Here is a 57,671-nt window from a genome sequence, read left to right as displayed (position 1 = left end):
GCTTATTGTAATGCTGCTGTGGGTTTTCACCGGTAACGGCAGTGATCTCAGCGGCAAGCAGGCACATAATGATGCCGTCTTTGTCTGTTGACCACGGCGTACCGTTAAAGCGCAGGAAGGAAGCGCCTGCGCTCTCTTCGCCACCAAAACCAAAGCTGCCGTCAAACAGGCCATCAACAAACCACTTAAAGCCGACAGGAACTTCCACCAGTTTGCGACCTAAGTCATTGACGACGCGGTCAATCATGGCGCTGGATACCAGCGTTTTACCTACGGCAACATCAGCGCCCCACTGTGGGCGATGCTGGAACAGATAATTAATAGCTACGGCTAAGTAGTGATTCGGATTCATCAGGCCTGAAGGCGTGACGATACCGTGGCGATCGTAGTCTGGGTCGTTAGCGAACGCTAAATCAAACTGATCTCGCAGCGCCAGCAATCCCGCCATTGCGCTTTCCGATGAGCAATCCATACGGATCACGCCATCGTGGTCTAAGTGCATGAAGCGGAATGATGGATCAACGTGATCGTTCACCAAGGTCAGATCAAGTTTGTAATGTTCACCAATGCGCTGCCAATACTCAATGCCGGAACCGCCCAATGGATCGACGCCTAAATGCAGGCCTGAGCGCTGAATGGCTGGCATATCAACGATATCAACCAAACCTTCAATATAAGGCTGTACCAGATCTTTAGCGTGCACCAAGCCGCTTTTCCAAGCTGCATCGAGCGTTTGACGCTTCACACCCTGCAAGTTAAGGCTTAACAGTTCGTTGGCGCGCTGTTCAATCACCTTGGTAAGATCGGTATCTGCCGGTCCACCATTTGGCGGATTGTATTTGATACCGCCATCTTCAGGCGGATTGTGCGAAGGCGTGATGACGATACCGTCGGCCAATGCCGCATTCTTATTGTTGTTGTGAGTCAGAATAGCGTGAGAAACCGCAGGCGTTGGGGTGAAACCATTATCCTGCTGTACCACGACGTCCACGCCGTTTGCCGTCAGAACTTCTAGCACGCTGATAAACGCAGGTTCAGACAACCCATGCGTATCTTTACCCACGATACAGGGGCCTTCGATGCCATTGGCTTTACGCACTTCAACAATTGCTTGGGCAATAGCTAAAATGTGCGCTTCGTTAAAGCTATGGCGCTGGGCGCTGCCACGGTGACCTGAGGTCCCGAATTTTACCGCATGCGACGTGTTACCCACTTCCGGCGTCAATACATAGTATTGAGAAACCAGTTGAGCCACGTTGATCAAATCGCTCTGCTGGGCAGGCTGCCCGGCACGGGGGTGATTTGCCATGGTCACTACTCCCTACGCTATTACGCTTGTATGGTTGAGTGCCTAATCGCGTTGCTAAGGCTTGCGATTAGGCAGTTCTTGAATTAGATGGTCCCACAGACCTTTTCAATCAGTTCAGCGGGGAACTGCATCGCCTGCATGATGTGTTCAATCATGCTGCGCTTGCGATCGGTGTTGGTATTGGTGATCACCCAGTAAGGCGTGCCCGCGACGTGTTTAGGCTTGGTATGCGTGCCGTTTTGCAACAGCGTTTGCTGGTCGCCGGCGAAATAGACACGCGTGCGACCATGCAAGGATTCCGTCGCAGCGGCAAATCCCTGATTATCAATAGAGTAAAGCGTTGAAAGTACCAGCATAAAGCGATTTACCGCTTTGTTCTGCTCTGCATATTCATCAGACAGCAGCAATTCACGCATGGTACGAACGCGGTCTACCGGACGGGCAGTTACCGGAGCAGCCACTGGCGCTGCGATAACGGTCGGTGTTACTGCCGGAGCAGCAGTCGCTTTATGTTCGGAGACTTTCAGCAGGCGGCGCAATATGTCAGAAGCACTCTCACCGATACTTTGCGTGTGGCTTGCAATGTAGCGGTACAGCTCCTCGTCGACTTCAATAGTTTTCATCATTATCCAATACAGGTTTACGACTTAATCAGCAGGATTATAAAGTCAAACGCCTCATGCGGATAGCGTAAACCCGATGCTCTGATCAATTCAGTGAGTTTTTTCCCAAACTTATGGAAAGAATACCCTTAAATTTTGCTGGATAACACTCGGTGACTAACAATCATGCTTAGTCGTGGTAACCTATTTGTTACAACATAAGATTCTTCGCACTCCGTTGCCGCATGTTTAGCACATGGATTCCGCGAATAGACACCACGAATAGACTTAACGATATGAAACTCAACTACCGCGAACATATTCCAACCCAGCAAGCCCAGTTTCCACCGGCATTACTGATCCACGGGTTATTCGGCAGCTTGGATAATCTAGGTATATTAGGACGAGACTTGCGCAGCGATCGACGTGTCATTCAGGTGGATATGCGCAATCATGGACACTCACCTCGCTCAGAGCGCATGGATTATGCCGCGATGGCCGAAGATTTACTGGCGCTGATTGACGATCTTTCTTTGCCTCAGTTGGATGTCATTGGGCATTCAATGGGCGGAAAAGCCGCCATGACGCTGGCCGCACTTGCCCCCGACCGTATTCGTCGCCTTGCCTTGCTGGATATTGCACCCGTTGATTATCAAGTTCGTCGTCACGATACGATTTTTACTGCTATTAATGCGGTAACGGCTGCGCAGGTGACGCGCCGCCAAGAGGCCGCTGAAATCATGCGCGGCTATATCCAAGAAGAAGGCGTGATACAGTTTTTGCTGAAGTCTTTTCAGGACGGCGAGTGGCTATTTAATGTGCCCGTGCTGTGGGATCAATACGAAAATATCGTGGGCTGGCAAGACGTGACGCCTTACCAAGGCCCCGCAATGTTTATCAAAGGCGGCTCATCGCCTTATATACAAGATATTCATCGCGCCGCCATCGCACGTCAGTTTCCTCATGCCAAAGCCCACGTGATTGCCGGTACTGGCCACTGGCTGCATGCGGAAAAGCCCGAATTGGTACTACGCACGCTGCACCGTTTTCTGGATAGCGATGAATAAGCTAAACGGCTTACTTTTGTTGTCTTCTCCCCCTCAGCATAACCACACTGTAGAAAAAATCACCGTTCATCAGTGAGGTAAGTAAGATTAAGGATTGTCGCGGCTGGGGGCGCTGGGGTATTATGGCGCGCTATTATTCTGGCAGGCAGTTTTGCTGTTCAAGGATAGTGCCGGTAAAGGGTGAATGGCCCTAGTATGTTAATCATGATCTGATTCGTTACGCAGATTCAAAATTCTCCTTGTAGTACCGCTACCTGATATGGCCAAAGAACAAACGGACCGCACGACTCTGGATCTGTTCGCAGATGAACGTCGTCCGGGTCGCCCGAAAACCAACCCGTTATCTCGGGATGAACAGCTAAGAATTAACAAACGCAACCAACTGCGCCGCGATAAAGTGAAAGGGCTGCGTCGCGTCGAGCTAAAAATTAACGAAGAAGCGGTTGAAATGCTGAATCGTTTGGCTCAAGAACAAAACATTAGCCGCAGTGAATTGATTGAACAAATTTTGCTCAATCAGATTTTAAAATCTTAACGCCACCAGCACACAATGACGACAAATCGATACGGTTTAAAGTGCTATAGTGCGTAAAGTACGTACTGGTCTTTCTAAAGATTCTAGTTTAATTATTTGATATAAAAGGTATAAACGCGACATGGCAATCGTAGGCATTTTCTTTGGCAGCGACACGGGCAACACGGAAAACATCGCTAAGATGATCCAAAAGCAACTCGGAAAAGACGTTGCTGAAGTTCATGACATTGCCAAAAGCAGCAAAGAAGACATCGAGGCATTCGATATTCTTCTGCTTGGCATCCCAACGTGGTATTACGGCGAAGCTCAGTGTGACTGGGATGATTTCTTCCCTTCTCTGGAAGAGATCGACTTCAACGGTAAACTGGTTGCTCTGTTCGGCTGCGGCGACCAAGAAGACTATGCAGAGTACTTCTGCGACGCAATGGGCACCATCCGTGACTTGATCGAGCCACGCGGCGCGACCATCGTCGGCCACTGGCCAACGGCGGGTTACCATTTTGAAGCGTCTAAAGCGCTGGTTGATGACAAAACCTTCGTCGGTTTGGCTATTGACGAAGATCGCCAGCCTGAACTCACCGCAACGCGTGTTGATGCGTGGGTGAAACAAATCTCCGAAGAGATGAGCTTGGCTGAACTGGCTGGCTAATATGAAATTGTGCCCGCTGACTGCATAAGCCAGCGGGTATTTCAACGATTGGCAAAAGCAATTTGCAACATCTATGTAACTCATTTTTCCCGCTCTAGCACCCGCCACCAGCAGAGTTACATATTTGTCAGTGTGTTACGTTTTATTTCCACCCTGTACTTCCGTCCAAGTTGTTAACACACTGCGGTTTCCATTTACCGCCATCAGCTTTATAATGAATCTCAATTATATTTTCAGTTCGGTGACAATTCAGGCAACGCTGGCAGCAAATGCAGACTATCCTAAACGTCTTCGAACTAAGTAACGGGACAGAATCCGAATGACAGATAACAACACTGCTTTAAAGAAGGCTGGACTTAAAGTCACGCTTCCGCGTCTTAAGATTCTGGAAGTTCTGCAAGATCCAACTTGCCACCACGTCAGCGCAGAAGATCTGTATAAGAAGCTGATCGATATGGGTGAAGAAATCGGCTTAGCCACCGTTTACCGTGTACTGAACCAGTTCGACGACGCTGGAATTGTAACTCGTCACAATTTTGAAGGCGGAAAATCCGTATTTGAGCTGACTCAGCAGCATCACCACGATCATCTGATCTGCTTAGACTGCGGTAAAGTGATTGAGTTTAGTGATGACTCCATTGAAAAACGTCAGCACGAAATTGCTAAAAAATACGGTATCCAGCTGACCAACCACAGCCTGTATCTTTATGGTCACTGCGCTGCGGGTGATTGCCGCGAAGACGAAAGTCTGCACGATGGCAGAGAGTAAGAATACGCGAGTGTAATGAGGCGACCTGAGGGTCGCTTTTTTTATTTCCTGAAATCCGCAATATTCGTTTTCTCACCAAATAATAGACAAAAAAAGCCCCTCAGGCTGGGGGCTAAATAACTCAGTCACTCATATGGCTTCGGCAAAAACCATGACAACAATAATGATGATGATGAAACGGTATTAAAAATCACTGCGCTAATACTTTATTGCGGTATTGCCCGCCCCACAGGAACAGACAATACCTCGCTTACCGACCTCGATATCAAACCTTTACCGGCTCTACGCGGCTATAGCGTTTGCCGTCAGGACTCACTGACCGAATTTGAACGTCGCCAGAAACGGTCGGCTGGGCTTTAGCATCATAACGCTGCCACTGCTTGCCACCGTCTACCGAGTATTCAATCCCCAGACCTGGTAGCGCAATGTTGGCTTCCAGTTTCCCGCCCACAACTTTTGCTCCAGGAACCGGCAGGCGATATTCCACACCGGCTTTATCCATTTTCGCCAGCTCACGCTGCCCCATCAGGTTTGCAAAACGCTGCCAATCACTCAGCAGAGATTTTTTGTCTACCAGATTGGTTTCTCCGCCTTTATATTCGCGGCCCGCTTTGTAGTCTTGCTCCCAGCCCGCGCGATGCCATCCGCGTTCCGCTACCGTCATCACGCGAGGATAGATTTTATACTCCATCATTTCGTCGGTGCGCGTGGTTTCACTCCACAGCTGCGCTGAGAGTCCATAAACACCCGGCCATGGCTTATCGCTTTTCGCGGTAAAGAAGTTGCCGTCACGGTCTACGGAAGTTTCCGCATTCTGTGGCATGTTGTCTGGCGCGAAGCTGAAGATTTTACGCTCATCGTTAAAGCGAGTGCCCCAGTAGTAGCCATTTTCCTGTGGATTCACCTCATACGGGAAGTCCATGTAGACGTAGTCTGGGTTAGAAACCGTCACTTCGTAGCCTTTGTTCGCCCAGTCGTTGACAGTATCAAAACCGCCCCAATAGAGCGTATCCCAGAAGTTAACACCTACACGTTTGGTGGCAAATGCCTTCGCATCTTTGGCATCCTTCAGGCCATCCTGCCACGCCTGCATTTTTTCAATGCCGTGCTTATTGACGATCTGGCTGACTTCAATCGCAAAGTGGCTTGGCAGATGTTCCATATCTTCCACTTTGCCGCTCTTAATTAGGGTCTGACAAACCTGAGACTGCGCCCATGGTTTATCTTCTTTGCTCTGATCGATAATGCCTTTACCCGGCTCAATCTTGCCATTTTTATCCTGATAACCCGGCCCTAAGCGGATGTTTTTAGCTTCATCACCGCCAAAGTGCCACGTGGTTAACGGCTGCCCCGCTTCTTTGTGCATCTGCGCCACTTCGCCAATCACTTTATCGACAAAGCGCTTAGAGGAATCTAAGCATGGGTTCAAATAGCTCTTACGATCGTAGAACTGCACAGACGTGGTGTTTGACGTATCCGTTGGATCAACTAAACGGAATTCATTCGCCCCCTTTTCGTCACCGGCGGCTTTCAATTTGTCATAACGCGCTTCCATCGAAACCACGGCTGCACGGGCATGTGCAGGCATATCGATTTCAGGAATCACTTCAATCTGACGCGCCTGAGCATATTTAACGATATCGATATATTCGGCGCGAGTTAGATGGCCAGTGCCATTGTTGTTAGCATCAGGCCCCGAACCTAGCTGCGGCAGCAGGCACTCTTTTTCGCTCAGATCGTGGCAGCGTTTTGAGCCCACGTCGATAAGCTCTGGCAGACCGGGGATCTCAATGCGCCAGCCTTCATCATCGGTCAGATGGAAGTGGAATTTATTCATCTTGTACGCCGCCATCTGGTCTAGCAGACGGTGTACCGCTTCTTTGGAATGGAAGTTACGCCCGATGTCCAAGAAGATGCCACGGTATTGGAAACGCGGCGCGTCTTTCGCATCTAAGGTTGCAATCTTCATGCTGCCATCGCTTGGCACCAGCGAAAGAATGGACTGTAAGCCGTAGAATACGCCAGCCTGATCGTAACCAATAACTTCTGCGCCCTTCGGCCCGATCTTCAGCTCGTAAGCCCCCGGCACCGCTAAATCGCCTTTGAAGTGATTAACCGCAATCGCCGTTTTGATTGGATAGCCTTTGGCATCGCTTTTCACACCTAACAGCGCGAAACGCTGCTGCGCGGCTTCTGCCGTGGCGCTGTTCAGAACGGTAAGATCGAGCGCTACGCCTTTGCTGAGGTCAACGTCCTGCTGATGGATTCTCACTTCCATCGGCGTTGGCATAATTTGACCACGCAGACTCTGCGCTGGCAGCTCTTTCACATCAGCGTTTTTGTCGAAGCGAGTTTCAGGCACCATCAGAACGTTTTTATCGTCTTTGGTACGCTTCCACAGATCGCCCGCAAACGGCGTCACAAACTGGCGCAGATCTTCCGTATCGGTGCTGGCAATCACCTTAGGTTTAGCATCCTGAGAAGTGACGTACCAACGCGGCATAATGTCACTTTCAAACAACTGCCAGTATTCACCAATCAGAGGAATTTCCACCGATTGGCCGGCGGTAAATCCTTTAAACTTATCGGTTGGTTCAATCTTATGCAGATCACCGGTCACAAAGGTAATTTTGAACTGATCGCTTTTCACGTCCAGAACCTGACGTGGATTGTGGAAATAGATCGCCCAATCGTTGCCTTTAATATCGCTATCGCTGGTTAGCGTAATAACGGATTGGTTGCACGATGCCCAGTCAGCGCCCAGCGCGGCACAATCTACGCCGTTCTCAGCCGCACGGTTGTCGGTGACTTTCACGTTAACTTTTAACTGACTCAGTTGGTCAACGATTTGCTGATCTGCCTGACCTGCTGCGGAAAAACCGAGCATGCCCAGTGCAGAAACGGCAACGGCCAACGTGTTCAATTTAAATTTGCTCATCCTAAAGCCCCGTCCTTAATCAGTTATTGTTGCTGCGAATTTCCTGCCAAACTTTGCCACAGGCCTGCTGGTAGTTATCTCCAGCTCCGGTTTTAGCTGCCTGAATACAATTTTGGTAATCAAATACGCGCACGCTTTCCTTTTCGGCAAAGGCCTGATGCGGCTTACTTTGTTTCAACACTTCTAGCACTGACTGACAGGCTGAGATTTTATCTGGATTGCCTTCAGCGGTATTAATGCAGTTGCTATAGGCTTGCTTTAATTTTGCATCTTCTTGAGGTGCAGTAGATTGCTGTACACAGGCACTTAACCCAACAACGGCAGCGACAACCAATAGAATTTTTTTCATTTTTTGATCTCGTCAAAGTGACTCGGCATGTTTAGCAAAACACGCCGAGTCTTTGGCTTAGAAAATGGTGAACGGTGCGATAACGATGAACTTAACATCACGTTCGTCTTGGAACATGTTGCCGTAACCGCCCTCCCAGCTTGGGTTGTCTGAATGGTTGTCGTACTGAGTGAAGTGCAGTTTGAACAGCGTACCTTTCGCGCGGCCGTCCTGAATGGTGTACATCGCATCCAGACTGTAGGCGCTTTCTTTCACGCGCTGGCTTTGATCGTACTGAGGAGCGGTGCTTGGTTTAGCATCCCATGCGTAAACATAAGAACCACCGATGGCGAAGCCCGGCATATCCCACTTGCTCAGGTCGTACATCACGCCGCCGAAAATGGCTTTTTCGCCGTTGGCGTTAAAGTCAGAACGGTTATCCCACCAAATATCCAAACGTCCGTTTGAAGATGCGTAGGTTGGAGTCATACGCTGTAAGAAGTAGCCTTGATTACCTTCAGCTTTGACGTAAGTACCTTCCAAGCGGAAGTCGAACTGCCCCACTTTGTAGCCCAGAGTCAGCGCTTGTAACCATGCGGTACCGTCGTAAAGATCGTTCACGCCGCCGTCATGTACGCGGTCGCGCGTGCCATAGAATTGGTAGCTGGTTGTCATCGGGTTACCCGCGACATCAAACTTGTAGGAACCTTTAGCAAAGTATTGATCGACATAACCTTCAGCCTGACCAAAGGCCGCTTCCAGTATGAAATCATTTTTGAAATCATACTTGGCGCCTAATGAGTGCAGATAAGAAACGCCGGTTTTTTTGTCGTTTTGATAGAAACCATCAACTTCGGTATGCCATGGCGCTTTATATTTGTCGGTCCACATGTAGGAGAAGCTCAGCGCTCCTGCATCACCGTAGTCAAAGTTTGCACCGGCCTCAGCACCTTGATAGGTACCAGGCATAAAGCTCCAGTGTGGCGCCAGTAAAGTTTGGCCTGTTGGCTGAATGTAGCCGGCACGCGCCCAGACTGGGCCGTACTTAAATTTCGCAGCAGCTTTGTACAGGCTTATGCCACTCTTATCACCCGAGTAGTCTTCGTCGTAGCCTTTGTTTTTCGAGGAGAAGGCAATTTCGTTTGGATGTCCGCTATCATGGTTCTCTGCCATTTCGATTGCGGTAAATGCGGCAACATCAATACCAAACATGTCGGCTGCATAGCCGGATGAGAAATCTAGATTGGCGTTCCACGTGGAATGATTAAGGTTGGTCTCGTAGTTTCCAGTGGTGACATCTTTACGGTCACGCTCACGTTGCCAGTAGTAAATACCACCTGTCAGCGTTGAATCATCAACAAAGCCTTCAGCCTTAGCTTCTGGCATTGCATAAAAACCACTACCCAACAACACCCCAGTTATGGCGAGCGTTAGCGCGTTGCGCTTCAAACGATGCGTAACCATAAAATCGATCCTCTTTGACTTTGAAAAACGCGACCCTTGACGTTCACCGGTCTAGGACGCAAAACCCCTAAAATGGGGAAAAATTAATTCGTAGTAGAGTGAATAACTCAATTGCTCATCTACCGTCTTAGACTATTTTTCGCGACGCGAATTATCAAATGAAAAGTAAAACAATTGTGTCAATTCTTGACCGAGTGCACATATTTTAATGTTTTGTTACATGTGACACACTTTTGCTGGGGGAATATTAAAATACCCTTTAAAAACAGCATTATATTTGTAATTTCATTGTAAGCTCAGGTGAGAATGCTTAGAAAACAGACGCTGGAGGGATAACCATTTTTATGCCGAGGTAAATCTGTGGCAATTAATTAATTCGTTAAACAAATATTCAGAGGGCGTTTATACACCTCGAGAAATAACATCGAGTTACTAAACTATTTACAATTAGGATTTAAATTAGAAAGGGGGACGATTGAAGACAGATAAAAAAAGCCACTTACGGCATAAGTAATGCGGATCGTTTAAGAAATCGAGATACACGGGGCTAGCACACCGCGGGGCGCTCCGGCGGCTTACGCCGCTACGACCCCATCGGTGTACTTCCCCTAAAATCAGGCTTAAATGACCAGTACTACTTACAACGTAAGCGGCTTTTTAATGATGACTATCTTGGGTTATGCACCCACTTTTGCCCACGTATCGCGCAGACCCACAGTGCGGTTAAACACTAAATGGTCTGGCGCGGAATAGCGGCAGTCAGCGCAGAAATAACCTTCACGTTCAAACTGATAGGTGACTTCAGGAGTCGCTACACCAAGGCTTGGTTCAACAAAACCTTTGCGGATAACCAACGACTCAGGGTTGATGGTAGACAGGAAGTCTTCCGCCGCTCCTGGGTTTGCAACGCTGAACAAGCGATCGTACAGATGGAATTCAGCAGGCACTGCGTGGTTTGCAGATACCCAGTGAATAACGCCTTTCACTTTGCGACCATCAGCAGGATCTTTGCTCAAAGTATCCGCATCATAGGTGCAGTAAATGGTAGTGATTTCACCATCCGCGTCTTTCTCAACGCGCTCGGCTTTAATCACATAGGCATTACGCAGGCGAACTTCTTTGCCCAAGACTAAGCGCTTGTATTGTTTGTTGGCTTCTTCGCGGAAATCGGCACGATCGATATAGATCTCGTTGCTAAACGGCACTTCGCGTTTGCCCATTTCTGGCTTGTTCGGATGGTTTGGCATCGCCAGCATTTCTACGCTATCCGCAGACATGTTTTCAATAACCACTTTGACCGGATCCAGAACCGCCATCGCACGCGGTGCGATTTCATTTAGGTCATCACGCACGCAGGATTCCAACGCAGCCATTTCAACGTTGTTGTCTTGCTTGGTCACACCAATACGCAGGCAGAATTCACGGATAGAAGCTGCAGTATATCCGCGACGGCGCAGGCCAGAAATCGTTGGCATACGTGGGTCGTCCCAGCCTTCCACAATTTTCTCGGTCACCAGCTGGTTCAGCTTACGCTTAGACATAATGGCATATTCGAGATTCAGACGAGAGAACTCGTACTGACGCGGATGGGTTGGAATGGTGATGTTATCCAAAACCCAGTCGTATAGACGGCGGTTGTCTTGGAACTCCAGCGTACACAGTGAATGCGTGATCCCTTCCAGCGCATCAGAAATGCAGTGGGTGAAATCGTACATCGGGTAGATGCACCATTTGTTGCCGGTCTGGTGATGTTCAGCAAATTTAATACGGTACAGAACCGGATCGCGCATCACGATAAACGGAGACGCCATATCAATTTTGGCGCGTAGGCACGCAGAGCCTTCGGCAAATTCGCCGTTACGCATTTTTTCGAACAGTGCCAGATTCTCTTCGACGCTACGGTCGCGATACGGGCTATTTTTGCCCGGAGATGTCAGGGTCCCGCGATATTCACGGATCTGCTCAGGAGTAAGCTCATCAACGTAAGCCAGCCCCTTGCTAATCAGCTCAACGGCGTACTGGTGCAGCTGATCGAAGTAATCAGAGGAGTAACGCACCGCGCCGCTCCACTCAAAACCTAGCCACTGTACGTCGCGTTTAATTGACTCAACGTATTCAATGTCTTCTTTCACCGGGTTGGTGTCATCAAAGCGCAGATTGCACTGGCCTTGATAGTCTTTGGCAATGCCAAAGTTCAGGCAAATGGATTTGGCGTGGCCAATATGCAGGTAGCCGTTTGGCTCCGGCGGAAAACGGGTATGAACTGAATTATGTTTACCTGAGGCCAGATCTTCATCGATGATCTGACGGATAAAGTTACTTGGGCGGGCTTCAGCCTCACTCATTTTCTATTCCTCTATGCCTAAAAACGCGACTCATAACCAGTAATGATCTTACAACCTGTGGCGGGAAACAACCGTTTGTTGCCATTATCACGGCGTTTTTTCCATGGTTATGTCAAAAGATGACAGATCTGCTAAGTGACACTGTATATCAGCGGACGCTAAAAACAAAAAAACGGAGAAAGGTCACCCCTTCTCCGTTCTGCTTGCTTAAAACAGTTTCTGATAAATCAGCTAACCGTTCACCAGCAAGTTATTTTGCAAAGCTCTTATTTTGCAGTGATGTCATACAGCTTGGTTTCACCCGCCACGACATGACCGGCAGCCAGCGCTTTCAGACCACCGAAATCATCGATGTTGCTGACAACAACAGGGCTAATCATTGAGCGTGCATTGGCGTTCAGATATTCCAAATCCATTTCTAGAATTGGCTGACCTGCTTTCACTTCTGCACCCTCTTCAACCAGACGTTTGAAGCCTTGACCATTCAACGCCACGGTGTCGATGCCCATATGAACAACGATTTCTGCGCCTTCATCCGTTTCTAAACAGAACGCATGGTTGGTGTTGAAGATCTTAACAATAGTGCCACGTGCTGGGGAAACCACGGTTTTATCCGTTGGGCGAACCGCCACACCGTCGCCCACGGCTTTGCTGGCGAACGCTTCGTCAGGAACCTGATCCAACGCAACCACTTCACCGGTGATTGGAGAAACCAGCGTCGCTTTAACCACCGCAGCAGCGTTTGGCGTTGCCTGTGCTTTCACTTCAGCTGCTGCAGGCGCAGCATGAGCAACAGCGGCTTCAATTGGACCCGATGCCATCACGCCACGCATTGCGGTCGCGATTGCTTCAGCACGTGTACCCACGATGACCTGTACGCTCTGTTTGTTCAGGCGAATAACACCCGAAGCACCCAGACGTTTAGCCAAACTGTCGTTGACGATAGCAGAGTCTTTAACACTCAGACGCAGACGCGTGATACATGCATCGATACCGGTGATATTGGCAGAGCCACCAACCGCGGCAATGTAGTTGCGTGCCAGATTTGCCGTTTCGTTACCGCCTTTCGCATTATCCAGATCCAGATCGTAGCCATCAGCGCTTTCGTCAGCGTCAGTAGCCAGTTCACGGCCAGGGGTCAGCAGGTTGAATTTGGTGATAGTGAAACGGAACACCACGTAGTAAATCACGAAGAACACCAGACCCTGAGGGATCAGCATGTACCAGTGAGTTGCCAACGGGTTACGTGAAGACAGCACCATATCCACCAGACCGGCGCTGAAGCCGAAGCCCGCAATCCAGTGCATAGAAGCTGCGATGAATACGGAAATACCGGTCAGGAATGCATGCAGAACATACAGAACTGGTGCCACGAACATGAAGGAGAATTCCAACGGTTCAGTGATACCGGTGAAGAAGGCTGCAAACGCAGCGGCCATCATGATACCGGCCACTTTGGCTTTGTTTTCTGGACGTGCGCAATGGTAAATCGCCAGCGCAGCACCTGGTAAACCAAACATCATGATTGGGAAGAAACCAGCCTGATAGCGGCCAGTGATACCAACAACGGCTTTGCCCGCTTCGATAGACTGTGCGCCACCCAAGAAGTTAGGAATGTCGTTAATACCCGCAACGTCAAACCAGAATACGGAGTTCAGAGCATGATGCAGACCAACAGGGATCAGCAAACGGTTGAAGAACGCGTAGATACCTGCGCCGACAGAGCCCATTTTCTGAATGTGTTCACCGAAGTTCACCAGTCCGTCGAAGATTAACGGCCAGATGTACATCAGGATAAACGCCACCAGAATCATGACGAAAGAGGTCAAAATTGGCACCAGACGACGGCCGCTGAAGAAGGACAGCGCCTTCGGCAACTCAACGCCGCTGAAGCGGTTGTACAGTTCAGCAGAGATAATACCAACCAAGATACCGACGAACTGGTTGTTAATCTTACCGAATGCAGCTGGAACCTGATCCGCAGGGATTTTCTGGATCATGGCTACCGCGGCTGGAGAGCACAGCGTAGTCAATACCAAGAAGCCAACAAAGCCAGTTAATGCGGCAGCGCCGTCTTTATCTTTAGACATACCGTAAGCGACACCGATCGCAAACAGTACGGACATGTTGTCGATAATGGCAGAGCCCGACTTGATGAAGAAGGCCGCTAACGCATTAGCGCCACCCCAACCTACCGGGTCGATCCAATAACCGACACCCATTAATATCGCGGCAGCCGGTAGCGTCGCCACCGGTACCATCAGCGCACGGCCGACTTTTTGCAGATAACCTAAAATACTCACCATTTCCCCCTTGTGGACCCGTCATTGCTCGAATTGGCACTGCTCATGGTCACGTCATAACTGACTTAATTATTAAGTTGACAGTATGGACTACAATCAGGAGTGTAAAAAAATTATTTTTCTCCGCAAATTAAAACCTCCAGTTTTGTGATAAATATCACCAAAGGAGGCTCTAAACATGCCTAATTGCTAGCCATCATACAAAACTTATTTTATCATTCGAAAAATCCAAACGGCGTTAGGTCACACATTAGTCGTTAGCAAGCATTACGCCTTATACTCTGAGCAAAGAGCAATGTGGACCCCCGTTTATAATATAGATTTATATTCACTAAAGGTGCCCTATGAGACTTATCCCTCTAAGTAATGCTGCAGACGTTGGCTTATGGTCTGCCCGTCATATTGTTAACCGTATCAATGCCTTCAAACCAACGGCTGAACGCCCATTTGTTCTTGGCCTACCAACCGGCGGCACCCCGCTGCAAACCTACAAACGTTTAATCGAACTGCACAAGGCTGGCGAAATCAGCTTTAAGAACGTAGTTACGTTCAACATGGACGAATACATCGGTCTGCCGGAAGAGCATCCAGAAAGCTACCATAGCTTCATGTATAATAATTTCTTCAACCACGTGGATATCCCACGTGAAAACATCAACTTGCTGAACGGCAATGCGGCTGATGTTGATACCGAGTGCCGCCGCTACGAAGAAAAAATCAAATCCTACGGCAGAATCAATCTGTTTATGGGTGGTGTAGGTAACGATGGGCATATTGCTTTTAACGAGCCAGCATCATCTTTAGCTTCTCGCACTCGCATCAAAACGTTGACCGAAGAAACCCGCATAGCAAACTCTCGTTTCTTTGATGGCGACATGACAAAAGTGCCAAAATATGCGCTTACCGTCGGCGTTGGCACGTTGTTAGATGCTGAAGAAGTGATGATTTTGGTCACTGGCCACGCGAAAGCGCTGTCTCTGCAGGCCGCCGTTGAAGGCAGCGTCAACCATATGTGGACGATCAGCGCTCTGCAACTTCATCCGAAGTCCGTCATCGTATGTGATGAGCCTTCCACGATGGAGCTGAAAGTCAAAACAGTTAAGTACTTCCGCGAGTTAGAAGCGGAAAACATGAAGAATCTATAATTTTCAACCTGTAACCAGGGGTATGTGATGTACGCTTTGACCCATTGTCGGATTTATACCGGCCACGATATTCTCGACGACCATGCAGTAATGATCGCCAATGGCTTAATTGAAAAGATCTGTCCTGTCGCTGAACTTCCGTCAGGCATTGAAACTCACGATCTAGGCGGAGCAATCCTTGCTCCTGGTTTCATCGATCTGCAACTTAATGGCTGTGGCGGCGTTCAGTTTAATGATTCTGTCGAAGCTGTTTCGGAAGAAACGCTTGAAATCATGCAGCACGCCAACGAGAAATCAGGCTGTACCAGCTATTTACCTACGCTTATCACCAGTGCTGACGATTTAATGAAGCACGGTATCGATGTTATGCGCAGCTATCTGACCAAGCACCAGAATCAGGCGCTAGGTCTGCATATTGAAGGCCCATACATCAGCTTGGAAAAGAAAGGCACGCACAATCCGAAATACATCCGTAAACCGGATCATGAAATGATCGATTTCATGTGCGAGCACGCAGACGCCATCACCAAAGTGACGATGGCTCCGGAAGTTGCAACTCAGGCATCTATCCAGCAGCTGAAAGCCGCAGGTATTGTGGTTTCCGCTGGCCACTCCAACGCCACCTATGAAGAAGCGCGCAAAGGCTTCGCCGCAGGTATGAGCTTTGCGACTCACCTTTATAATGCGATGCCAGCCATTTCTGGTCGTGCACCAGGCCTGATGGGCGCTATCTTTGATACCCCTGAAGTGTACACCGGCATTATCGCCGATGGTCACCACGTCGCTTGGCCAAGTATTCGTCTGGCTAAACGTCTGAAAGGCGAACATCTGGTGCTGGTCACCGATGCGACTGCCCCTGCAGGCGCCAACATAGATCACTTCATTTTCGCCGGAAAAACAGTATATTACCGCAACGGTTTAGTCGTTGATGAAAACGGTACGCTGAGCGGTTCTGCGCTGACTATGATCGACGCCGTCAAAAACAGCGTTGAGCACGTCGGTATTGCTCTAGATGAAGCATTGCGCATGGCAACGCTCTATCCGTCTCGCGCGATAGGTGTTGATAGCCGTCTGGGAAGCATCGAAGCGGGAAAAGTGGCGAACCTGACCGCTTTCACTTCAGACTATCGCGTGATCAAAACCATCGTGAACGGCGAAACGGTTTACGAAAATAAATAAGAAAGAACGTACATCAGTCTGCGTGCTTTCTTTATTAACTTGAGCTCTATTTTTCTAAGCGGGTAATAAATTGATGACAACAGGCGGACAAGGACAAATTGGTAACGTAGATCTGGTTAAACAACTTAACAGCGCCGCTGTTTATCGTTTAATCGATCTACAAGGCCCTATTTCGCGCATTCAAATTGCCGAACTAAGCCAGCTTGCTCCCGCCAGCGTCACCAAAATTACCCGTCAGCTACTGGAACGCGGGCTGATCAAAGAAGTCGATCAGCAAGCGTCTACCGGTGGCCGCCGTGCTATTTCCATTGTGACAGAAACACGCCTCTTCAATACCGTAGCCATCCGCTTAGGGCGTCACGACGCCACCATCACGCTGTACGATATGAGCGGAAAATCGCTGGCCGAAGAGCACTACCCGTTGCCTGAGCGTACTCAGGAAACAGTGGAAAACGCACTGCTGAATACCATTGAGCAGTTCATGTTGACCTATCAGCGTAAAATCCGCGAGCTGATTGCCATTGCGGTGATCTTGCCCGGATTGGTCGATCCGCAGCATGGGATCGTGCGCTACATGCCGCATATTGCCGTTAATGATTGGCCGTTAGTCAAAGCGCTAGAAGACAGATTTAACGTCACCAGCTTCGTTGGTCACGATATTCGTAGCCTCGCCTTAGCTGAGCATTATTTCGGCGCCACCCGCGACTGCGAAGATTCAATGTTGGTACGTCTACACCGAGGAACCGGTGCGGGTATCATCGTGAACGAGAAAATATTTCTCGGCAGCAAGGGAAACGTTGGTGAGATTGGGCACATCCAAATCGATCCATTAGGCGAGCGTTGCCACTGCGGGAACTTCGGTTGCTTGGAAACCGTGGCCGCCAACGCCGCCATTGAACAACGCGTTCGTCATCTGCTCGAGCAAGGCTATCCCAGCAAGCTCACGCTGGACGATTGCAGCATCAGCGCAATCTGCAAAGCGGCAAATAAAGGCGACGCGCTAGCAACAGAAGTGATTGAATTGGTAGGCCGCTATCTGGGTCGCGCCATTGCTATTGCGATTAACATGTTTAACCCACAGAAAGTGGTCATCGCCGGTGAAATTATTGAAGCAGAAAAAACGCTGCTGCCTGCGATTCAGAGCTGCATCAATACTCAGGCGTTGAAGAATTTCCGCATTAATCTACCGGTGGTCACGTCTGAATTAGATCATCGGTCAGCCATTGGGGCATTTGCGCTAGTGAAACGAGCCATGCTCAACGGCGTATTACTACAGCGCCTGCTGGAAGGGCAACATCCGCACTAATTCTCTTCTTACTTCAAGCTGCTACGTTAACTGACAAGCATGATATGATTTGTGCTTGTCAACTTAACGAGTAATAAACCCATGACAATCAAAAGTATTATTTGTGACATCGACGGCGTTTTGATGCACGACAACACTCCGGTTCCGGGTGCAGATAAATTTCTGGCACGTATTCAAGAAAATGACATTCCTCTGGTTATCCTGACCAACTACCCTTCTCAAACCGCGCAGGATCTGGCAAACCGCTTCGCAGCCGCTGGGCTTGATGTCCCTGAAAGCGTGTTTTACACCTCGGCTATGGCCACCGCCGATTTTCTCAAGCGTCAGGAGGGGAAAAAAGCCTATGTGATTGGTGAAGGTGCATTGATTCACGAGTTATACAAAGCAGGCTTTACCATCACCGATATCAACCCTGATTTTGTTATCGTTGGTGAAACCCGTTCGTATAACTGGGAAATGATCCACAAGGCCTCTTACTTCGTGGTCAACGGCGCACGGTTTATCGCGACGAATCCAGATACACATGGCCGTGGTTTTTATCCTGCCTGTGGCGCGTTATGTGCGCCGATTGAACTGATTTCAGGCCGCAAGCCTTTCTACGTTGGTAAACCAAGTCCGTGGATTATTCGCGCCGCGCTTAACAAGATGCAGGCTCATTCAGAAAGCACCGTGATCATCGGTGATAATCTGAATACCGATATTCTGGCAGGTTTCCAAGCGGGGCTAGAAACGATATTAGTGCTGTCCGGCGTCTCAACGTTAAACGACGTGGACAATATGCCGTTCCGACCTAACTACATTTACCCTTCCGTTGCCGATATCGACATCATCTAACGTTATCCCTTTGCGTCTGGTCAGCTCGGTCAGACGCAACTTTCTCTTTTTCCTCTCCGCTTTTACTTCATTTTTTCTGCGCTGCTTTTTTATCGTTTCTACACCGAACGCTAAAAAATCATCGATTCCTCAATAATTCACTTTAAAAAATGAATAATCACTAAGGTTTAGAGTATACCAACAGACTATTTCTCACCATTAAGCTAAAGCGCTTGCATTCTATTCAGGTTTTGACGCAATTTGTTATTTATAGCAGCGGTAAACGCCTCACTGAGCCGTAAATCAATAATTTTTTACCGCCTTAAACTGACTCACAACGTCACAACTAGACAATGCAGTATGGGAGAAATCTATGTGTTCTATCTTTGGTGTGCTTGATTTAAAAACCGATCCTGTTGAGCTGCGTAAAAAAGCGCTCGAGCTGTCACGCCTGATGCGCCATCGTGGCCCAGATTGGTCCGGCATTTACGCTTCTGACAACGCGATTTTGGCGCATGAGCGTCTGTCTATCGTTGACGTCAACAACGGCGCCCAGCCTTTGTACAATGCCGCGCACACCCACATTCTTGCCGTGAATGGTGAAATTTATAACCATCAGGCTTTGCGCCAGCGTTTCGAAGGTCGTTATGAATTCCAAACAGCTTCTGACTGTGAAGTCATTTTGGCGCTATACGAAGAGCAAGGTTCTGCATTCTTAGACGAACTGCAGGGCATGTTTGCCTTTGTTTTATATGACACAGAAAAAAACAGCTATCTGATTGGCCGCGATCATCTCGGGATTATTCCTCTGTACATGGGCCATGACGAACACGGTAACTTCTACGTAGCATCAGAGATGAAAGCTCTGGTACCGGTTTGCCGCACCATCAAAGAATTCCCTGCGGGCAGCTATATGTCGAGCGACGATGGCGAAATTCATAGCTACTACCAGCGCGACTGGTTTGAGTTCGATAACGTTAAAGAAAACCACACTGACGCGGCTCAATTGAAAGAGGCCTTGGAAGATTCGGTCAAAAGCCATCTAATGTCTGACGTCCCTTACGGCGTGCTGCTGTCCGGTGGGCTCGACTCCTCGGTAATCTCCGCCATTACCAAAAAATTTGCCGCTCGCCGCGTTGAAGACGGTGAACGCAGCGAAGCGTGGTGGCCACAGCTGCACTCATTCGCCGTGGGGCTGGAAGGCTCACCGGATTTAAAAGCCGCGCAGGAAGTGGCAAACCATCTTGGCACGGTGCATCACGAAATTCATTTCACGGTGCAAGAAGGCTTAGACGCCATTCGCGACGTGATTTATCACATCGAAACCTACGATGTGACCACCATCCGCGCCTCAACGCCAATGTATTTGATGGCGCGTAAAATAAAAGCCATGGGCATCAAGATGGTGCTGTCCGGCGAAGGCGCCGATGAGGTCTTTGGCGGATACCTCTATTTCCATAAGGCACCGAACGCTAAAGAATTCCACGAAGAAACCGTGCGTAAGCTGCTGGCTCTGCATATGTATGACTGCGCCCGTGCTAACAAGGCGATGTCAGCGTGGGGCGTTGAGGCACGTGTTCCTTTCTTGGATAAAAAATTCCTCGACGTCGCTATGCGCCTAAACCCACAAGATAAAATGTGCGGCAACGGCAAAATGGAGAAATACATTTTACGTGAATGTTTTGAATCCTATCTGCCAGCCAGCGTAGCATGGCGTCAGAAAGAGCAGTTCTCCGACGGCGTGGGTTATAGCTGGATCGATACTTTAAAAGAAACCGCGAATCAGCAGATTAGCGATCAAATGTTGGCAAATGCGCACTTCCGTTTCCCATACAACACGCCAAACTCGAAAGAAGGCTATTTGTATCGTGGAATTTTTGAAGAGTTATTCCCCGTGCCTAGCGCCGCTGAGTGTGTTCCTGGCGGTCCTTCCGTTGCCTGTTCCTCGGCAAAAGCGATTGAATGGGATGAGTCTTTCAAAAAAATGGATGACCCATCAGGTCGTGCTGTAGGCGTACATCAGTCGGCTTATCAAAAGTAGCGGTTTAAAAAGTTATGTATTCTCCAAACGGCGAACTTTTTAGGTTCGCCGTTTTTTTTATCGATAACGCCGTTTTACCCTATTAATAAGCCTGAATTTTGTTGATTTTCTCACCGAGCTGTATAATCCCCGCGCAAACGTGCCTCAGATGTCCTTTTCCGATAAAAAAGGGGTTGACGCAACTTTCTCATATACGCATAATGCGCCCCGCAACGCCGATGAAGGTTGGCGAAAAATAGATGGCTACGTAGCTCAGTTGGTTAGAGCACATCACTCATAATGATGGGGTCACAGGTTCGAATCCCGTCGTAGCCACCATATATTTTCAACACCTTCGATTAAATGAGCGGGAGTGGCGAAATTGGTAGACGCACTAGATTTAGGTTCTAGCGCCGCAAGGTGTACGAGTTCAAGTCTCGTCTCCCGCACCATTTAAACGACTCGGTTTTGCAGCGGATGGGGTATCGCCAAGCGGTAAGGCACTGGGTTTTGATCCCAGCATTCCCAGGTTCGAATCCTGGTACCCCAGCCATCCTTTTCCTCGAAAAGGTCTAGTGAATTCTATTCCCAATTGGGGTATCGCCAAGCGGTAAGGCACTGGGTTTTGATCCCAGCATTCCCAGGTTCGAATCCTGGTACCCCAGCCATAGAATTGGCTACTAAAATTACGAATTAAAGAGTTTCCTTGAGTTGGCTACGTAGCTCAGTTGGTTAGAGCACATCACTCATAATGATGGGGTCACAGGTTCGAATCCCGTCGTAGCCACCATTTGGGGTATCGCCAAGCGGTAAGGCTCTGGTTTCTGATACCAGCATTCCGAGGTTCGAATCCTCGTACCCCAGCCATATTTCTTAAATCTGTTTTAGACAGGTTTACGCGTTAAAAGACGCAATATAGTAACACCCAAACAATTGGGGTATCGCCAAGCGGTAAGGCTCTGGTTTCTGATACCAGCATTCCGAGGTTCGAATCCTCGTACCCCAGCCAATAAAAAGAGCTCGCTTTTAGCGAGCTTTTTTTCGTCTTGAGTTTCTTCAGCTTTGACTAGCATTTATCAATAATTAAGCCTGATTTTAGGGGGAATCGTAGGGATGGGGTCGTAGCAGCTTTAGCTGCCGACAACTTTGCATGGAGCAAAGTTGAACAGCGCTTTAGCGCTGGCCCGTAGGGCAGAACACATGAATGTGTTCTGTAACGGCCCCCCCCTACGGTAGCCCCCGTGTATCTCGATCTCATAGGCAGTCAACACATTGCTAGAGGTCTACAACCCCAACGCATACTTCAACGCACGTTTTTTTAACTCTCCTGAGCGCTCCGCTGCCATCAATCCTAAATTTCGCACCAGCTGCAGCGGCTTAAGCTCATTGCTGAAAGCGCTATAAAACAGATCCATACCAGCCTGCATTAACAAATTATCTGGACGGCGACGGCGTTGATAGCGTTTCAGGATTTCCTCGCTGTGCCAGATTTCACCTTGCTGACGCGCATTGATCACCACATCCAACAGCGCATCTACGTCGCGATATCCCAGATTAACCCCCTGCCCTGCCAGTGGATTAATGGTGTGCGCCGCATCGCCAAGCAATGCCAAACCATTTTGCACGTAACGGTTCGCATGGCGACGCACCAGAGGGAACGATCCTGCGGCTGTTGCCGTAACATCGCCCAAACGCGCGGGGAACGTCTGTTTGATTTCTTGCGTAAGCTGCGACATAGGTAATGCCATAAGCTGACGGATCCGAGCCGGACTGTCATACCAGACCAGTGAAGCCCAGTTATCCCATAACGGCAGAAAAGCGCGCGGGCCTTGCGGCGTAAACTGCTGCCACGTGACGTCTAAGGGGTCTTCCTGCGTTTGAACGGTTATCAGCATGCAAGATTGGCGATATTGCCAGCCGCGCACGCCTATGCCCGCCTGAGCGCGCACCAAAGAGTTTGCGCCATCGGCACCTAAAACTAGCTTGGTTTCAATTTCACGACCGTCGCTCAATTCCACGTTCCACACGTCTTGGCCTTGTGTGATGATTTTTAATTCAGCAGGAACCATCAGCGAAATATTAGGCATCTGCTCTAAGTGCTGCCAAAGCGCAAGCTGCAACACTTCGTTTTCTAGCATGTAGCCGAGTTCTGGAATACCCAGCTCTTGGGCACTGAAACTGACGCGGGATGCTTCCCACTCCCAGGTTTCTAAACCACGATAGGCCGCACTGCGCATATGACGTACCGTTTTCCATATGCCTAAACTCTCTAGCAGCGCCACCGATGAGGCACTGATAGCCGATATTCGCAAATCAGGTGACTGCGACGCATCGAATGGGCGAGGCGTACGGTTTTCAACAACCGTGACAGTAAAACCGGCCTGTGCCAACCCCAACGCGGCGGCAGCGCCCACCATGCCACCACCGATAACGACAACATCACTTTTATGCTCGGCCATAGATCCTCCTGCTTATATATTTCGTCATTGTACCGGATTTTACCTTTGATTCCGTCCACAAAGCGTGAGGTTATAGGGTAGTCATGAACTAAGGCAAAGATTACAATAGCCAACCTGCGTATGGGCTTGTTCCGACACCTCTACCTTTTAATATCTATAGCGATTTTCACCCGATGCTTTATCCGCTTTAGATAACAGTGCCGGTCTGTCCGAAATCCACCTGCATAAAGCAATGGCAAATCGATGACACAAAAACTGCATATTAAAACCTGGGGCTGCCAGATGAATGAGTATGACTCATCCAAAATGGCAGATTTACTGGGCAGCACGCACGGTTTCGAACTGACCGAGAATGCCGAAGAGGCAGATGTCTTGCTGCTAAATACCTGCTCTATTCGAGAAAAAGCGCAAGAAAAAGTCTTCCACCAGCTCGGTCGCTGGAAGTTACTCAAAGAAGCGAATCCGAACGTCATTATCGGCGTTGGAGGCTGCGTGGCCTCGCAGGAAGGCAAACTGCTGCGCCAACGCGCCCACTATGTCGACATCGTTTTTGGCCCACAAACGCTGCATCGTTTGCCAGAAATGATTAATAAGGTTCGCGGTAGCAAAAGCCCTATCGTGGACGTGAGCTTCCCTGAAATCGAAAAATTCGACCGGCTTCCCGAGCCGCGTGCCGATGGCCCAAGCGCCTTTGTTTCCATCATGGAAGGCTGTAATAAATACTGTACATACTGCGTGGTGCCTTATACCCGCGGCGAGGAAGTCAGTCGCCCATGCGACGACGTGCTATTTGAAATCGCTCAGCTTGCCGCCCAAGGCGTGCGCGAAGTCAATCTGCTTGGGCAAAATGTGAATGCCTATCGCGGCCCGTCATTCGACGGCGATATTTGTACTTTCGCCGAGCTGCTGCGCTTGGTTGCCGCCATTGATGGGATTGACCGCATTCGCTTTACCACCAGCCATCCTATTGAATTTACCGACGATATCATCGCCGTGTATGAAGACACACCTGAGCTCGTTAGCTTCCTGCATCTGCCGGTACAAAGCGGCTCAGACCGAGTTCTGAACATGATGAAACGTACCCATACGGTACTTGAATACAAATCCATCATTCGCAAACTGCGTAAAGCACGACCGGATATTCTCATCAGCTCAGACTTTATCGTCGGCTTCCCAGGTGAAACGCAGGAAGATTTTGAGCAAACCATGAAGCTGATAGCTGACATCAACTTCGACGTAAGCTACAGCTTTGTTTTCTCCCCGCGCCCCGGTACGCCAGCCGCCGACATGGTCGACGACATTTCTGAAGAAGAGAAAAAGCAGCGCCTGTATATTTTGCAAGACCGCATCAATCAGCAGGCGCAGAGCTACAGCCGCAAGATGGTTGGCACAGTGCAACGCATTTTGGTGGAAGGGATATCACGCAAAAATGTTATGGAAATCTCAGGCCGCACTGAAAATAACCGCATGGTGAATTTCGAAGGCTCACCGGAGCTGGTCGGCACTTTCGTTGATGTGGAAATAACTGAAGTCAGAACCAACTCGCTGCGCGGCGTGCTAGTACGTACCGAAGATCAGATGGATTTGCGCGTTCATGAGTCACCGGAGTCGGTTATTGCACGCACGCGTAAAGAGGATGCGTTGGGGGTGGGGAGTTATCAGCCTTAGTGCTTGATGCTCTTACATTTCGTAGGTTAATGGGCGAGTTGTGTAAAATTTCGTTCGCCTATTAAGCCAACGCATTTCTATGCAGACACGGCCATCCGCGAACGAATTGGGTGCGCCAGCGCGCGCCCAATACCCGCGCGCTTTTACCGAGTCGCTTGGCCGACCGGTTTCAGAGCACACATCCTGTGTGCCTTCAACCTGCCACCAGCATCCCTGCTGGCGGCTCTATAATGCATTTCAGTTAACATGAAAAACAAAATGGGTTGAAATTATGCACTTCCTCCCCCATTGAATAATGAGAAATTGCGAAGCGTATTGGCAATTCTGATCACAATAGCCCGCAGATGAAGAATAATGGCGTAATGCCATGTATCATTTACGCTATTAGTTATGGGTATAAGCTCAGAGGAATAGTTTGAACATTATCACTGAAGAACTTGCATTAGAACCGGCGGATAATCAGCGACTAAACAGCCTGTGTGGCCCGTTTGATGACAATATTAAGCAACTACAGCGCCGCTTAGGTATCGAAATCAGCCATCGCGATAACCAGTTCAAACTGGTGGGTAAAGCGGCCTGCGTCAACGCCGCCAAAGATATCCTGCGCCATCTGTATGTTGATACGGCGCCAATGCGCGGTCATATCCCGGATATTATTCCTGAACAAATCCATCTGGCCATTAAAGAAAGTGGCATTTTGGAGCAGGTTTCTGACCATATTCCTGAATACGGTAAGGCCATTAATATCAAAACCAAGCGTGGCGTCATCAAGCCGCGCACGCCCAATCAGGCGCAGTACATCGCCAACGTGTTGGATCATGACATTACCTTTGGCGTTGGCCCTGCTGGTACCGGTAAAACCTATCTTGCGGTTGCCGCCGCGGTTGATGCCTTAGAGCGCCAAGAGATCCGCCGTATTTTGCTCACCCGTCCTGCGGTTGAAGCCGGTGAAAAGCTGGGCTTCTTACCCGGTGACCTGAGCCAAAAGGTCGATCCTTATCTGCGTCCCTTGTATGATGCACTGTTCGAAATGCTCGGCTTTGAGCGCGTAGAAAAGCTGATGGAACGCAACGTCATTGAGGTTGCCCCGCTCGCTTACATGCGCGGACGAACGTTGAATGACGCGTTTATCATTCTGGATGAAAGCCAAAACACCACTATCGAACAGATGAAGATGTTCCTGACGCGCATCGGCTTTAACTCGAAAGCCGTGATTACCGGTGACGTCACCCAGATCGACTTACCGCGCGCTCAGAAGTCGGGATTACGCCATGCGATTGAAGTGCTTTCTTCCGTCGAAGAGATAAGCTTCAACTTCCTGACCAGCGAAGACGTGGTACGCCATCCGGTGGTCGCACAGGTCGTCATAGCCTATGAAGCATGGGAACTGGCAGAGCAAAAGCGCAAAGATGAGCTGGCTGAACAGCGTAAACGCGAAGCCCAAACGTCAGCCTCAGGGCAAGAATCACACTAAGCTGGAAGTATTATGAGCAACACACTATGAGCAATGTAATATTAGATCTGCAAATCGCCTGCGAAAACACGGAGGGGTTGCCCGCCGAGGCCGATTTCCGTCAATGGCTTGAAGCGGTGCTACCTAAGTTTCAAGAAGAAGCGGAAGTCACCATTCGTTTGGTTGATGAAGCAGAGAGTCACGAGCTCAATATGACCTATCGCGGTAAGGATAAACCGACCAACGTGTTATCCTTCCCGTTCGAAGCGCCTCCGGGCATTGAGCTTCCTCTGCTGGGTGATATGATTATCTGCCGGCAGGTAGTTGAAGCAGAAGCAAAAGAACAAGAGATTTCCCTGCTATCGCATTGGGCGCATATGGTTGTTCACGGCAGTCTACATCTGCTAGGGTATGACCACATCATTGATGAAGAAGCAGAAGAAATGGAAGCTTTAGAAGCCGAAATCATGCAGGAACTCGGGTATCCCGATCCCTACGCGGCGGAAAAAGAATCCAATTAAATATTGCGTCATACGGCCCCTAATCGCGCCGTATGACGTGAATTATTGACCACTTATATGAGTAACCACACACTAACGCCATGAGCGACGACCATTCACAAAACAACGATAGCCCCAGTCCCAAAAAGGGTTTTTTCTCTCTGATTCTCAATCAGCTGTTCCACGGAGAACCTAAAAATCGTGGAGATTTAGTTGAACTGATCCGTGATTCCGAACAAAACGATCTGATCGATCCCGATACCCGTGACATGCTGGAAGGCGTGATGGATATCGCGGAGCAGCGCGTTCGCGACATCATGATCCCACGTAGCCAAATGGTCACCTTGAAACGTAATCAGACGCTGGAAGAGTGTCTAGACGTGATTGTTGATTCTGCCCACTCTCGTTTCCCGGTGATTAGCGAAGATAAAGATCACATCGAAGGGATCCTGATGGCGAAAGATTTGCTGCCGTTTATGCGCAGCGACTCTGAGCCGTTCAGCATCGACAGAGTGCTGCGCGCGGCCGTGGTTGTTCCAGAGAGCAAACGTGTTGACCGTATGCTCAAAGAGTTCCGTTCACAGCGTTATCACATGGCGATCGTTATCGATGAATTCGGTGGCGTTTCTGGCCTGGTCACCATCGAAGATATCCTCGAACTTATCGTGGGTGAAATCGACGATGAATATGACGAAGTTGAAGATCGCGATGTGCGCCAAATCAGCCGCCACATGTACACCGTGCGTGCGCTGACTCAAATTGAAGACTTTAACGAAGCCTTCGGCACTCACTTCAGCGACGAAGAAGTTGATACCGTGGGTGGCTTGGTAATGCAAGCCTTTGGCCATCTCCCGGCACGCGGCGAAACCATTGACATTGATGGTTACCAATTCAAAGTAGCCATGGCCGATAGTCGACGCATTATACAGGTTCATGTCAAAATCCCGGATGAGTCCCCTCAACCGAAATTGGATCTGGAAGATTAATAACAACATGTGTTCATTACTCCAACGCCAGTGGGTTCGCGCCCTACTGGCGCTTATTTTGGGTGCCGCCGGCACCCTCTCTTTCTCTCCCTATGATTTCTGGCCTGCGGCTCTCGTTTCACTGATTGGGCTGCTTGCCGTTACGCTTAACCGCACCACGAAACAAGCCATCGGTTTGGGTTTTCTGTGGGGAATGGGGTTATTCGGAACGGGAATCAACTGGGTTTACGTCAGTATTGAACAGTTTGGCGGCATGCCAACGCCGGTGAGTATGGCACTGGTCGTGCTGCTGGCGGCCTATCTTGCGCTGTATCCAATGCTTTTTGCCGGCGTGCTCAATCGTTTTTGGCCTAAGGCGAACGTGTGGCGTTTGGTTATTGCGGCTCCGGTGCTTTGGCAATTGACTGAATTCCTGCGCGGCTGGGTATTAACCGGCTTCCCATGGCTTCAGTTTGGCTATAGCCAGATCAACGGCCCGCTGAAAGGCATCGCGCCCATTGCGGGTATGGACACCATCACCTATTTGCTGATGATTATCAGTGGATTGGTTGTGCTTTCGGTCTGCCTGCGCAAAATTGTCCCCGCGATTGTTGCTCTCGCGCTGTTGTTATTACCTTGGCCGCTGCGCGGCATTCAGTGGTATCAGAACCAAACAGACAAAGCGGTAAACGTGGCAATGGTTCAGGGCAACATTGAGCAATCCATGAAGTGGGATCCAAACGCGCTGATCACCACGCTGCAAACCTATCTGGACGAATCACGTCCTTATCTGGGGAAAGCGCCGATTATCATTTGGCCAGAATCTGCGATCCCAGATACGGAAAAGAATCAGAACCAGTTCTTAACCATGCTCGACAGCCTGTTCCGCTCACACCACAGCAGCCTGATTACCGGTATTGTTGATGACCGCATGGGCGAATATGGCCCACGCTACTACAACACCGTGATCGTCTTGGGTGAGAAAGAACCGTACGCTTATCCAAGCAAAAACCGCTACAACAAGCATCATCTGGTTCCCTTTGGCGAATTTGTGCCAATGGAAGATTTGCTGCGCCCTCTGGCACCGTTCTTTAACCTGCCGATGTCAGCCTTTAGCCGTGGAGACTATATCCAGCCGCAGCTCAGCGTGCAGGGATATAACCTAACGGCGGCTATTTGCTATGAAATTGTGCTTGGCGAACAAGTGCGGGCTAACTTCCGTCCAGACACCAACTTCTTGCTCACCGTGTCTAACGACGCGTGGTTTGGTCACTCTATTGGCCCGTGGCAGCATTTCCAAATGGCACGGATGCGTGCGTTAGAGCTTGGCCGCCCACTGCTACGTAGCACCAACAACGGCGTCACGGCCGCGGTTGATGCTTCAGGCAATGTGATTGCTGAAATCCCACAGTTCGAGCGTAAAGTGCTTGAAGTTAACGTTGCACCAACGACAGGCATCACGCCTTATGCCCGCTTTGGTTCTATCCCACTATGGGTTATTACCTTTGTGATGGCCGGTCTTGCATTGATTGCTGGGCGTAAACGCCGTTAATCCGGCACACCTCCCCCTTCTCGGGGGAGGTGCTTATCAATTCCCCAAAGCCCCTCCCTACATATGAAGCAGGGTTATTTTCGCGATTGCGAATCATACTCACTGCTGTTAATGTGCCAGCAATTTCCTTAGTCATTAATGAGAAAGTGATGCAGCTAAATCCTGAATTTATCATTGCCGATGAGCAAAAATTACGTGAACACTATGCTCAGCCCAATAAGATGGTGCTGCAGAAGCAAATTGATCACATTGATAGCTACGCCCGCCAGCTGATCGCGTCGTCTTCATTTGTCGTGATTTCAACTATTGGCGAAAAAGGGATGGATTGCTCTCCCAAAGGCGGAGATGCGGGCTTTGTCGTGGTTGAAGATGAAAAGACGCTGTTACTGCCAGACTTACCGGGTAACAACCGCTTAGACGGTATTCGTAACCTGCTGAGTAATCCCACCATCGGACTGCTGTTTTTAATCCCCGGCTGGAGTGAAGCCTTTCGTGTGAATGGCACAGCGCAACTCAGCATCGATCCTGAGTTGTGCCAGCGTTTCAATGTTCAGGAAAATGCAGCCCGTAGCGTACTCGTAATTAACGTTGAAGAAGCCTTTATCCACTGCGGTAGAGCCGTGACCTTTGGGGGCTTATGGGACACCGAACGCCATATTGACCCTACGTCACTGCCTTCTATTATGGAAATTGCTCACGCCCACATCGCGCTATCTCAAGCAGCCTCTCAAGCCTAATATCGCCATGAGCTCCCTAACGGAGCTCAATTTCTGGCACACCTCTTGCAATATCCCCTTCATAACCACCGAAACTCATGCATTGGCGTTAATCGATAAAAACTCTGCACATACTTGATGCATTAGCTGCATTATTTTTGTGCATCGAGAAAATTATGCCACTAAATGGTGCGGTTTATGTCTCAAAATATAAACATAAAGATATCAATTTGGTTACATTAGGCTATTTTGCTATCAAGTGCAGACGTTTTATGCACGCCAAATAAGAGACAACCAATTTCGACAATGGGTAAACGTGCAGCGGTGCCATCGTTCCGGCACCTACGTGCGAAAAGATAAAAAGCAGTAACAAAAGCTTTATATAACAATTAAATGTGAAACTTGTAGCACAACAATCAAAGGAGTACGCGAATGCAAATGCGCAAACTGGCGTTATCAATGCTGCTAATCGGTATGTCGGGCACCGTGGCTCACGCCGCAGATGAAGCAAAAGCAGCAGATGCCCAGAAAACTGAAGCTTCTGCAGACACATTACAAAAGATTAAAAGCAGCGGCGTTATCGTCGTTGGTCATCGCGAATCTTCTGTACCTTTCTCTTATTATGACAACGCGCAGAAAGTGGTGGGCTATTCCCAAGACTATTCGAATCAAATCGTTGATGCGGTTAAAAAGCAGCTGAACATGCCTGATCTGCAGGTAAAAATGTTGCCTATCACCTCGCAGAACCGAATTCCACTGCTGCAAAACGGAACCTTTGATTTTGAATGTGGTTCCACCACCAACAACGCAGAGCGCCAGCAGCAAGCGGCTTTCTCTAACTCGATCTTCGTTGTCGGGACTCGTCTGCTGGCTAAAAAAGGCGGCGATATTAAAGATTTCAAAGATCTGGCGGGTAAACCAGTCGTTGTAACATCGGGTACCACCTCTGAGATCCTGCTTAATAAACTGAACGAAAAAGACAATATGAAAATGCGCATCATCAGCGCCAAAGATCACGGTGACTCTTTCCGTACTCTGGAAAGTGGTCGCGCAGTGGCCTTTATGATGGATGACGCTTTATTAGCCGGTGAGCGTGCTAAAGCGAAAAAACCCGATCAGTGGGAGATCGTTGGCACACCTCAGTCACATGAAGCCTACGGCTGTATGCTGCGTAAGAATGATCCAGCCTTTAAAAAGCTGATGGATGAAACCATTGCCAAAGCGCAAACCTCCGGCGAAGCCGCTAAATGGTTTGAACGTTGGTTCAACCAGCCAATTCCGCCAAAAAACATGAATATGAACTTTGCTCTTTCTGATGACATGAAAGCGCTGTTCAAAGCCCCTAACGACCAAATCGCTAAATAGACCCTAGTCTCCGCACGATTTAAAAATTAAGGAGACGGAGACAATCGCCATTGTCATTTGAGTTACACAAAGGCGCTAGATTGCTGACAAAACTTTAGGCAGACGGGATTGGGGGAGATCGTTCCCTCCCCCTTTTTCTCGTCGCAGTTGTCTTGTCTCCAATTCAAAAGTGACTGTCATCAATTTTCGTGTGTGCGGTTATCTACCCAGCCTGACATCTGAATAGGTTATTGCCGTATCTCACTTTAGGGAGCTATCTATGTCTATTGACTGGAACTGGGGCATCTTTTTGCAACAGGCACCTTTCGGCAACACGACGTATCTGGGGTGGATCTGGTCTGGTTTTCAGGTCACGGTAGCCCTGTCTATCTGCGCCTGGATCATCGCGTTTTTCGTCGGATCTATTTTCGGCATCCTACGTACCGTTCCTAACCGTTTTCTCTCAAGCCTCGGCATGTGTTACGTCGAGCTTTTTCGCAACGTCCCATTGATTGTGCAATTCTTTACGTGGTATCTGGTGATCCCCGAGTTATTGCCCGCCGATATCGGCATGTGGTTTAAAAGCGAGCTCGATCCCAACATCCAGTTCTTCGTTTCATCGATGCTATGTTTGGGGTTATTCACCGCTGCACGCGTGTGTGAACAGGTTCGCTCAGGCATTCAATCGCTGCCACGCGGGCAAAAAAGTGCCGGTTTAGCCATGGGGCTAACGCTGCCGCAAACCTACCGTTATGTCTTGCTGCCTAACGCCTATCGCGTGATCGTTCCGCCAATGACGTCCGAAATGCTTAACTTGGTTAAGAACTCGGCGATTGCATCAACCATTGGTCTGGTCGACATGGCGGCTCAGGCAGGCAAGCTACTCGATTATTCCGCTCATGCCTACGAATCCTTTACCGCTATCACGCTGGCCTACATTGCCATCAACGCGGTGATCATGCTGATCATGCACTTCGTCGAGCGCAAGATTCAGCTACCAGGGAATATGGGGAGCAAATAATGTACGAATTTGATTGGAGTTCTATTGTTCCCAGCCTGCCCTATCTGATGAATGGGATGGTCATTACGCTAAAAATTACGCTCATCGCAGTGGTCTTTGGCATTATCTGGGGCACTGTTTTAGCCGTTATGCGTCTATCGTCGTTCAAACCGATTAGCTGGTTTGCCGCGCTCTACGTCAACCTGTTCCGCTCCGTACCGTTGGTGATGGTTTTACTTTGGTTCTATCTTGTTGTTCCAAGCTTATTACAACAAGTTCTAGGTTTATCACCAAAAAACGATATTCGGCTTATCTCAGCCATGGTAGCGTTTTCTCTATTCGAAGCCGCCTATTACTCAGAAATCATTCGTGCGGGCATCCAAAGCGTATCCAAGGGGCAGTCAGGCGCTTCGCTGGCGTTAGGCATGACCCACTGGCAATCGATGCGTTTGGTGATCCTGCCCCAAGCGTTCCGCGCCATGGTGCCGCTGCTGCTCACTCAGGGAATTGTGCTTTTTCAAGATACTTCACTGGTGTACGTACTCAGTTTGGCCGATTTCTTCCGCACCGCGTCAACCATTGGGGAACGTGATGGAACGCAGGTAGAAATGATTCTGTTTGCCGGTTTTGTCTATTTTATTATCAGCCTAGCCGCTTCGGCGCTGGTTAATTACTTGAAAAAAAGGACTGTTTGATGATTTCCCTGAAAAATGTTTCTAAGTGGTATGGTCACTTTCAGGTGCTGGCAGACTGCTCCACGGAAGTGAAAAAAGGCGAAGTGGTGGTGGTATGTGGCCCTTCAGGTTCAGGTAAATCAACGTTGATAAAAACCGTTAATGGTCTGGAGCCAATTCAAAAAGGCGAGATCACGGTGAACGGAATTCAGGTTAACGACAAGCGCACAGATTTAGCCAAGCTACGCTCGAAAGTGGGCATGGTTTTTCAGCACTTTGAACTGTTTCCACATTTGTCGATTATCGAAAACCTCACGCTGGCACAGGTAAAAGTGCTAGGCCGCGAAAAAGCAGCGGCAAAAAGCAAAGGGTTAAAGCTGCTGGAACGCGTAGGACTTAGCTCCCATGCTGACAAATTCCCTAGCCAGCTCTCTGGTGGACAGCAACAGCGCGTGGCTATTGCACGTGCGCTGTGTATGGATCCTGTCGCTATGTTGTTTGACGAACCGACCTCGGCGCTCGATCCTGAAATGATCAACGAAGTGCTGGATGTTATGGTTGAGCTGGCAAAAGAAGGCATGACCATGATGGTGGTGACACATGAAATGGGCTTTGCGCGTAAAGTGGCCAACCGCGTGATCTTTATGGATGAAGGTAAAATTGTGGAAGATCGCAATAAAGACGACTTCTTCAATAATCCAGAATCCGATCGCGCCAAAGATTTCCTCGCAAAAATCATTCATTAATATTTTCGTGCGCAATTCCCACAATCGCGTGGGATTGCGCATTACCTCACGCTTTCCACTCCCTTTTCTATTCCAAATTTCTTCTGCGCGTTAAGCTGGTCACACAATCATTTTCAAACAAAAAAGCTCAAACAATAAAACCCGCTGATGACAGGAGTCTTCTTGAATGTCTTTACCTATTATCCTTGATTGCGATCCCGGCCACGATGACGCTATTGCGCTCATCCTTGCCCTTGCCTCACCAGAGCTCGAACTCAAAGCCGTTACCACCTCCGCAGGCAACCAAACGCCAGAGAAAACGCTGCGCAATGCTCTGCGCATTTTAACGCTGTTGCAAAGAAGCGATATTCCGGTGGCCGGCGGCGCAGTAAAACCGCTGATGCGTGAGCTGATCATCGCCGACAACGTGCATGGTGAAAGCGGTTTAGACGGCCCTGAGCTTCCAGAACCCAGCTTCGCGCCACAACTCTGCAATGCCGTTGAGCTTATCGCCAAAACCCTACGTGAGAGCGCAGAGCCGGTGACGATTGTCGCCACCGGACCACTCACCAATATTGCATTGCTCCTCAGCTCACATGCCGAGTTACAGCCCAAAATTGCGCGCATCGTGATCATGGGCGGTGCAGCAGGGCTCGGCAACTGGACGCCAGCCGCCGAGTTTAATATTTATGTCGATCCTGAAGCCGCTGAAATCGTATTTCAATCAGGGCTACCGATTGTTATGGCTGGACTTGATGTCACTCATCGTGCCCAAATCATGAGTGAAGATATTGAACGCTTCCGTCAGTTGGGTAATCCCGTCGCCGCCGTGGTCGCTGACCTGCTAGATTTCTTCATGGAATATCACAAACAGGAAAAATGGGGATTCCAAGGTGCTCCGCTACACGATCCTTGCACCATCGCATGGTTGATTAAGCCATCGATGTTTACCTGTGTTGAACGCTGGGTCGGCGTTGAAACGCAAGGAAAATACACACAAGGGATGACCGTGGTGGATTACTACAATCTGACCAACAACGCCCCGAGTACCACCGTAATGATGGATATTGATCGTCAGGCATTCGTCGATTTACTGGTTGAACGCGTCGGCACCGCCTACGCCAATCTGCGCTAACGGAGGAAAAAACGATGCCAACCCCTATTATTTTTGACTGCGATCCAGGACTTGACGATGCAATCGCACTGGCGATGGCTTTACATTCGCCAGAGCTGGATATCAAAGCCGTCACCACCTCAGCGGGTAATCAAACGCCTGAGAAAACGCTGCATAACGCGCTAGGTTTGCTCACGCTCATGCAGCGTACCGATATTCCTGTAGCAGGCGGCGCGCACCAGCCGCTTATGCGCAAATTAATGATTGCCGACCACGTGCATGGTGAAACCGGAATGGGAACCACCAAGCTCCCAACAGCCACCATTCAGCCTCACCCACTTAATGCCGTTGAGCTGATGGCAAAAATCCTCCGCGAATCAGATACGCCGATAACGCTGGTAGTCACAGGACCAATGACCAACGCCGCGCTATTGCTATCACAATACTCGGAGCTGAAGTCCAAGATTTCACGCATCGTCTTTATGGGTGGCGGCATCGACGGCGGTAACGCCACTCCAGCGGCAGAATTCAATATCATCGTTGACCCCGAAGCCGCTGAAATTGTGTTGCAATCAGGCGTGCCGCTAGTGATGGCTGGGCTAAATATGACCCATCAGGCGTTAGTGATGGCGGATGAAGTCGAACAAATTCGCGCTATAAATAATCCGGTGGCGAAGGCCGTGGCCGAGATGCTTGATTTCTATCTACCGCTCTATCTTAGCGGGCCCCGTAAACTGCCGGGCGCAGCGATGCACGATCCTTGCGTCGTGGCATGGTTGCTTAAACCTGACTTATTTACCTCGGCACACTACTGGGTTGGGGTAGAAACACAGGGGAAATACACCACGGGCATGACCGTGGCAGACGTCTACAACCTAACGGGGAATACGCCCAATACCGAAGTATTGCTCAACGTCGATCGAGAAGGGTTTGTGAAACTTTTGATGGAGCGAGTTTCACTGTATTGATGTTTATTAGGCCAACAACCTCAATATCGCCCTATTCATAGGGCGATTTTCTGCAAACACTTAAATTTCCCTTAATTAATTCATAAATCAAACGCCATTTAACAATCCCACAGCCCGTGGCATAGATAAGCACACTCGGTGTGCATATTACGTACAGGGATAAGTGCGATGGCAGGATTACCCGCAGCGCGTCAAACAGACGAAACTACAATCGGCGGCCCTATCACGCAAGGCTCGTTAGGCGTGCTGATTGGCGCCCCTAGCGGCGTGGCCTGTTCGACCTGTCCCAATGGACAAAAAGTCGGTAAGCCCGTCAACCCGTTATTGGGCGCCAAAGTCCTCTCCGCCGAAACCGACGTTGCCTTACCGGCCGCCGTGCCCTTCATTCTGTCTCGCAGCTACAGCAGCTACCAAACCGATACCCCTGCGCCTGTCGGACTGCTCGGCCCCGGCTGGCAATTGCCCAGCGGCGTCAGCCTGCTGGTGACCAAAGCCGGCCTTATCCTCAACGACAACGGCGGGCGCAGCCTGCATTTCAACACGCTCGCCGTTGGTGAGGCGCATTTCAGCCGCAGCGAATCCCTGTGGCTGGTGCGCGGCGGCCTGCTGGAACGCGACAAAAACCACCCGCTGGCGATGCTTTGGCACACCCTACCCGAATCGTGGCGGTTAAATTCACACCTGTACTTGAGTACCGCCGATGCTCTCGGCCCGTGGTGGGTGCTCGGTATTTCGGAAGACGAAGGCCACACCACACTCCCTGCCCCCTTATCCGCGCGGCGTTTTTTGCGCGGCATGCGTGACCGTTTTGGGCAGGAATTACAGTACTTTTATGATGGCACCGGCGTCATCACCGAGGTTGAGGACAGCGTGGGGCGGCGTTATCGGCTTGAGCACCAGCATATCGCCGAGGCGGTCTGTACGCAGCGCGGCGGCTGGGGACGTGACAACGGCGTTCGCCTGTCGGCGGTGTATTTGGTGCATGACCCTGACTTTCCCGATGTGCCCGCTGAGCCGCTGGTGCGTTATGAATACACCCCGCGCGGTGAACTACAAACCGTGTATGACCGCAGCGGGCAGGCCATTCGCCAGTTCGCCTATCATCCCGATTTACTCGGACGCATGACCGCCCATCGCTATCTGGGTCGCCCCGTCAGCCGCTATACCTACGATGCACAGGGCCGCGCCGTGACCCAAAGCAACCCCAACGGGCTGGATTATCAGTTCGATTACGCGGCAGATAGCACCACGGTGACCGACAGCCTAGGTCGTCGTGAAACCTACTATTACACCGGTGAAAAAGGCCTTAAACGGGTGGTGAAGCGCACCTACGCCGACGGCAGCGAAAGCCACAACGAGGTGGCGGGTTATCTGTTGATGGCGCAAACCGATGCGCTGGGGCGAAAAACGGCGTTCACCCACGATATTACCACCAGTCAGCTCACCAGCATCGTCGCCCCCGACCGCACCCGCTTTGGCTATAATCTCCACGGTTTACTGACTCAAACGATACTGCCCGATGACCGTCGCCTCACGCGCAGCTATGACGCGCTTGGCCGCCTGACCGCAGAAAGTGATGCCCTTAACCGCACCGTGCGCTATGCCTATGCCGATGACAGCAGCTCACAGCCCTGTGCCATCACCGATGCGGGCGGCGGAGAGAAACGCCTGACGTGGACGCGCAGCGGCCAGCTGGCCCGCTACACCGACTGCTCGGGCAACACCACCGAATACCGCTATGACCGCTGGGGGCAGCGCCGTGAGATTTGCCGCCCCGCAGCCCTCACCTTACGTTATGCATACGACGCTCGTGGCCGCCTGATAAGCACGGAAAATAGCACCGGTGAACGCACCCAGTATCACTACAATCCCGCGGGTGATTTAATCACGCTGACCGAGCCCGACGGCAGCCAAACCGTGATGACCTACGATGACAACGGCCGTTTGCTCACGCGCACCCACGGCGGTGCCACCCAGCAGTTTACCTATGACGCCGCCGACCGACTGATTGCGCTCACTAATGAAAATGATGCCCAGATGCGTTTTACCTATGACGCGATGGACAGATTGGTGGAAGAAGTGGGCTTTGACGGACGGGTTCAGCGCTATCGCTACAACGCGGCTGGGGAATTAATAGAAAGCGACGATGCCGGCCTGATAACCCAGTGGCAGCATGATATTTTGGGGCGATTAGTCAGCCGCACCCACAATACCGAAGATGCCGAAAGTGACATAGCGCGCTGGGAATATAACCTCGACGGCCAGCTAATAGCCGCGCATCACGTCAGCGAAGGCTACCCCGTCAGCGTGTTGTTTGAACGCAACCTGTCCGGGCAAATTAACCAAGAGCAGCAGATTGTCAGCGCCCCTGACGGCAGTATTTTGTGGCAGCACCGCATCCAGCATCGTTATGATGCCAACAGCGCCCTGCTGTTCACCACGCCCGACGGCCTACCCACCCTGCACTGGCACACCTACGGCCCCGGCCACCTGCTCGGCGTAGCGCTCGGCGAGCAAAGTCTGTTGGAATTTGACCGCGATACCTTACACCGAGAAACGCAGCGCCGCTTTGGCGAAAGTATCTTAGAGACAAGCTATACCGAGGTCGGACGGCTGCACAGCCTCACGCTCAGTACCCCCAACGCCGACCCGCGCGCACAGGAATACCGCTATACGTCGCGTGGCCAGCTGAGCGATATTGTCAGCCCATTTTCATCGCAGCACTATGGGTATGACGCCGCCGGCCGCCTCATCCACGAGCGCAGCGCCCACCGCCACACCGACTACCACCTTGACCTCGCGGGCAACCGGCTCATCAACCGCTACATGCCCGAGGCCTTTATGGCCGACATGCGCCATCCGGGTAATCGCCTGAGCGAAGATGCGCACTTTTATTATCAGTACGATGCCCACGGCAATCTTACTCAAAAAACCCGCAAACGCGACGCGGGCGAAGTGCATCACTACCGCTACGACCGCAGCCATCGCCTCGTCAGCTACCTCTGCGCGCAAGACGGCGAAGCCCTGCGCGGCGGCCGCTACTGCTACGACCCATTAGGGCGGCGCATCGGTAAACAGGTCATGCAGCGCAACCAGCCCAAGCACATCAGCTGGTTTGGCTGGGACGGCGACAAACTGGTGCTCACCGAGCGCGATGGCACCCGCATTCACACGGTCTATTTGCCCCACAGCTTTGTGCCCCTACTGCGTTTTGAAGGCGATAAGCCGCCAACAGTCACTCCGCTGGGCGACAAACTTGAGCTGGAAGTGGGTATCACCCTGCCGCCCGATTTCAAGCAAACCCTGCACCACATCGAGCAGGCGCTACGCGACAACCGCCTCAGCGAGGAACAACACGCGTGGCTCAATCAGGTACAGCTCAGCCCGGAATATCTGGCCACCCTGCTCGACCCACTGCCGGATACGCCCTACGCCGCGCAGCTGTACGACTGCAACCACCTCGGCACGCCACAACAGCTCATCAACCTCAACGGCGATATCGACTGGTCCATCACGCTGGACGCCTGGGGCAATGCGCTAAGCGAAGAAAACCCGCATCAGCTGCACCAACCAATCAGAATGCAGGGGCAGCAATACGATGAAGAATCCGGCCTGCACTACAACCGCCATCGCTATTACGATCCGACGATAGGGCGGTATATTACTCAGGATCCGATTGGGTTGAGGGGTGGATGGAATTTTTATGATTATACATCCGATCCGATTCAGCAAAGCGACCCATTAGGCCTAAGTGATAACTGGGATGCACTTTCCTCGATGGGAACAATAGGCGGAATTGACTATGGTGAAGCAGCCCAATCAGCTGGGAGCATTTTGCCATCTGGTGAATCTACTACAGCATTAAATAATATGGCATCAACTAAAGGAGCTTGGAATCCTGAGGCTGACTATACAAAATCTTGGGCAATCGACACTCCGAATATTGTGCTTACTGCAATCTTTGGGCCGGCAGCCTCTATTCCTAATGTTTTAAAAAGTGGCACAATTTTTTGTGCATCAAATATGACATATCAATGGGTTGAACACGGAGAAGTAAAAACTTCAGATGCTACCGCAGCTGCGTTAACTGGTGTTTTATACCCTGGACGCTCACTTATGGCTAATACATTAATAGCTTCAGGGATTGCTTATCTGAATAGTAGTAGTAATAGCGGGGCCGCAGGGGCTGGAGTAGGAACGATCGTAAGTGGTATTTTAGGGAAAATACCTTTGCTTTCTAATATTGTAGGTGACTATGCTACAGGATTAACGTCTGAAGGAGTTAGTGATAACATAGGAACATATATAAATAAGGATGATAATAATGAGTAAAATATTATTTTTAAAAAACAATAATGGGATCAATAAAGAAATATCGATGATCTCATATATTATAATGCTTTCATTACCAATATTTTTTTCTATATTTGCAATGCTCATCGGGATTGATTACTTCAACGATAATGGATGGTATTACAATCAAAGTGGTGTTTTAAGGTTAGTAAAAATAACTTCAATAAGTACTTTTTTTTCCATCATATGGAGCATCTTAACCATTTACACTGAGAAAATAAAAATAAAAAAAATAGTTTATAAATTTGAACTTGAATTCAATCAGGAAAAGTCCACTGATGAACTGAGCTTCATGCATAGCATGAGCAATAAGATTGCACGTAATATTCCTGAGGAAATTAAAAAGATAAAATCTCACTATGGTGAGATAAAAAAACTAGAAATTCAGACAATCTGTTTTATCCTAAAAGGTATACAAACAAAGACAACAGAGTGTAATGTTTTTTGTATTATTTTATTTTCTTTAGAAAAGAATGAAAATATTATTTTTAATTTCCAATCTATAAACAATGGGGATTTAAAATTGCAGAATATCACTTTCTCAACTGTTCCCGAACTTTCTGAAGCCCAAAAGGATTAATAATGAACAACTGATGATGAGCAAGATCCTTATTTACAGTGGAATGGATGGTGAGCCGATGCTTGTTACAATGAGAAAACCTACCGGTACCACTGCGGCTATCGGGAACAGTCACTGCCAGAACTCGACGTTGACGGAGGAATAGCATGGTATGCAGAGTTTGATGAATGGGGAAATCGGCACCAACCAATCTGAATGCAAGGTCAGCAATACGATGAAGAATCCGGCCTGCACTACAACCGCCATCGCTATTACGACCCGATGATAGGCCGGTATATTACTCAGGATCCGATTGGGTTGAGGGGGGGATGGAATTTTTATGCGTATCCGCTGAACCCAGTGCATGGTATTGATCCATTTGGGTTAAGTCCCGCAGATGTAGCGTTAATACGAAGAAAAGAACAACTAAACCATCAAAAAGCATGGGATATATTATCTAATATTTATGATGATATTAAGAGATTAAATTTAGGCGATACTGATCAATTTTTCCATTGTATGGCATTTTGTCGAGTGTCTAAGTTAAATAATGTTGGTGTTAGTCGAGCAGCGAAAGAACTGGGTTATGAAAAAGAGATTAGAGATTACGGATTAAATCTGTTTGGTATGTACGGTAGAAGAGAAAAATTATCCCACTCTGATATGATTGAAGATAACAAAAAAGACCTAGCTGTAAATGAACATGGGTTGACATGCCCATCAACACAGGATTGTTCAGATAGATGTATTAATTATATTAATCCAGGGCATAAGAAAACGATAAAGGATTTACAAGATGCTGACTATCTCAAATAATATATCAAAAATGATGGCATTTTTTTCTTCTATTATGATCGTTGTTTTTCTATGTGTAATTACGTATCTTTATTTACACAAAGATGAAGATCTCGTAAGTAAACATTACATTAACTACATGGCAATACCAAAAGGTGATGGAGTTTTTACATGGCTCCCGGATTTTTTCCCAAACACAGCGATGGATATATCAATATATACAAACGTAGAAGATAACTATTTTTTTTCTTATTTTACTTTAACACACGACGGTGGAAAAAGGTTTAAAAAAACATTGACACTAAAGGCCATAAAACAGGTGGCGAAAATCGTATCAGAGAATAACAAAAATATACAAAATGTGTGGTGTAAATATGGAGAAATACCAGGACAGGGAGATGGTATGAACCTTTTTTTGTTGGTGAAATTGATTTGACACATTATTTTATAACAAATATTGGAGCTAAATCACCTGAGGTTTGTGTAGAGTGAATACTTAGATTAAGAATACGCCAATTACGTTCCAAAAATAGGACAGTATATTACTCAGGATCCGATTGGGTTAGGTGGTGGGTGGAATGGGTATATATATCCACTTAATCCGATAATAAATATAGACCCATTGGGTTTAGAAACACTCAAGTGTATAAAACCATTACATTCTATCGGAGGAGAGGGTGAAAAAAGTGGCCCAGATATTTGGGGTACCCCCTTATACCATCAATATCTTTGCGTTCCAGATGGAAAAAATGGATATATTTGTGGGGGACAGGATCAACGGGGAAAACGGTCTTCGGATGGAATATTTGGACCAGGAAAAGCGAGTCAGGATAGTAAAAATGGTGCTGGTCGGTGCGATACACTCGAGCCCGATAATAACTGCATCGAAAATTGTTTGAAAGAGAAATTTAAAGGGCCAAGACCGTTTTATACAGTGTTGCCTGACTGGCTATTTCCGGTGAAACTTGGGCTAACAAAAAATTGTCAAGACTGGTCAGATGATGCATTTGAAACATGTAAAAACAAATGTAATGGAAATAATTTCAAAAAGCTAATAAATTACTTGTACAAAGGTATCTTATAATGAAGAAATGGTGGATTACTTTAATTAGATTATTGTGGGTCGTCTTATCTTTTGCAATTTTAATTTTCTCTTTAAATCGATTGCCTGTATTACATTCAAATCATGACATAAGTGAACTGATAAGTATCATGACATTTGGAATGGTCCTAATATCATTTCCAATGGGTGTCATGTTTTACATCGCCTTAATTGTTTTTATTTTTATATTAAATTGCACAACCCATACCCTTGACAATAAATACATTTCAACAATAGTAACATGGAGCTGGTTGTTTTGGGGGGGTAAAATCCAATGGTTTAATTTAATGGATAAGATACTAAATAAATTCAATTAACTAATATGATATCCATACTATAACCCTCAAATGACAAAAATTTTAAGCCACTATTTGGATATACTGAACTTAGAAATAAGAATAGGCAATGCGAAAAGCTCTTTTAAAGAGGATAACTGGTCTATTATTTATGCGGAGACATGGGAATCTTATGAGCCATTGCTTATTTATAATGGGGATCTACTTACAACAAATTATATTTCACTATTTAGTGGTCCTGTAAGAGTTCAAGACGAAGACAGCATGAAACAATGGGTGAAAGAAAAAGCACCAGCGATGCCATATAAATTAGCACAATGTTTTTTATGGTATGCATAATACAGAGATAATTGATAGGTCAATGCGACTGATATCCTTATTACTGTTTATTATAAACCAATCACACATATTTTCCCCCGAGCATTTCATCTATTGCTTATTGCTGCGCGATGCGTATACAAAGCCAAACAGCAGGATACTCTCACTCGCGAAAGAAGTACGACTGCAGCTGCTAGCTATGGCGCCATGAACTAGGGCGCCATAACTTAAAACCTAAGGCTGGAACGGCTTACGGTGGAACTGGTCATGGCCGCATTTTGGGCACAGCGGCAAAACTTCAGGGGTATAGAAATCAAGCGTGTAGTGGCATTTTTCGCAGACGAGATGTCCCAGCCCGACCACTTCCCCGCTGTGATAAACGCCATGATGGCTGACGTCTTTGAAAACCTCACGCCATTCGAGCTGAGTTTTGTCGGTAATATCGACGAGTTCCTGCCATAGGCTCTCTTTGATGACGCGCATAAATACGCTATCGGTTAGCTCATCTTTGCTTTCTTGGTAGCTGCGGGCGAACTCTTCCAGATCGCGCCGCACAGCAAGCTTAATCTGTTCTACTTCATCATGCGTGAGATCTTCAGCTTTGTTTAAGTGCTTTTCAGCGCTCTCAATCAGCGCATCAATGTCACGCTCGCCGTTTTTCAATCGTTCGGTTAATGCCGCGACCCATTGACGGTAATACTGAGCAACCTTGTTCATACCAAACCTCCGCGTGACGTGAATGTGATCTGATTCGTACCCTTAACCTAACCTACAATCATTTTAGACGTAAATACCTGAGTCTCTACGATCTTTAGGCTGTGATCGACATCGCAACGCAACGCTTTTGTCCTTAATCACAAAGAATTGCCCTCTTGTTGACGCTTCTTGGTTGTTGCACGCCGCGCTTATCGGCTATTCTATGGCGATCGGTACTAAAGCCAAACTTCATAAAAAAACGTTTTTTAAAAGATCACAGTCGTATACCCAACGTCTTTCGGTAACAGCCAACAGCGCTGCCCCCGATAGATAAGAGGTATTGCTGTTTTTAACCAACAGGACCCCCAGCTGCCATGCAAGAGCAATATCGTCCAGAGGACATAGAATCACACGTCCAGCGCCATTGGGATGAAAAGAAAACCTTCCAGGTTACCGAAGATGCAAGTAAAGAGAAATATTACTGCCTCTCTATGCTCCCGTACCCATCCGGCCGACTCCACATGGGTCACGTGCGTAACTACACCATCGGTGATGTGATTTCCCGTTACCAACGCATGCTGGGTAAAAACGTTCTCCAACCAATCGGTTGGGATGCATTCGGTTTGCCAGCAGAAGGCGCTGCGGTTAAGAATAAAACAGCACCCGCTCCATGGACTTACGACAACATCGAATACATGAAGAACCAGCTTAAACTGCTGGGCTTCGGCTACGATTGGAGCCGCGAAATCGCGACCTGCGATCCTGATTACTATCGTTGGGAACAGTGGTTCTTCACTAAGCTGTACGAAAAAGGCATGGTTTATAAGAAAACCTCCGCTGTTAACTGGTGCCCGAATGACCAGACCGTACTGGCTAACGAACAGGTTATTGACGGATGCTGCTGGCGTTGCGACACCAAAGTTGAACGTAAAGAAATCCCTCAGTGGTTCATCAAAATCACCGCTTATGCAGACCAACTGCTAAACGATCTGGATACGCTGGAAAACTGGCCTGAGCAGGTCAAAACCATGCAGCGTAACTGGATCGGCCGTTCTGAAGGCGTCGAAATTACTTTCGACGTTGCAGACAGCGATGAGAAAGTGACCGTTTATACTACGCGTCCAGACACCTTCATGGGTGCGACCTACGTTGCCGTCGCTGCGGGTCATCCTCTGGCTCAGCTTGGCGCGATTAACAACCCTGAATTGGTTCAATTCATCGACGAGTGCCGTAATACCAAAGTTGCCGAAGCAGAAATGGCAACCATGGAGAAAAAAGGCATGGCCACTGGCCTGTTTGCCATTCACCCACTGACTGGCGAAAAACTGCCGGTTTGGGTAGCAAACTTCGTTCTGATGGAATACGGCACCGGCGCCGTGATGGCCGTTCCTGCTCACGATCAGCGTGACTGGGAATTCGCCACCAAATACGGTTTGCAGATTAAGCCCGTTATCCTGAATCTAGACGGTAGCGAGCCTGACGTTCATGCAGAAGCCATGACCGATAAAGGCGCGCTGTTCAATTCCGGTGAATTTGATGGTTTGAGCCACGAAGCTGGCTTTAACGCCATCGCTGACAAGCTGGTCGAGAAAGGCGTTGGTGAGCGTAAAGTAAACTATCGTCTGCGCGACTGGGGTGTTTCTCGTCAGCGTTACTGGGGCGCACCAATCCCAATGGTCACTCTGGAAGACGGCAGCGTCATTCCAACGCCGGAAGATCAATTGCCGGTTATTTTGCCTGAAGATGTGGTGATGGATGGGATCACAAGCCCAATCAAAGCCGATCCTAACTGGGCAAAAACCACCGTTAACGGCCAGCCAGCGCTGCGTGAAACCGATACCTTTGATACCTTTATGGAATCTTCATGGTATTACGCACGCTACACCTGCCCTCAGTACAATGAAGGCATGCTGAACCCAGACGCCGCTAACTACTGGCTGCCGGTTGATCAGTATGTGGGTGGTATCGAACATGCCATCATGCATCTGATGTACTTCCGCTTCTTCCATAAACTGATGCGCGATGCCGGTTTGGTCAGCTCTGATGAGCCAGCTAAACGTCTGCTGTGTCAGGGTATGGTTCTGGCTGATGCCTTCTACTACACCGGCGTAAATGGCGAGCGCAACTGGGTTTCTCCTGTTGACGTCACCGTTGAGCGCGATGAAAAAGGTCGCATCACCAAAGCCGTTGATAACGAAGGCCGTGAAGTTATTTATACTGGCATGAGCAAAATGTCCAAGTCTAAAAATAACGGCATCGACCCTCAGGTCATGGTTGAGCGTTACGGCGCAGATACCGTTCGTCTGTTCATGATGTTTGCTTCTCCGGCTGAAATGACGCTGGAATGGCAGGAATCAGGCGTTGAAGGTGCGAACCGCTTCCTGAAACGTGTTTGGAAACTGGTTTACGAACATGCCCAAAAAGGCGCATGCGCTGAACTGAACGTTGCCAACCTGAACGAAGATCAAAAAGCGCTGCGTCGCGATCTGCACAAAACCATTGCTAAAGTCAGCGATGATATTGGCCGTCGTCAGACCTTTAACACCGCTATCGCGGCAATTATGGAACTGATGAACAAGCTGGCTCGTGCTCCACAAGAGAGCGAGCAAGACCGTGCGCTGATGCAGGAAGCTCTGCTGGCCGTGGTTCGTATGCTGTATCCGTTCACCCCGCACGCCAGCTTCGAAATGTGGACGGCGTTGGGCGGCGAAGGCGATATCGACGTTGCTCCGTGGCCACAAGCCGACGAAAAAGCGATGGTAGAAGATTCTAAGCTGATCGTGGTTCAGGTTAATGGTAAAGTCCGTGGCAAGGTAACCGTTGCGGCTGATGCCACTGAACAGCAGGTTCGCGAACTTGCAGGTCAAGAAGCTCAGGTCGCTAAATATCTCGACGGCGTGACCATTCGTAAAGTGATTTACGTTCCGGGTAAACTGCTGAACCTAGTTGTAGGTTGAGCCGAGGAGGAATTGTGCGACATCGTACTATGACGTCGTTGTTAAAAGTTGCTGTTCTGGGGCTGGCGGTTCTTACCGCCGGTTGTGGTTTCCATCTGCGTGGCAACACGTCGGTGCCAACCGAATTCCAGAAAATCACGTTTGACACTAGCGACCCGTATGGCCCACTGTCACGTTCTATTCGTGAACAGCTCCGTCTAAGCGGTATTACTATCGTCGATCCTAAAGCTGACGACTCGAAAACGACGGGCTCTGCTAGCAGCACCAGCATCGTGGATAACTCTGCGACGGCGGCAAAAGCGGCCGATGGTTCGGATAAGCTGCCATCACTGCGTATTGTTGGCGGCGGTGAGTCCAAAGAAACCGTGTCAATCTTTAAAGATGGTAAAACGGCTGAATATCAGATGGTGCTGAGTGTCAACGCGCAGGTATTGGTACGTGGACACGATCTCTATCCATTGACCGTACGTGTTTATCGTTCGTTCTTCGACAACCCATTAACTGCACTGGCAAAAGATGCCGAGCAGGATATGATCCGTCAGGAAATGCGCGATCAGGCGGCACAGCAGCTGGTTCGTAAACTGCTTTCTGTTCATGCAGCCGAGTTGCAAAACAACGACAATCGCATGAATGCTGAAGTGGCTGCGCCAAAGGTGCAAAGTGCCAATGACTTTAATTCAGTCAGCACTGATACCACTGTGCCAACCACCGCGATTAAATCTACAGGCAGTATTAGCGCACAATGACTCGCGTTTATCCTGAGCAACTTGCCGCGCAGCTCCGTGAGGGGCTGCGCGCTTGTTATTTAGTTATGGGCAACGAGCCGTTGCTTTTACAGGAAAGCCTTGATCTTATTCGCCAACAGGCTCAAGAGCATGGTTTTACTGAATACTTCACCTTTGCACTCGATGCTCATACCGATTGGGAAAGTATCTTTAGCCTTTCTCAGGCGATGAGCCTGTTTGCCAGCCGCCAAATTATCTCTCTGACGTTGCCCGAAAACGGCGCTAATGCCGCAATCGGAGAACAGCTGACAAAGCTGTCTACCTTGCTGCATCCCGATCTGCTGTTGATTATCCGGGGTAATAAACCAACCAAAGCACAAGAAAATGCCGGATGGTTTAAAACTCTGAGTCAAAATGCGGTTATGGTTAGTTGCCAAACGCCAGAGCAAGCCCAGCTTCCGCGCTGGGTTGCCACCCGAGCCAAACAGATGAATTTGCAGTTAGACGAAGCAGCCAACCAGCTGATTTGCTACTGCTATGAAGGCAATTTGTTGGCGTTATCTCAGGCTTTAGAACGTCTTTCATTACTCTATCCAGACGGAAAATTAACGCTACCTCGCGTTGAGGAAGCCGTTAGTGATGCGGCCCATTTTTCACCGTTCCACTGGGTAGATGCCATTCTTGCTGGTAAAAGCAAACGTGCATGGCATATTTTGCAGCAGCTACGCCAAGAAGACATGGAGCCTGTGATCTTGCTGCGTACCGTTCAACGCGAAGTTTTGTTGCTAATGACGCTAAAAAGCCAGATGAGCCATACCCCACTGCGCAATCTGTTTGATCAGCACAAAGTTTGGCAGAACCGTAGACCAGCGATGACTCAGGCGTTACAGCTTCTTAGTCTTCATCAGCTTCATCAGGCCGTCGCATTGCTGTCACACATTGAAGTCGTTCTCAAACAAGACTACGGTCAATCCGTGTGGAGTGAACTGGAGTCACTGACGCTGCTGCTTTGCGGAAAATCGTTGCCGGAGAGCATGCTTAATGCCGAATGAACACCTTCAGGCTGCCGCTAAACATCGCTTAACCGCGCTCTTTGGCGGTACTTTTGATCCCATTCATTATGGGCATCTTAAGCCGGTCACCGCGATGGCGCAGGAAGTTGGCCTGCAGAATGTCACTCTATTGCCCAACCATGTTCCTCCGCATCGTCCTCAGCCAGAGGCCAATGCGCAGCAACGTCTAGCGATGGTTGAGCTGGCTATCGCTGGCAATCCGCTATTTTCGGTTGATGAACGGGAGCTGCACCGCACTACGCCCTCCTACACCATTGATACGTTGATTGAAGTTCGCCAAGAGCGAGGTGCGGCGGCACCGTTGGCCTTTATCATCGGCCAAGACTCGTTGTTGACGCTGCATAAATGGCATCGTTGGGAAGAGATCCTGCATTACTGCCACTTGCTGGTATGTGCGCGTCCGGGATATTCCGATCGTCTAGATACGCCTGAGCTGCAAAACTGGCTCGAGCAACATCGCGTTTATGGTGCTGCACAACTCAGTCAGCAACCCCATGGCTGTATCTATCTCGCTGATACGCCTCTACTTGCTATATCAGCTACTGATATTCGCCAGCGTCGTCATCAAGGCATCAGCTGTGATGACCTTCTCCCGCGTGCGGTTCAACGCTATATCGAATTACAGGGGCTGTACCGTTAGCTCTGGTCGCGTGTTATACTCCGCGGCCTATTTTCGCAGAACCGATATCACAGCCGAATCCATTTCGTTATGTGATATGCCATGGTTCTAACTTTAAAGATTTGATTGCCCGAATAAACGATTTGATTTGAAAACGTTATTCCGAGCAATACTAGCTCCAACCCGAGGGGGAACCTTTGCAAGGTAAAGCGCTCCAAGAATTTATTATTGATAAAATTGATGATTTGAAGGCTCAGGATATCGTCGCTATTGATGTCGCTGGCAAATCAAGCATCACTGACTGCATGATCGTATGCACCGGTACTTCTAGCCGCCATGTGCACTCTATTGCTACTCACGTAGTACAAGAAGCGCGTATGGCTGGCCTATTGCCTCCGCGTATCGAAGGCGAAAACGGCGCCGAGTGGATCGTGGTCGATCTGGGCGACGTGATTGTTCACGTTTTACAGGAAGAAAGTCGTCGCCTGTACGAACTGGAAAAGCTCTGGAGTTAATCGGTGAAGCTGCAACTGGTCGCCGTGGGTACCAAAATGCCAGACTGGGTACAAACGGGATTTACCGACTACCTCAAACGTTTTCCTAAGGATATGCCGTTCGAACTGATTGAAGTTCCGGCAGGGAAACGCGGTAAAAATGCCGACATCAAACGCATTCTGGAAAAAGAAGGCGAGATGATGTTAGCCGCCGTGGGTAAAGGTAATCGTATCGTCACGCTCGATATTCCTGGAAAACCGTGGGATACGCCAGAGCTTGCTTCGCAGCTAGAACGCTGGAAGCAAGATGGACGTGATGTTAGCCTTCTCATCGGCGGTCCTGAGGGATTAGCACCGGCATGTAAGGCTGCTGCCGAGCAAAGTTGGTCGCTATCCACGCTGACGATGCCGCATCCACTGGTGCGCGTTCTGGTTGCAGAAAGCCTGTATCGCGCATGGAGCATCACGACGAACCATCCGTATCATCGTGAATAGCCAGTATCAACGGCGCTAGCCACTGGCTTCGCCGTTGAGCTCTCTTATTTATCCAAGCAATCACCCAGAACACGACGGAATGGAATGAAAATAGACCGCAACCCTTTTCGTGATTATTCAGCAGAGTCCGCCCTGTTTATACGCCGTGCTCTCGTTGCATTTCTCGGCATATTGATTCTGTCTGGCGTCTTGGTCTTTAATCTGTACCATCTTCAGATCCTGCGCTTTGAAGATTATAAAACCCGTTCCAACGAGAACCGAATCAAACTGGTGCCGATTGCACCTAGCCGCGGCATGATCTATGACCGAAACGGCACTCCTCTTGCGTTTAACCGCACAATTTATCAGCTTGAAGTGATGCCAGAGAAAGTCGATGACTTGAAGGCAGAACTTGATGCTTTACGTTCTATCGTCGATCTTACCGACGAGGATCTCGATAACTTCCAGAAAGAGCGCAAACGCTCGCGTCGTTTTACCTCAATACCGGTGAAAACAGCGCTTAATGAAGTTCAGGTTGCGCGCTTTGCCGTCAACCAATTCCGCTTCCCTGGATTTGAAGTCAAAGGCTACCAGCGCCGCTTCTACCCTTATGGCTCAGCCCTCACCCACGTAATCGGCTACGTATCTAAAATCAATGACAAAGATGTCGAACGTTTAGATAAAGATGGCAAGCTGGCCAACTACGCTGCAACCCATGACATCGGAAAACTAGGCATTGAACGCTATTACGAAGACGTTTTACATGGCAAAACGGGCTATGAAGAAGTTGAAGTTAACAACCGTGGGCGCGTGATCCGCCAATTGCACGAACAGCCACCGCAGGCGGGTAAAGATATTTATCTGACGCTGGATCTGAATCTGCAACGTTACCTTGAACAGCTGCTTGCCGGTAGCCGCGCCGCCGTGGTCGTCAGCGATCCTCGCACAGGTGGGATTCTGGCGATGGTGTCAAACCCAAGCTACGACCCAAACCTGTTCGTGGACGGAATATCCAGCAAGGAATATCAGCGTTTACTGAATGATCCAAACCGCCCGCTGATAAACCGTGCCACGCAAGGCCTCTATCCGCCGGCCTCAACCGTTAAGCCGTATATCGCCGTTTCAGCGCTTAGCGCAGGCGTCATTACCAAAAACTACAGCCTGTTCGATCCCGGCTGGTGGCAGCTACCTGGCTCAGAGAAACGCTTCCGTGACTGGAAAAAATGGGGCCATGGCCGTCTGAATGTCACCAAAGCGCTAGAAGAATCTGCGGATACCTTCTTCTATCAGGTTGCCTACGATATGGGCATCGACCGTCTGTCTGAGTGGCTGAGCAAATTCGGCTACGGACAATACACCGGTATCGATCTGTCAGAAGAGCGTTCAGGCCTGATGCCAACGCGCGAATGGAAGCAAAAACGTTATAAAAAACCGTGGTATCAGGGTGATACCATTCCTGTCGGCATCGGTCAGGGCTATTGGACGGCAACGCCAATCCAAATGTCCAAAGCGTTAAACACGCTGATCAACGACGGGAATATGAAAGTTCCTCACCTGCTGAACAGCACGCGTATCAACGGACAATTGGTACCGTACAAACAGCAGGATGCAGTACAGATTGGTGATATACATTCCGGTTATTGGGAAATAGCCAAAGATGGAATGTATGGCGTCGCCAATCGCGCCAACGGAACGGCACATAAGTATTTCGCCAATGCACCGTACAAGATTGCCGCTAAATCAGGTACCGCGCAGGTCTTTGGATATGAGACCTACAACGCCCACACCTTAGCCGAGCACTTGCGCGATCATAAACTGATGACGGCGTTTGCGCCGTACGACAACCCGCAGGTATCAGTAGCCATCATTCTTGAGAATGGTGGCGCAGGGCCGGCCGTCGGGACTATCGTGCGTCAGATCCTCGACCACATCATGTTAGGCGATAACAATACGACGCTCCCAAGTGAAAACGCGCCGCCTCCGGGCGTTGAAGGCGACTGATGAGGCATACAGGTTAATCATGACAGAAAACCAACAGAAACGTTCTATCTGGGCAAAGATGCATATCGATCTGCCCTTTTTGCTCTGCATTCTCTCGATCTTGGCCTATAGCGCCTTCGTGATGTGGAGCGCCAGCGGCCAAGACGTTGGCATGATGGAACGTAAAATCGGTCAGATTTTCATGGGGCTGTGCGTCATGTTGGTCATGGCCCAGATCCCCCCGCGCGTGTATGAAAGTTGGGCGCCCTATCTTTACGTGTTCTGCGTTATTTTGCTGATTCTGGTTGATGCTTTCGGTCAGATCAGTAAAGGCGCGCAGCGCTGGTTAGATTTGGGCTTTGTCCGTTTCCAGCCTTCTGAGATTGCCAAAATTGCGGTGCCGTTGATGGTGGCGCGTTTTATCAACCGTGACGTCTGCCCGCCATCGCTAAAGAATACCGGCATTGCCTTAATCTTAATCTTCATGCCAACGCTGCTGGTCGCCGCACAGCCAGACCTCGGCACCTCGATTCTGGTTGCCGCTTCAGGATTATTTATCTTATTCCTTGCGGGGCTAAGCTGGCGGTTGATTTTGGTCGCCGTGGTGCTGGTTGCCGCATTTATTCCCATCTTGTGGTTCTTCCTGATGCACGATTATCAGCAGGCTCGCGTTATGATGCTGCTGGATCCTGAGAGTGACCCGCTGGGTGCGGGATACCATATTATTCAGTCTAAAATTGCGATTGGCTCCGGCGGTTTTGGTGGCAAAGGCTGGCTGCACGGCACCCAGTCGCAGCTTGAGTTCCTACCTGAGCGCCACACCGACTTTATCTTTGCCGTACTGGCGGAAGAACTGGGCTTAGTGGGTGTTTTGGTGCTGCTTGGGCTGTATCTGCTCACCATCATGCGTGGGCTGATGATTGCCGCCAAAGCGCAGACCACCTTTGGCCGCGTGATGGTTGGCGGTTTAATGTTGATTTTATTCGTTTATGTTTTTGTGAATATCGGTATGGTCAGTGGAATTTTGCCCGTGGTTGGCGTACCTTTGCCACTGGTCAGCTATGGCGGTTCCGCCCTGATCGTTCTCATGGCCGGGTTTGGTATCGTTATGTCGATCCATACTCACAGAAAAATGTTATCTAAGAACCTATAGAGGTCGCGATGCGAATGGCGCATAAATCATGGCTTAGTGCTGGTTTACTCAGTCTGTTTTTGGCGGGCTGTACCAACACCACAACCACCGAGACCCCGGCTCCTCAGCAGCCTGCGTATAACGGCCCGGTAGAAGAAATTAGCGGTGCAGAACCACGCTACGAACCCTTTAATCCTGCAACCAGCCAGGATTACAGCGTTAACGGTACGAAATACAAAGTCGTGCAGGATCCGTCAAACTTCTCACAGGTAGGCTATGCAACGTCCTATGGTGAAGAAAACGGCGGCAATATGACCGCTATTGGCGAACAGTTTGATCCTAATGCAATGACCGCTGCGCACGCCACGCTGCCTCTGCCAAGCTATGTGCGCGTTACCAACCTGGCTAACGGACGTCGCCTCGTGGTGCGTTTGAACGATCGCGGCCCCTACACTTCCGGTAAGGTGATTGATCTTTCACGCGCCGCCGCCGATCGCTTAAACATTTCGAATAACACTAAAGTGCGCATCGACTTCATCAACGTTGCGCCAGACGGCACGATGTCTGGCCCTGGTACGATTGGTACCACGATCGCCAAACAGAGCTATGCGCTGCCTTCACGTCCAACTATCGGCCAAGAAACAACGCAGGTATCAATAAGCCCATCGCCTTCGGATACGCCGGTTGCGGTGCGCCCTGTAGCAAACCCAACGCCAGCAGCGCTAGGATCAGACGGTGATATGCCGGTTTCTGCGCCAGCCAGCAACGCCAGTGGCTTCCTTGGCGCTCCACAGCCATTGCGCACCGGCGTGTTAGAAGGCAGTGAACCCGTTGCCGCGCCAGCACCTGTTTCAGCCCCTGCGGCCGTTGCGGCACCGGTAGCATCTTCAGCGCCGGCGGCATCTGCTAATGGTAAATTTGTGGTGCAGGTAGGTGCGGTAAGCGACGGTGGTCGCGCCCAGCAATGGCAGCAAAAATTAAGCCAGCAGTTTGGTGTGCCGGGTAAGGTATCACCCAACGGCGCCATGTTCCGCGTGCAATTAGGGCCGTTCGCAAGTCGCCAAGAAGCCGCGGCACTTCAGCAACGTTTAGCCAGCGAAGCACAGCAACAGTCGTTCATTGCTAGCGCACAGTAAGCTCAAATGCCCGCCAAAACGGCGGGCTATGCAATAATTAGTCACACATTGCTTATGTAAAGAGTCCTGATTGGTGCCCGTTCGGGCATGAACCATAAATCGGCTTCTGTTATAGTGTGGCTCGTTTTTTTCACTTAATTCACGGATGTTGTAGTCCTTATCATGAAATACAATCTCACTTCCCGTTCGATGAAACGCATTGCGCTCAGCAGCCTTCTCGCCATTGGCATGATCAATGTTGCCCATGCTGATGACGTCAACCTTAAGACTATGATCCCAGGCGTGCCGCAGATCGATGCGGAAGCCTATATTCTGATTGACTACAACTCAGGCAAAGTTCTGGCTGAATCTAACGCCGATGCACGCCGTAACCCTGCTAGCCTGACAAAAATGATGACCAGCTACGTTATCGGTCAGGCAATGAAAGCCGGTAAATTTACCGAGCAGGACGTTGTGACCGTGGGTCAAGATGCTTGGGCAACCGGCAACCCTGTTTTCAAAGGCTCATCGCTGATGTTCTTGAAACCAGGCGACCGCGTACCGGTTTCCTTGCTGATCCGTGGTATCAACCTGCAATCTGGTAACGATGCCTGCGTCGCGATGGCTGATTACGTTGCCGGTAGCCAAGACGCCTTTGTGGGCCTGATGAACAACTACGTGAAAGCGTTAGGTCTTCAGAACACCCACTTCCAGACCGTTCACGGTTTGGATGCCGATGGTCAGTACAGCTCCGCGCGCGATATGGCACTGATTGGTCAGGCGCTGATCCGCGATGTACCAAATGAATACTCTATCTACAAAGAGAAAGAATTCACCTTTAACAACATTCGCCAGATGAACCGCAACGGCCTGCTGTGGGATACCAGCATGAACGTTGACGGCATCAAAACCGGTCATACTGAATCTGCTGGCTTCAACTTAGTGGCTTCCGCCACCGAAGGTCAGATGCGTCTGATCTCTGCGGTATTAGGTGGACACACCAGCAAAGGCCGTGAAAGCGAAAGCAAAAAACTGCTGACCTGGGGCTTCCGTTTCTTTGAAACCGTTTCTCCGCTGAAAGCAGGCCGCGAGTTCGCCTCTGAGCCAGTATGGTTCGGCGATACCGATCGTGCACAGTTGGGCGTTGATAAAGATGTTTACCTGACCATCCCTCGTGGTCGCATGAAAGATCTGAAAGCAAGCTACACGCTGAACTCAACCGAACTTGATGCGCCTTTAGCTAAAAATCAGGTGGTAGGTACCATTAACTTCCAACTGGATGGTAAAACCATCGAGCAGCGCCCATTAGTGGTTCTGAATGAAGTTCAAGAAGGTGGTTTCTTCAGCCGTATGGTCGATCACATCAAACTGATGTTCCATCACTGGTTCGGCTAATCCGGCCTCTTGAAATGGGGAAAAACCATCCCCATATAATGAATAACAATAACTCCCGCTTCGGCGGGAGTTATAATTTATAGATTGAAGTAACACGCTGGAGCGCAACATGAAAACTAAACTGAATGAACTGCTCGATTTTCCATGCTCTTTTACCTATAGAGTCATGGGTTTAGCGCAGCCTGAGCTGGTCGATCAGGTGGTCGAAGTGGTGCAGCGCCATGCACCCGGCGACTATCAGCCGCAGGTTAAACCAAGCAGCAAAGGTAACTATCACTCTGTCGCCATCACCATTAATGCGACCCATATTGAGCAGGTAGAAACGCTGTACGAAGAACTGGGCAAAATCGAAATCGTCCGTATGGTATTGTAATTACAGTTCTTTAACGAATTATCCCCTTTATTTATCCTAAATAATTGGAGTTACATCAAGGCGACAAGAGAGCGAATCCCGATGAGCTTACACAGGTAAGTGATTCGGGTGAACGAACGCAGTCAACACAGATGTAACTTCAAGTATGAAGGAAAAACGGCCCGATATGGCACAAATGCCCTATCGGGCCGCTCTTTTTTGGATGATCAGCACTGGTCGCTGAGGGTTCATCTCGGTATAATGGCTTTACCAATTCTGTAACCGGATGATGACTCGTTTGCAACAAGACAAGATCATACTGCGTCAACTGGGGTTGCAACCCTATGTTCCCGTATCACAAGCTATGCACACCTTTACCGACCAGCGTACGGAGAGCACGCCCGACGAGCTTTGGTTGGTTCAGCATCATCCGGTATTTACCCAAGGCCAAGCAGGCAAAGCCGAGCACGTATTAGCCGCGGGGGATATTCCCGTGATCCAAAGCGATCGCGGAGGGCAAGTCACCTATCACGGTCCCGGCCAGCAGGTCATGTATGTTCTTGTCGACTTAAAACGTAATAAATTCGGCGTACGCCAACTGGTGACGGCCATTGAACAAACCGTGGTTAACACCTTGGGGAAATTCGATATTGATGCTCATGCCAGAGCTGACGCCCCCGGCGTTTACGTTGGAGAACAAAAAATTTGCTCGCTGGGACTACGCATCCGTAGAGGCTGTTCGTTCCACGGGCTTGCACTGAACACCACCATGGATCTCGACCCGTTTAGCCGAATTAACCCCTGTGGTTATGCCGGTATGCAAATGACACAGATCAGCGCACTCAACCCCGGCGTTACGCTTGAAGATGTACAGCCGGTACTGGTCGAGCAATTTATTCAAATACTTGGCTATCAATCAGTCGAGTCAAGCAACTGGAACCCGCAAGATTATGAGTAAACCAATTCTGATGGAACGCGGCGTCAAATACCGTGACGCAGACAAAATGGCCCTGATCCCGGTAAAAACCGTGGCCGTCGAAAGAGAGCAGCTGCTGCGCAAACCTGAGTGGATGAAAATCAAGCTCCCTGCGGATTCCAGTCGCATTCAAGGCATTAAAGCCGCCATGCGTAAAAATGGCCTGCACTCGGTCTGTGAAGAAGCTTCCTGCCCTAACTTGGCAGAATGTTTTAACCACGGTACGGCAACCTTTATGATCCTCGGCGCTATTTGTACCCGTCGCTGCCCATTCTGCGACGTGGCACACGGGCGCCCGGTAACGCCAGACGCGAATGAACCCGAAAAACTGGCACAAACCATTGCCGATA

46 protein-coding genes, 7 tRNA genes and 3 pseudogenes (2 of these 56 cut by a window edge) are annotated in these 57,671 nt (G+C 49.4%); 47 read left to right on the top strand and 9 right to left on the bottom strand.

From position 1 onward, the window contains the following. Positions 1–1,309 carry the 5' portion of a phosphoglucomutase (alpha-D-glucose-1,6-bisphosphate-dependent) gene (gene pgm / locus AB3Y96_RS06265; protein ID WP_367298748.1) on the bottom strand. 338 nt of this gene lie to the left of the window's left edge, so only the first 1,309 of its 1,647 coding nucleotides appear in the window; its start codon is at positions 1,307–1,309; its stop codon lies beyond the left edge, outside the window. An 83-nt stretch (positions 1,310–1,392) separates the two neighbouring features. Beyond that, positions 1,393–1,932, bottom strand: a complete 540-nt coding sequence (seqA, locus tag AB3Y96_RS06260; protein ID WP_367300280.1) for a replication initiation negative regulator SeqA — start codon at positions 1,930–1,932, stop codon at positions 1,393–1,395. Positions 1,933–2,207: 275 nt separating this feature from the next. On the opposite strand from seqA, the gene ybfF reads away from it, so the two are divergent. The 4 genes from ybfF to fur all read left to right on the top strand — a co-directional run bounded on the left by ybfF (position 2,208) and on the right by fur (position 4,931). After that, positions 2,208–2,978 (top strand): esterase, encoded by a 771-nt coding sequence (gene ybfF / locus AB3Y96_RS06255; protein WP_367298747.1) that lies wholly within the window; start codon positions 2,208–2,210, stop codon positions 2,976–2,978. Between the two features lie 259 nt (positions 2,979–3,237). Further along, the gene (gene ybfE, locus AB3Y96_RS06250; RefSeq protein ID WP_025800680.1) at positions 3,238–3,513 is read left to right on the top strand and encodes a LexA regulated protein; all 276 of its coding nucleotides are present in this window, start codon (positions 3,238–3,240) and stop codon (positions 3,511–3,513) included. A gap of 121 nt (positions 3,514–3,634) precedes the next feature. Further along, positions 3,635–4,162 carry a flavodoxin FldA gene (fldA, locus tag AB3Y96_RS06245; RefSeq protein WP_025800679.1) on the top strand — a complete coding sequence of 176 codons (528 nt, stop codon included), beginning with the start codon at positions 3,635–3,637 and terminating at the stop codon, positions 4,160–4,162. 319 nt (positions 4,163–4,481) lie between these two features. Then, on the top strand, positions 4,482–4,931 hold the full coding sequence (fur, locus tag AB3Y96_RS06240) for a ferric iron uptake transcriptional regulator (RefSeq protein ID WP_072308405.1): 450 nt from the start codon (positions 4,482–4,484) through the stop codon (positions 4,929–4,931). Positions 4,932–5,196: 265 nt separating this feature from the next. Here the strand turns inward: fur and AB3Y96_RS06235 are convergent, their stop codons facing one another. The 5 genes from AB3Y96_RS06235 to nagE form a co-directional block, all read right to left on the bottom strand. Further along, complete coding sequence (locus AB3Y96_RS06235) at positions 5,197–7,869, bottom strand: beta-N-acetylhexosaminidase (protein WP_367298746.1); 2,673 nt, start codon at positions 7,867–7,869, stop codon at positions 5,197–5,199. A gap of 19 nt (positions 7,870–7,888) precedes the next feature. Beyond that, on the bottom strand, positions 7,889–8,218 hold the full coding sequence (gene chiQ, locus AB3Y96_RS06230; protein WP_072308403.1) for a ChiQ/YbfN family lipoprotein: 330 nt from the start codon (positions 8,216–8,218) through the stop codon (positions 7,889–7,891). A gap of 57 nt (positions 8,219–8,275) precedes the next feature. Further along, positions 8,276–9,661 carry a chitoporin ChiP gene (locus AB3Y96_RS06225; RefSeq protein WP_367298745.1) on the bottom strand — a complete coding sequence of 462 codons (1,386 nt, stop codon included), beginning with the start codon at positions 9,659–9,661 and terminating at the stop codon, positions 8,276–8,278. A 677-nt stretch (positions 9,662–10,338) separates the two neighbouring features. Next, positions 10,339–12,006 (bottom strand): glutamine--tRNA ligase, encoded by a 1,668-nt coding sequence (gene glnS, locus AB3Y96_RS06220; RefSeq protein ID WP_367298744.1) that lies wholly within the window; start codon positions 12,004–12,006, stop codon positions 10,339–10,341. A 266-nt stretch (positions 12,007–12,272) separates the two neighbouring features. Further along, positions 12,273–14,309, bottom strand: a complete 2,037-nt coding sequence (gene nagE / locus AB3Y96_RS06215) for an N-acetylglucosamine-specific PTS transporter subunit IIBC (protein WP_175421598.1) — start codon at positions 14,307–14,309, stop codon at positions 12,273–12,275. Positions 14,310–14,653: 344 nt separating this feature from the next. Here nagE and nagB point away from each other — a divergent pair, with 344 nt between their 5' ends. The 12 genes from nagB to AB3Y96_RS06155 all read left to right on the top strand — a co-directional run bounded on the left by nagB (position 14,654) and on the right by AB3Y96_RS06155 (position 21,781). Further along, entirely contained in the window at positions 14,654–15,454 is an 801-nt protein-coding gene (gene nagB / locus AB3Y96_RS06210; RefSeq protein ID WP_043491837.1) for a glucosamine-6-phosphate deaminase, read from the top strand. 27 nt (positions 15,455–15,481) lie between these two features. Beyond that, the gene (gene nagA, locus AB3Y96_RS06205) at positions 15,482–16,633 is read left to right on the top strand and encodes an N-acetylglucosamine-6-phosphate deacetylase (RefSeq protein ID WP_367298743.1); all 1,152 of its coding nucleotides are present in this window, start codon (positions 15,482–15,484) and stop codon (positions 16,631–16,633) included. 73 nt (positions 16,634–16,706) lie between these two features. After that, complete coding sequence (locus AB3Y96_RS06200; RefSeq protein ID WP_072308398.1) at positions 16,707–17,939, top strand: N-acetylglucosamine repressor; 1,233 nt, start codon at positions 16,707–16,709, stop codon at positions 17,937–17,939. A gap of 81 nt (positions 17,940–18,020) precedes the next feature. Continuing rightward, positions 18,021–18,773, top strand: a complete 753-nt coding sequence (locus tag AB3Y96_RS06195; RefSeq protein ID WP_072308397.1) for an HAD-IIA family hydrolase — start codon at positions 18,021–18,023, stop codon at positions 18,771–18,773. Positions 18,774–19,125: 352 nt separating this feature from the next. Then, positions 19,126–20,793 (top strand): asparagine synthase B, encoded by a 1,668-nt coding sequence (gene asnB / locus AB3Y96_RS06190; RefSeq protein WP_367298742.1) that lies wholly within the window; start codon positions 19,126–19,128, stop codon positions 20,791–20,793. Between the two features lie 241 nt (positions 20,794–21,034). Further along, positions 21,035–21,111: transfer RNA gene (locus AB3Y96_RS06185), tRNA-Met, on the top strand. A 28-nt stretch (positions 21,112–21,139) separates the two neighbouring features. Continuing rightward, positions 21,140–21,224 (top strand) — tRNA-Leu (locus tag AB3Y96_RS06180). Positions 21,225–21,250: 26 nt separating this feature from the next. Next, positions 21,251–21,325: transfer RNA gene (locus AB3Y96_RS06175), tRNA-Gln, on the top strand. 40 nt (positions 21,326–21,365) lie between these two features. Beyond that, positions 21,366–21,440, top strand: a tRNA-Gln gene (locus tag AB3Y96_RS06170). 45 nt (positions 21,441–21,485) lie between these two features. Continuing rightward, positions 21,486–21,562: transfer RNA gene (locus tag AB3Y96_RS06165), tRNA-Met, on the top strand. 2 nt (positions 21,563–21,564) lie between these two features. Next, positions 21,565–21,639: transfer RNA gene (locus tag AB3Y96_RS06160), tRNA-Gln, on the top strand. Between the two features lie 67 nt (positions 21,640–21,706). Then, a tRNA-Gln gene (locus tag AB3Y96_RS06155) sits at positions 21,707–21,781 on the top strand. A gap of 274 nt (positions 21,782–22,055) precedes the next feature. Here AB3Y96_RS06155 and ubiF read toward each other — a convergent pair. Beyond that, positions 22,056–23,231: a 3-demethoxyubiquinol 3-hydroxylase gene (gene ubiF, locus AB3Y96_RS06150; protein WP_367298741.1), complete on the bottom strand. Its 1,176-nt coding sequence runs from the start codon at positions 23,229–23,231 to the stop codon at positions 22,056–22,058. Between the two features lie 243 nt (positions 23,232–23,474). Between ubiF and miaB the strand changes: the two genes are divergently transcribed. The 18 genes and pseudogenes from miaB to AB3Y96_RS06060 all read left to right on the top strand — a co-directional run bounded on the left by miaB (position 23,475) and on the right by AB3Y96_RS06060 (position 43,354). Further along, positions 23,475–24,899 carry a tRNA (N6-isopentenyl adenosine(37)-C2)-methylthiotransferase MiaB gene (gene miaB / locus AB3Y96_RS06145; RefSeq protein ID WP_072308394.1) on the top strand — a complete coding sequence of 475 codons (1,425 nt, stop codon included), beginning with the start codon at positions 23,475–23,477 and terminating at the stop codon, positions 24,897–24,899. A gap of 415 nt (positions 24,900–25,314) precedes the next feature. After that, entirely contained in the window at positions 25,315–26,373 is a 1,059-nt protein-coding gene (locus AB3Y96_RS06140) for a PhoH family protein (RefSeq protein WP_072308393.1), read from the top strand. A 26-nt stretch (positions 26,374–26,399) separates the two neighbouring features. Next, entirely contained in the window at positions 26,400–26,873 is a 474-nt protein-coding gene (gene ybeY / locus AB3Y96_RS06135; protein ID WP_367298740.1) for an rRNA maturation RNase YbeY, read from the top strand. A gap of 80 nt (positions 26,874–26,953) precedes the next feature. Then, positions 26,954–27,838, top strand: coding sequence for a CNNM family magnesium/cobalt transport protein CorC (gene corC / locus AB3Y96_RS06130; protein WP_004096455.1), 885 nt, complete (start codon positions 26,954–26,956; stop codon positions 27,836–27,838). Between the two features lie 7 nt (positions 27,839–27,845). Next, positions 27,846–29,369 (top strand): apolipoprotein N-acyltransferase, encoded by a 1,524-nt coding sequence (gene lnt, locus AB3Y96_RS06125; RefSeq protein ID WP_367298739.1) that lies wholly within the window; start codon positions 27,846–27,848, stop codon positions 29,367–29,369. 149 nt (positions 29,370–29,518) lie between these two features. Beyond that, positions 29,519–30,106: an MSMEG_1061 family FMN-dependent PPOX-type flavoprotein gene (locus AB3Y96_RS06120; protein WP_072308390.1), complete on the top strand. Its 588-nt coding sequence runs from the start codon at positions 29,519–29,521 to the stop codon at positions 30,104–30,106. Between the two features lie 411 nt (positions 30,107–30,517). Then, positions 30,518–31,450: a glutamate/aspartate ABC transporter substrate-binding protein gene (locus AB3Y96_RS06115; protein ID WP_072308389.1), complete on the top strand. Its 933-nt coding sequence runs from the start codon at positions 30,518–30,520 to the stop codon at positions 31,448–31,450. A gap of 259 nt (positions 31,451–31,709) precedes the next feature. Then, on the top strand, positions 31,710–32,450 hold the full coding sequence (locus AB3Y96_RS06110) for an amino acid ABC transporter permease (RefSeq protein WP_025800660.1): 741 nt from the start codon (positions 31,710–31,712) through the stop codon (positions 32,448–32,450). Then, complete coding sequence (gene gltK / locus AB3Y96_RS06105; protein ID WP_072308388.1) at positions 32,450–33,124, top strand: glutamate/aspartate ABC transporter permease GltK; 675 nt, start codon at positions 32,450–32,452, stop codon at positions 33,122–33,124. The genes AB3Y96_RS06110 and gltK overlap by 1 nt, the downstream gene beginning before the upstream one ends. Next, positions 33,124–33,849, top strand: coding sequence for an amino acid ABC transporter ATP-binding protein (locus AB3Y96_RS06100; protein WP_025800658.1), 726 nt, complete (start codon positions 33,124–33,126; stop codon positions 33,847–33,849). Before gltK ends, AB3Y96_RS06100 begins: the two co-directional genes overlap by 1 nt. A 166-nt stretch (positions 33,850–34,015) precedes the next feature. Continuing rightward, positions 34,016–34,963 carry a pyrimidine-specific ribonucleoside hydrolase RihA gene (rihA, locus tag AB3Y96_RS06095; protein WP_367298738.1) on the top strand — a complete coding sequence of 316 codons (948 nt, stop codon included), beginning with the start codon at positions 34,016–34,018 and terminating at the stop codon, positions 34,961–34,963. Between the two features lie 14 nt (positions 34,964–34,977). Next, complete coding sequence (rihA, locus tag AB3Y96_RS06090) at positions 34,978–35,910, top strand: pyrimidine-specific ribonucleoside hydrolase RihA (RefSeq protein WP_367298737.1); 933 nt, start codon at positions 34,978–34,980, stop codon at positions 35,908–35,910. A 168-nt stretch (positions 35,911–36,078) separates the two neighbouring features. Beyond that, positions 36,079–40,242, top strand: coding sequence for an RHS repeat-associated core domain-containing protein (locus AB3Y96_RS06085; protein ID WP_367298736.1), 4,164 nt, complete (start codon positions 36,079–36,081; stop codon positions 40,240–40,242). Continuing rightward, positions 40,235–40,843 carry a hypothetical protein gene (locus AB3Y96_RS06080; protein ID WP_367298735.1) on the top strand — a complete coding sequence of 203 codons (609 nt, stop codon included), beginning with the start codon at positions 40,235–40,237 and terminating at the stop codon, positions 40,841–40,843. The genes AB3Y96_RS06085 and AB3Y96_RS06080 overlap by 8 nt, the downstream gene beginning before the upstream one ends. 132 nt (positions 40,844–40,975) lie before the next feature. Then, positions 40,976–41,638, top strand: a pseudogene (locus AB3Y96_RS06075) (RHS repeat-associated core domain-containing protein); the annotation flags it as partial. Next, positions 41,619–41,864 (top strand): annotated as a pseudogene (locus AB3Y96_RS06070) (hypothetical protein); the annotation flags it as partial. The pseudogenes AB3Y96_RS06075 and AB3Y96_RS06070, both read left to right, overlap by 20 nt. A gap of 279 nt (positions 41,865–42,143) precedes the next feature. Continuing rightward, positions 42,144–42,701: pseudogene (locus AB3Y96_RS06065) on the top strand (RHS repeat-associated core domain-containing protein); the annotation flags it as partial. A gap of 365 nt (positions 42,702–43,066) precedes the next feature. Continuing rightward, positions 43,067–43,354, top strand: coding sequence for a hypothetical protein (locus AB3Y96_RS06060; protein WP_367298734.1), 288 nt, complete (start codon positions 43,067–43,069; stop codon positions 43,352–43,354). A gap of 213 nt (positions 43,355–43,567) precedes the next feature. Here the strand turns inward: AB3Y96_RS06060 and AB3Y96_RS06055 are convergent, their stop codons facing one another. Further along, a complete protein-coding gene (locus AB3Y96_RS06055; RefSeq protein ID WP_367298733.1) occupies positions 43,568–44,050 on the bottom strand; it encodes a zinc ribbon-containing protein in 483 nt (160 codons plus the stop codon). Positions 44,051–44,403: 353 nt separating this feature from the next. On the opposite strand from AB3Y96_RS06055, the gene leuS reads away from it, so the two are divergent. The 13 genes from leuS to lipA all read left to right on the top strand — a co-directional run. Beyond that, positions 44,404–46,986 carry a leucine--tRNA ligase gene (gene leuS, locus AB3Y96_RS06050; protein WP_367298732.1) on the top strand — a complete coding sequence of 861 codons (2,583 nt, stop codon included), beginning with the start codon at positions 44,404–44,406 and terminating at the stop codon, positions 46,984–46,986. A 14-nt stretch (positions 46,987–47,000) separates the two neighbouring features. Next, positions 47,001–47,732, top strand: coding sequence for an LPS assembly lipoprotein LptE (gene lptE, locus AB3Y96_RS06045; protein WP_072308988.1), 732 nt, complete (start codon positions 47,001–47,003; stop codon positions 47,730–47,732). After that, positions 47,729–48,763: a DNA polymerase III subunit delta gene (gene holA / locus AB3Y96_RS06040; RefSeq protein WP_072308987.1), complete on the top strand. Its 1,035-nt coding sequence runs from the start codon at positions 47,729–47,731 to the stop codon at positions 48,761–48,763. Before lptE ends, holA begins: the two co-directional genes overlap by 4 nt. Continuing rightward, entirely contained in the window at positions 48,753–49,424 is a 672-nt protein-coding gene (nadD, locus tag AB3Y96_RS06035) for a nicotinate-nucleotide adenylyltransferase (RefSeq protein ID WP_072308986.1), read from the top strand. The genes holA and nadD overlap by 11 nt, the downstream gene beginning before the upstream one ends. 176 nt (positions 49,425–49,600) lie before the next feature. Then, complete coding sequence (rsfS, locus tag AB3Y96_RS06030; protein ID WP_025800650.1) at positions 49,601–49,918, top strand: ribosome silencing factor; 318 nt, start codon at positions 49,601–49,603, stop codon at positions 49,916–49,918. A gap of 3 nt (positions 49,919–49,921) precedes the next feature. Continuing rightward, entirely contained in the window at positions 49,922–50,392 is a 471-nt protein-coding gene (gene rlmH, locus AB3Y96_RS06025) for a 23S rRNA (pseudouridine(1915)-N(3))-methyltransferase RlmH (protein WP_004096425.1), read from the top strand. Between the two features lie 84 nt (positions 50,393–50,476). Then, entirely contained in the window at positions 50,477–52,372 is a 1,896-nt protein-coding gene (gene mrdA / locus AB3Y96_RS06020) for a peptidoglycan DD-transpeptidase MrdA (protein WP_046458571.1), read from the top strand. A 19-nt stretch (positions 52,373–52,391) separates the two neighbouring features. Next, positions 52,392–53,504, top strand: a complete 1,113-nt coding sequence (gene mrdB / locus AB3Y96_RS06015; protein WP_072308985.1) for a peptidoglycan glycosyltransferase MrdB — start codon at positions 52,392–52,394, stop codon at positions 53,502–53,504. Between the two features lie 8 nt (positions 53,505–53,512). Next, positions 53,513–54,619 (top strand): endolytic peptidoglycan transglycosylase RlpA, encoded by a 1,107-nt coding sequence (gene rlpA, locus AB3Y96_RS06010; protein ID WP_072308984.1) that lies wholly within the window; start codon positions 53,513–53,515, stop codon positions 54,617–54,619. 162 nt (positions 54,620–54,781) lie between these two features. Further along, positions 54,782–55,993, top strand: coding sequence for a D-alanyl-D-alanine carboxypeptidase DacA (dacA, locus tag AB3Y96_RS06005; RefSeq protein ID WP_072308983.1), 1,212 nt, complete (start codon positions 54,782–54,784; stop codon positions 55,991–55,993). Positions 55,994–56,102: 109 nt separating this feature from the next. Then, entirely contained in the window at positions 56,103–56,366 is a 264-nt protein-coding gene (gene ybeD / locus AB3Y96_RS06000; protein ID WP_025800645.1) for a DUF493 family protein YbeD, read from the top strand. A gap of 265 nt (positions 56,367–56,631) precedes the next feature. Next, positions 56,632–57,303, top strand: coding sequence for a lipoyl(octanoyl) transferase LipB (lipB, locus tag AB3Y96_RS05995; protein WP_367298731.1), 672 nt, complete (start codon positions 56,632–56,634; stop codon positions 57,301–57,303). Continuing rightward, positions 57,296–57,671, top strand: partial view of a lipoyl synthase gene (gene lipA, locus AB3Y96_RS05990; RefSeq protein ID WP_139130937.1) — the beginning only. 590 nt of this gene lie beyond the right edge of the window; the window shows 376 of its 966 coding nt (coding positions 1–376); it begins with the start codon at positions 57,296–57,298; its stop codon lies off the right edge, out of view. Before lipB ends, lipA begins: the two co-directional genes overlap by 8 nt.

This window comes from Hafnia alvei (assembly GCF_964063325.1).
In the GTDB taxonomy this organism is placed as follows: domain Bacteria; phylum Pseudomonadota; class Gammaproteobacteria; order Enterobacterales; family Enterobacteriaceae; genus Hafnia; species Hafnia alvei_B.
Note: the sequence above shows the minus strand (reverse complement) of the source record. Positions and strands in the feature narration are given on the sequence as shown.

What these genes read in the sequence shown, in the direction of transcription:
- seqA (WP_367300280.1), bottom strand. Translation starts at nt 1,932, where the DNA reads ATGAAAACTATTGAAGTCGACGAGGAGCTGTACCGCTACATTGCAAGC.
- ybfF (WP_367298747.1), top strand. Translation starts at nt 2,208, where the DNA reads ATGAAACTCAACTACCGCGAACATATTCCAACCCAGCAAGCCCAGTTT.
- ybfE (WP_025800680.1), top strand. Translation starts at nt 3,238, where the DNA reads ATGGCCAAAGAACAAACGGACCGCACGACTCTGGATCTGTTCGCAGAT.
- fldA (WP_025800679.1), top strand. Translation starts at nt 3,635, where the DNA reads ATGGCAATCGTAGGCATTTTCTTTGGCAGCGACACGGGCAACACGGAA.
- fur (WP_072308405.1), top strand. Translation starts at nt 4,482, where the DNA reads ATGACAGATAACAACACTGCTTTAAAGAAGGCTGGACTTAAAGTCACG.
- AB3Y96_RS06235 (WP_367298746.1), bottom strand. Translation starts at nt 7,869, where the DNA reads ATGAGCAAATTTAAATTGAACACGTTGGCCGTTGCCGTTTCTGCACTG.
- chiQ (WP_072308403.1), bottom strand. Translation starts at nt 8,218, where the DNA reads ATGAAAAAAATTCTATTGGTTGTCGCTGCCGTTGTTGGGTTAAGTGCC.
- AB3Y96_RS06225 (WP_367298745.1), bottom strand. Translation starts at nt 9,661, where the DNA reads ATGGTTACGCATCGTTTGAAGCGCAACGCGCTAACGCTCGCCATAACT.
- glnS (WP_367298744.1), bottom strand. Translation starts at nt 12,006, where the DNA reads ATGAGTGAGGCTGAAGCCCGCCCAAGTAACTTTATCCGTCAGATCATC.
- nagB (WP_043491837.1), top strand. Translation starts at nt 14,654, where the DNA reads ATGAGACTTATCCCTCTAAGTAATGCTGCAGACGTTGGCTTATGGTCT.
- nagA (WP_367298743.1), top strand. Translation starts at nt 15,482, where the DNA reads ATGTACGCTTTGACCCATTGTCGGATTTATACCGGCCACGATATTCTC.
- AB3Y96_RS06200 (WP_072308398.1), top strand. Translation starts at nt 16,707, where the DNA reads ATGACAACAGGCGGACAAGGACAAATTGGTAACGTAGATCTGGTTAAA.
- AB3Y96_RS06195 (WP_072308397.1), top strand. Translation starts at nt 18,021, where the DNA reads ATGACAATCAAAAGTATTATTTGTGACATCGACGGCGTTTTGATGCAC.
- asnB (WP_367298742.1), top strand. Translation starts at nt 19,126, where the DNA reads ATGTGTTCTATCTTTGGTGTGCTTGATTTAAAAACCGATCCTGTTGAG.
- ubiF (WP_367298741.1), bottom strand. Translation starts at nt 23,231, where the DNA reads ATGGCCGAGCATAAAAGTGATGTTGTCGTTATCGGTGGTGGCATGGTG.
- miaB (WP_072308394.1), top strand. Translation starts at nt 23,475, where the DNA reads ATGACACAAAAACTGCATATTAAAACCTGGGGCTGCCAGATGAATGAG.
- ybeY (WP_367298740.1), top strand. Translation starts at nt 26,400, where the DNA reads ATGAGCAATGTAATATTAGATCTGCAAATCGCCTGCGAAAACACGGAG.
- corC (WP_004096455.1), top strand. Translation starts at nt 26,954, where the DNA reads ATGAGCGACGACCATTCACAAAACAACGATAGCCCCAGTCCCAAAAAG.
- lnt (WP_367298739.1), top strand. Translation starts at nt 27,846, where the DNA reads ATGTGTTCATTACTCCAACGCCAGTGGGTTCGCGCCCTACTGGCGCTT.
- AB3Y96_RS06120 (WP_072308390.1), top strand. Translation starts at nt 29,519, where the DNA reads ATGCAGCTAAATCCTGAATTTATCATTGCCGATGAGCAAAAATTACGT.
- AB3Y96_RS06115 (WP_072308389.1), top strand. Translation starts at nt 30,518, where the DNA reads ATGCAAATGCGCAAACTGGCGTTATCAATGCTGCTAATCGGTATGTCG.
- AB3Y96_RS06110 (WP_025800660.1), top strand. Translation starts at nt 31,710, where the DNA reads ATGTCTATTGACTGGAACTGGGGCATCTTTTTGCAACAGGCACCTTTC.
- gltK (WP_072308388.1), top strand. Translation starts at nt 32,450, where the DNA reads ATGTACGAATTTGATTGGAGTTCTATTGTTCCCAGCCTGCCCTATCTG.
- AB3Y96_RS06100 (WP_025800658.1), top strand. Translation starts at nt 33,124, where the DNA reads ATGATTTCCCTGAAAAATGTTTCTAAGTGGTATGGTCACTTTCAGGTG.
- rihA (WP_367298738.1), top strand. Translation starts at nt 34,016, where the DNA reads ATGTCTTTACCTATTATCCTTGATTGCGATCCCGGCCACGATGACGCT.
- rihA (WP_367298737.1), top strand. Translation starts at nt 34,978, where the DNA reads ATGCCAACCCCTATTATTTTTGACTGCGATCCAGGACTTGACGATGCA.
- AB3Y96_RS06085 (WP_367298736.1), top strand. Translation starts at nt 36,079, where the DNA reads ATGGCAGGATTACCCGCAGCGCGTCAAACAGACGAAACTACAATCGGC.
- AB3Y96_RS06080 (WP_367298735.1), top strand. Translation starts at nt 40,235, where the DNA reads ATGAGTAAAATATTATTTTTAAAAAACAATAATGGGATCAATAAAGAA.
- AB3Y96_RS06060 (WP_367298734.1), top strand. Translation starts at nt 43,067, where the DNA reads ATGACAAAAATTTTAAGCCACTATTTGGATATACTGAACTTAGAAATA.
- AB3Y96_RS06055 (WP_367298733.1), bottom strand. Translation starts at nt 44,050, where the DNA reads ATGAACAAGGTTGCTCAGTATTACCGTCAATGGGTCGCGGCATTAACC.
- leuS (WP_367298732.1), top strand. Translation starts at nt 44,404, where the DNA reads ATGCAAGAGCAATATCGTCCAGAGGACATAGAATCACACGTCCAGCGC.
- holA (WP_072308987.1), top strand. Translation starts at nt 47,729, where the DNA reads ATGACTCGCGTTTATCCTGAGCAACTTGCCGCGCAGCTCCGTGAGGGG.
- nadD (WP_072308986.1), top strand. Translation starts at nt 48,753, where the DNA reads ATGCCGAATGAACACCTTCAGGCTGCCGCTAAACATCGCTTAACCGCG.
- mrdA (WP_046458571.1), top strand. Translation starts at nt 50,477, where the DNA reads ATGAAAATAGACCGCAACCCTTTTCGTGATTATTCAGCAGAGTCCGCC.
- mrdB (WP_072308985.1), top strand. Translation starts at nt 52,392, where the DNA reads ATGACAGAAAACCAACAGAAACGTTCTATCTGGGCAAAGATGCATATC.
- rlpA (WP_072308984.1), top strand. Translation starts at nt 53,513, where the DNA reads ATGCGAATGGCGCATAAATCATGGCTTAGTGCTGGTTTACTCAGTCTG.
- dacA (WP_072308983.1), top strand. Translation starts at nt 54,782, where the DNA reads ATGAAATACAATCTCACTTCCCGTTCGATGAAACGCATTGCGCTCAGC.
- ybeD (WP_025800645.1), top strand. Translation starts at nt 56,103, where the DNA reads ATGAAAACTAAACTGAATGAACTGCTCGATTTTCCATGCTCTTTTACC.
- lipB (WP_367298731.1), top strand. Translation starts at nt 56,632, where the DNA reads ATGATGACTCGTTTGCAACAAGACAAGATCATACTGCGTCAACTGGGG.